Annotated in this window: 47 protein-coding genes, 1 pseudogene and 1 riboswitch (1 of these 49 running past the window's edge); of the genes and pseudogenes, 23 read left to right on the plus strand and 25 right to left on the minus strand. The window is 63.3% G+C overall.

The annotated features are described in order from the left end of the window. A pseudogene (locus HK107_RS16035) lies at positions 1-127 on the minus strand (3-deoxy-8-phosphooctulonate synthase); the annotation flags it as partial. Positions 128-226: 99 nt separating this feature from the next. Between HK107_RS16035 and HK107_RS00010 the strand changes: the two are divergent. Together HK107_RS00010 and HK107_RS00015 are read left to right on the plus strand one after the other, a co-directional pair. Next, a complete protein-coding gene (locus HK107_RS00010; RefSeq protein WP_173195547.1) occupies positions 227-1,204 on the plus strand; it encodes a KpsF/GutQ family sugar-phosphate isomerase in 978 nt (325 codons plus the stop codon). Positions 1,205-1,219: 15 nt separating this feature from the next. Next, the gene (locus HK107_RS00015; RefSeq protein WP_173195549.1) at positions 1,220-2,206 is read left to right on the plus strand and encodes a glycosyltransferase family 2 protein; all 987 of its coding nucleotides are present in this window, start codon (positions 1,220-1,222) and stop codon (positions 2,204-2,206) included. Here the strand turns inward: HK107_RS00015 and HK107_RS00020 are convergent. Next, on the minus strand, positions 2,132-3,292 hold the full coding sequence (locus tag HK107_RS00020) for a helix-turn-helix domain-containing protein (RefSeq protein WP_173195551.1): 1,161 nt from the start codon (positions 3,290-3,292) through the stop codon (positions 2,132-2,134). The two genes, HK107_RS00015 and HK107_RS00020, sit on opposite strands and share 75 nt — an antisense overlap. A gap of 397 nt (positions 3,293-3,689) precedes the next feature. Here HK107_RS00020 and HK107_RS00025 point away from each other — a divergent pair, with 397 nt between their 5' ends. Together HK107_RS00025 and HK107_RS00030 are read left to right on the plus strand one after the other, a co-directional pair. After that, on the plus strand, positions 3,690-4,865 hold the full coding sequence (locus HK107_RS00025) for an AAA family ATPase (RefSeq protein WP_173195554.1): 1,176 nt from the start codon (positions 3,690-3,692) through the stop codon (positions 4,863-4,865). Between the two features lie 137 nt (positions 4,866-5,002). Continuing rightward, positions 5,003-6,019 (plus strand): ParB/RepB/Spo0J family partition protein, encoded by a 1,017-nt coding sequence (locus HK107_RS00030; protein ID WP_173195556.1) that lies wholly within the window; start codon positions 5,003-5,005, stop codon positions 6,017-6,019. A gap of 196 nt (positions 6,020-6,215) precedes the next feature. Here HK107_RS00030 and HK107_RS00035 read toward each other — a convergent pair whose 3' ends face one another. The 4 genes from HK107_RS00035 to HK107_RS00050 all read right to left on the minus strand — a co-directional run bounded on the left by HK107_RS00035 (position 6,216) and on the right by HK107_RS00050 (position 8,305). After that, on the minus strand, positions 6,216-6,647 hold the full coding sequence (locus tag HK107_RS00035) for a GFA family protein (protein ID WP_173195558.1): 432 nt from the start codon (positions 6,645-6,647) through the stop codon (positions 6,216-6,218). Continuing rightward, complete coding sequence (locus tag HK107_RS00040; RefSeq protein ID WP_173195560.1) at positions 6,640-7,050, minus strand: energy transducer TonB; 411 nt, start codon at positions 7,048-7,050, stop codon at positions 6,640-6,642. The genes HK107_RS00035 and HK107_RS00040 overlap by 8 nt, the downstream gene beginning before the upstream one ends. A 3-nt stretch (positions 7,051-7,053) precedes the next feature. After that, positions 7,054-7,548: a hypothetical protein gene (locus HK107_RS00045; RefSeq protein ID WP_173195562.1), complete on the minus strand. Its 495-nt coding sequence runs from the start codon at positions 7,546-7,548 to the stop codon at positions 7,054-7,056. 169 nt (positions 7,549-7,717) lie between these two features. After that, positions 7,718-8,305, minus strand: a complete 588-nt coding sequence (locus tag HK107_RS00050) for an energy transducer TonB (protein ID WP_173195564.1) — start codon at positions 8,303-8,305, stop codon at positions 7,718-7,720. 362 nt (positions 8,306-8,667) lie between these two features. On the opposite strand from HK107_RS00050, the gene HK107_RS00055 reads away from it, so the two are divergent. The 5 genes from HK107_RS00055 (at position 8,668) to HK107_RS00075 (ending at position 14,105) form a co-directional block, all read left to right on the plus strand. Further along, positions 8,668-10,152 (plus strand): DUF1353 domain-containing protein, encoded by a 1,485-nt coding sequence (locus tag HK107_RS00055; RefSeq protein ID WP_173195566.1) that lies wholly within the window; start codon positions 8,668-8,670, stop codon positions 10,150-10,152. 54 nt (positions 10,153-10,206) lie between these two features. Next, positions 10,207-11,370, plus strand: coding sequence for a trans-sulfuration enzyme family protein (locus tag HK107_RS00060; protein ID WP_173195568.1), 1,164 nt, complete (start codon positions 10,207-10,209; stop codon positions 11,368-11,370). A 260-nt stretch (positions 11,371-11,630) separates the two neighbouring features. Further along, on the plus strand, positions 11,631-12,653 hold the full coding sequence (gene ilvC / locus HK107_RS00065; protein WP_173195570.1) for a ketol-acid reductoisomerase: 1,023 nt from the start codon (positions 11,631-11,633) through the stop codon (positions 12,651-12,653). 3 nt (positions 12,654-12,656) lie between these two features. Beyond that, entirely contained in the window at positions 12,657-12,809 is a 153-nt protein-coding gene (locus HK107_RS00070; RefSeq protein WP_173195572.1) for a hypothetical protein, read from the plus strand. Positions 12,810-12,908: 99 nt separating this feature from the next. After that, positions 12,909-14,105 (plus strand): amino acid aminotransferase, encoded by a 1,197-nt coding sequence (locus HK107_RS00075; RefSeq protein ID WP_173195574.1) that lies wholly within the window; start codon positions 12,909-12,911, stop codon positions 14,103-14,105. On the opposite strand, the gene HK107_RS00080 is transcribed toward HK107_RS00075, so the two are convergent. The 5 genes from HK107_RS00080 to HK107_RS00100 all read right to left on the minus strand — a co-directional run bounded on the left by HK107_RS00080 (position 14,089) and on the right by HK107_RS00100 (position 23,895). After that, on the minus strand, positions 14,089-15,282 hold the full coding sequence (locus HK107_RS00080; RefSeq protein ID WP_332871444.1) for an anhydro-N-acetylmuramic acid kinase: 1,194 nt from the start codon (positions 15,280-15,282) through the stop codon (positions 14,089-14,091). The two genes, HK107_RS00075 and HK107_RS00080, sit on opposite strands and share 17 nt — an antisense overlap. Then, a complete protein-coding gene (gene nagZ / locus HK107_RS00085) occupies positions 15,279-16,307 on the minus strand; it encodes a beta-N-acetylhexosaminidase (protein ID WP_173195579.1) in 1,029 nt (342 codons plus the stop codon). Before nagZ ends, HK107_RS00080 begins: the two co-directional genes overlap by 4 nt. A gap of 84 nt (positions 16,308-16,391) precedes the next feature. Further along, positions 16,392-17,555 carry an N-acetylglucosamine-6-phosphate deacetylase gene (gene nagA, locus HK107_RS00090; protein ID WP_173195581.1) on the minus strand — a complete coding sequence of 388 codons (1,164 nt, stop codon included), beginning with the start codon at positions 17,553-17,555 and terminating at the stop codon, positions 16,392-16,394. Further along, positions 17,552-20,026, minus strand: a complete 2,475-nt coding sequence (locus tag HK107_RS00095) for an ATP-binding protein (protein WP_173195583.1) — start codon at positions 20,024-20,026, stop codon at positions 17,552-17,554. Before HK107_RS00095 ends, nagA begins: the two co-directional genes overlap by 4 nt. Before the next feature lie 209 nt (positions 20,027-20,235). Further along, positions 20,236-23,895 carry a S8 family peptidase gene (locus tag HK107_RS00100; RefSeq protein WP_173195585.1) on the minus strand — a complete coding sequence of 1,220 codons (3,660 nt, stop codon included), beginning with the start codon at positions 23,893-23,895 and terminating at the stop codon, positions 20,236-20,238. Between the two features lie 365 nt (positions 23,896-24,260). Here HK107_RS00100 and panD point away from each other — a divergent pair, with 365 nt between their 5' ends. Continuing rightward, positions 24,261-24,623: an aspartate 1-decarboxylase gene (gene panD / locus HK107_RS00105; protein ID WP_173195587.1), complete on the plus strand. Its 363-nt coding sequence runs from the start codon at positions 24,261-24,263 to the stop codon at positions 24,621-24,623. Positions 24,624-24,627: 4 nt separating this feature from the next. Here panD and HK107_RS00110 read toward each other — a convergent pair whose 3' ends face one another. After that, entirely contained in the window at positions 24,628-25,416 is a 789-nt protein-coding gene (locus HK107_RS00110; RefSeq protein WP_173195589.1) for a CPBP family intramembrane glutamic endopeptidase, read from the minus strand. 173 nt (positions 25,417-25,589) lie between these two features. Here HK107_RS00110 and HK107_RS00115 point away from each other — a divergent pair, with 173 nt between their 5' ends. Then, positions 25,590-25,769 carry a hypothetical protein gene (locus tag HK107_RS00115; protein ID WP_173195591.1) on the plus strand — a complete coding sequence of 60 codons (180 nt, stop codon included), beginning with the start codon at positions 25,590-25,592 and terminating at the stop codon, positions 25,767-25,769. Positions 25,770-25,772: 3 nt separating this feature from the next. On the opposite strand, the gene HK107_RS00120 is transcribed toward HK107_RS00115, so the two are convergent. Continuing rightward, on the minus strand, positions 25,773-27,080 hold the full coding sequence (locus tag HK107_RS00120) for a DEAD/DEAH box helicase (RefSeq protein WP_173195593.1): 1,308 nt from the start codon (positions 27,078-27,080) through the stop codon (positions 25,773-25,775). A gap of 354 nt (positions 27,081-27,434) precedes the next feature. Here HK107_RS00120 and HK107_RS00125 point away from each other — a divergent pair, with 354 nt between their 5' ends. The 3 genes from HK107_RS00125 (at position 27,435) to HK107_RS00135 (ending at position 32,852) form a co-directional block, all read left to right on the plus strand. Beyond that, positions 27,435-29,657, plus strand: a complete 2,223-nt coding sequence (locus HK107_RS00125; protein ID WP_173195595.1) for a S9 family peptidase — start codon at positions 27,435-27,437, stop codon at positions 29,655-29,657. A 149-nt stretch (positions 29,658-29,806) separates the two neighbouring features. Then, a complete protein-coding gene (locus tag HK107_RS00130; RefSeq protein ID WP_173195597.1) occupies positions 29,807-32,365 on the plus strand; it encodes a M1 family metallopeptidase in 2,559 nt (852 codons plus the stop codon). Next, complete coding sequence (locus tag HK107_RS00135; protein WP_173195599.1) at positions 32,346-32,852, plus strand: hypothetical protein; 507 nt, start codon at positions 32,346-32,348, stop codon at positions 32,850-32,852. The genes HK107_RS00130 and HK107_RS00135 overlap by 20 nt, the downstream gene beginning before the upstream one ends. Before the next feature lie 3 nt (positions 32,853-32,855). On the opposite strand, the gene HK107_RS00140 is transcribed toward HK107_RS00135, so the two are convergent. The 4 genes from HK107_RS00140 to HK107_RS00155 all read right to left on the minus strand — a co-directional run bounded on the left by HK107_RS00140 (position 32,856) and on the right by HK107_RS00155 (position 38,895). Then, a complete protein-coding gene (locus HK107_RS00140) occupies positions 32,856-33,353 on the minus strand; it encodes a hypothetical protein (RefSeq protein ID WP_173195602.1) in 498 nt (165 codons plus the stop codon). Between the two features lie 78 nt (positions 33,354-33,431). Continuing rightward, positions 33,432-34,763: an efflux transporter outer membrane subunit gene (locus HK107_RS00145; protein WP_173195604.1), complete on the minus strand. Its 1,332-nt coding sequence runs from the start codon at positions 34,761-34,763 to the stop codon at positions 33,432-33,434. Next, the gene (locus tag HK107_RS00150) at positions 34,760-37,840 is read right to left on the minus strand and encodes an efflux RND transporter permease subunit (RefSeq protein ID WP_173195606.1); all 3,081 of its coding nucleotides are present in this window, start codon (positions 37,838-37,840) and stop codon (positions 34,760-34,762) included. Before HK107_RS00150 ends, HK107_RS00145 begins: the two co-directional genes overlap by 4 nt. After that, complete coding sequence (locus tag HK107_RS00155; protein WP_173195608.1) at positions 37,837-38,895, minus strand: efflux RND transporter periplasmic adaptor subunit; 1,059 nt, start codon at positions 38,893-38,895, stop codon at positions 37,837-37,839. The genes HK107_RS00150 and HK107_RS00155 overlap by 4 nt, the downstream gene beginning before the upstream one ends. Before the next feature lie 241 nt (positions 38,896-39,136). On the opposite strand from HK107_RS00155, the gene HK107_RS00160 reads away from it, so the two are divergent. After that, positions 39,137-39,919 (plus strand): hypothetical protein, encoded by a 783-nt coding sequence (locus HK107_RS00160; protein WP_173195610.1) that lies wholly within the window; start codon positions 39,137-39,139, stop codon positions 39,917-39,919. Continuing rightward, positions 39,916-41,931 (plus strand): Hsp70 family protein, encoded by a 2,016-nt coding sequence (locus HK107_RS00165; protein ID WP_173195612.1) that lies wholly within the window; start codon positions 39,916-39,918, stop codon positions 41,929-41,931. The genes HK107_RS00160 and HK107_RS00165 overlap by 4 nt, the downstream gene beginning before the upstream one ends. On the opposite strand, the gene HK107_RS00170 is transcribed toward HK107_RS00165, so the two are convergent. Genes HK107_RS00170 through HK107_RS00185 form a run of 4 tightly spaced genes read right to left on the minus strand, consistent with a single transcriptional unit; the run spans position 41,900 to position 46,243 of the window. Continuing rightward, the gene (locus tag HK107_RS00170) at positions 41,900-42,670 is read right to left on the minus strand and encodes an ABC transporter ATP-binding protein (protein WP_173195614.1); all 771 of its coding nucleotides are present in this window, start codon (positions 42,668-42,670) and stop codon (positions 41,900-41,902) included. The two genes, HK107_RS00165 and HK107_RS00170, sit on opposite strands and share 32 nt — an antisense overlap. Further along, positions 42,667-43,650, minus strand: a complete 984-nt coding sequence (locus HK107_RS00175) for a FecCD family ABC transporter permease (RefSeq protein WP_173195616.1) — start codon at positions 43,648-43,650, stop codon at positions 42,667-42,669. Before HK107_RS00175 ends, HK107_RS00170 begins: the two co-directional genes overlap by 4 nt. Then, a complete protein-coding gene (locus HK107_RS00180; RefSeq protein ID WP_173195618.1) occupies positions 43,647-44,441 on the minus strand; it encodes an ABC transporter substrate-binding protein in 795 nt (264 codons plus the stop codon). Before HK107_RS00180 ends, HK107_RS00175 begins: the two co-directional genes overlap by 4 nt. After that, positions 44,441-46,243 (minus strand): TonB-dependent receptor plug domain-containing protein, encoded by a 1,803-nt coding sequence (locus HK107_RS00185; protein WP_173195619.1) that lies wholly within the window; start codon positions 46,241-46,243, stop codon positions 44,441-44,443. The genes HK107_RS00180 and HK107_RS00185 overlap by 1 nt, the downstream gene beginning before the upstream one ends. Before the next feature lie 126 nt (positions 46,244-46,369). After that, positions 46,370-46,557, minus strand: a riboswitch (cobalamin riboswitch). Positions 46,558-46,607: 50 nt separating this feature from the next. Between HK107_RS00185 and HK107_RS00190 the strand changes: the two genes are divergently transcribed. Both HK107_RS00190 and HK107_RS00195 read left to right on the plus strand, forming a co-directional pair. Further along, positions 46,608-47,522: an aldose epimerase family protein gene (locus tag HK107_RS00190; protein WP_173195620.1), complete on the plus strand. Its 915-nt coding sequence runs from the start codon at positions 46,608-46,610 to the stop codon at positions 47,520-47,522. A gap of 64 nt (positions 47,523-47,586) precedes the next feature. Further along, on the plus strand, positions 47,587-49,209 hold the full coding sequence (locus tag HK107_RS00195; protein ID WP_173195621.1) for an FAD-dependent oxidoreductase: 1,623 nt from the start codon (positions 47,587-47,589) through the stop codon (positions 49,207-49,209). 50 nt (positions 49,210-49,259) lie between these two features. Here the strand turns inward: HK107_RS00195 and HK107_RS00200 are convergent, their stop codons facing one another. Both HK107_RS00200 and HK107_RS00205 read right to left on the minus strand, forming a co-directional pair. After that, positions 49,260-49,748: a hypothetical protein gene (locus HK107_RS00200; protein ID WP_173195622.1), complete on the minus strand. Its 489-nt coding sequence runs from the start codon at positions 49,746-49,748 to the stop codon at positions 49,260-49,262. Positions 49,749-49,808: 60 nt separating this feature from the next. Next, entirely contained in the window at positions 49,809-50,312 is a 504-nt protein-coding gene (locus HK107_RS00205; RefSeq protein WP_173195623.1) for a YybH family protein, read from the minus strand. A 150-nt stretch (positions 50,313-50,462) separates the two neighbouring features. Between HK107_RS00205 and HK107_RS00210 the strand changes: the two genes are divergently transcribed. The 3 genes from HK107_RS00210 (at position 50,463) to egtB (ending at position 52,942) form a co-directional block, all read left to right on the plus strand. After that, on the plus strand, positions 50,463-50,807 hold the full coding sequence (locus HK107_RS00210) for a DUF3088 family protein (protein ID WP_173195624.1): 345 nt from the start codon (positions 50,463-50,465) through the stop codon (positions 50,805-50,807). 45 nt (positions 50,808-50,852) lie between these two features. Then, entirely contained in the window at positions 50,853-51,545 is a 693-nt protein-coding gene (locus tag HK107_RS00215; RefSeq protein WP_173195625.1) for a hypothetical protein, read from the plus strand. Positions 51,546-51,628: 83 nt separating this feature from the next. Beyond that, positions 51,629-52,942, plus strand: coding sequence for an ergothioneine biosynthesis protein EgtB (gene egtB, locus HK107_RS00220; protein WP_173195627.1), 1,314 nt, complete (start codon positions 51,629-51,631; stop codon positions 52,940-52,942). On the opposite strand, the gene mmsB is transcribed toward egtB, so the two are convergent. Next, positions 52,939-53,838, minus strand: coding sequence for a 3-hydroxyisobutyrate dehydrogenase (gene mmsB / locus HK107_RS00225; protein ID WP_173195629.1), 900 nt, complete (start codon positions 53,836-53,838; stop codon positions 52,939-52,941). The two genes, egtB and mmsB, sit on opposite strands and share 4 nt — an antisense overlap. 5 nt (positions 53,839-53,843) lie before the next feature. After that, positions 53,844-54,989: an acyl-CoA dehydrogenase family protein gene (locus HK107_RS00230; RefSeq protein WP_173195631.1), complete on the minus strand. Its 1,146-nt coding sequence runs from the start codon at positions 54,987-54,989 to the stop codon at positions 53,844-53,846. 161 nt (positions 54,990-55,150) lie between these two features. On the opposite strand from HK107_RS00230, the gene HK107_RS00235 reads away from it, so the two are divergent. Further along, on the plus strand, positions 55,151-55,522 hold the full coding sequence (locus HK107_RS00235; RefSeq protein WP_173195633.1) for a thiol-disulfide oxidoreductase DCC family protein: 372 nt from the start codon (positions 55,151-55,153) through the stop codon (positions 55,520-55,522). A 57-nt stretch (positions 55,523-55,579) separates the two neighbouring features. Further along, a protein-coding gene (gene glpK / locus HK107_RS00240; protein WP_173195635.1) for a glycerol kinase GlpK crosses the window boundary here: on the plus strand, positions 55,580-57,014 show its 5' portion. 59 nt of this gene lie beyond the right edge of the window; only the first 1,435 of its 1,494 coding nucleotides appear in the window; the start codon lies at positions 55,580-55,582; its stop codon lies beyond the right edge, outside the window.

Below are 57,014 nucleotides of genomic sequence, written 5' to 3' on the forward strand. Positions count from 1 at the left end.
CTTCCAAGGCATGGTCGCGGCTCTCCATCTGGCAGGGGCCTGCGAACAGCATGAAAGGCTTGTCGTTGCCGATCGTTACATCGCCTGCGGGAGCGGAGATGGTGACGGTGCTGTTGATCTGGTTCATAAGCTTGGGTTCTCGTGACGTCTTAACGCTGGGGCGCGCTTGCCAAGCGCCTAGCTCGACGGTTTTCGCGCCAAGATCAAGGACACGCAAAATTCTGCCATGACCACTGACATTCTCTCCATCGCCTCGGAAGTCCTCACCATCGAGGAAAAGGGCCTCGCCACCTTACGCGAGGGTATCAATGAGCCTACAAGTCAGCTCTCCCAAGCATTTCGCCGGACCCTGAGCCTCATCGAGCAGGTGAAGGGCCGGGTCATCGTCTCAGGCATGGGCAAATCGGGCCATATCGGCCGCAAGATCGCAGCGACCTTCGCCAGCACCGGCCAGCCCGCGAGCTTCGTTCACCCCGGCGAAGCCTCCCACGGCGACCTTGGCATGATCTCCGAGCATGATTTGGTGATCGCGATTTCGAACTCCGGCGAGACGTCGGAGCTGTCGGACCTGCTTCTTTACTGCCAGCGCTTCGACATCCCGCTCGTGGCTATCACCGGCGGGGCGGACAGTGCCCTTGCAAAAGCTGCTGACGAGGTCCTTTTGCTTCCGAAAGCAAAGGAAGCCTGCGTTGAGACCAACGCGCCGACGACCTCCACCACCATGACCCTGGCCCTAGGCGATGTCCTAGCGGTGGCGATGCTCAGGAGCCGCGGTTTCGGGCGTGACGACTTCAAGATCTTCCACCCCGGCGGCAAGCTCGGCGCGGCCCTCAAGAAGGTCGAGGACATGGTCACCGACCATCGCCGGCTTCCTATCGTGAGCTCCGGCGTTCCGGTGTCAGACGCTCTTGAGGTGCTGACCGACGCAGGCTTCGGCACCGTGGGCGTGGTCGATGCCGAGGGGCATCTCTGTGGGATCATCACCGATGGTGACCTTCGCCGTCACATGGGCATCGACCCGGAGAAGGCGCCGGTCGATGACATCATGACCCGCCAGCCCAAGGTGGTGACGCGGAAGACCCTCGCGGCCGAGGCCCTCAACATCATGACGGCTGGCAAGATCACCAGCCTCTTCATGGTCGAGGACGACAAGCCCGTGGGTCTCCTCCACATCCATGACTGCCTGAGCCTCGGCGTCATCTAAGGGAGCCGCCTTTTCGTGGCCTCCGTCTCGGTCATCATCGTCAACTACAATGCGGGGGACAGGCTCCTCCGCTGCCTCGCGGCGGTCATGGCCCAGACGGCCCCGCCGCTTGAAGTCCTGCTCGTGGATAATGGCTCGGAGGACGGCTCATTCGAGAAGGCGCTCGAGGCTTTCCCGACAGTGCGGGGCCTGCCGATGGGGAAGAACTTAGGCTTTGCTGCGGCGAACAATCGCGCTTCCGAGGAAGCGAAAGGCGACTGGCTCGCCCTTCTCAACCCCGACGCCTACCCCGAGCCAAGTTGGCTGGAGGAGCTCCTTTCGGCAACGGAACGATGGTCTGAAGCGCAGGCTTTCGGATCGCTCCAACTCAACTCGGAAGATCTGAGCATCATCGACGGCGCTGGTGACAATCTCCATGCACTTGGCGTCCCCTATCGAGGCCACCTCGATTGGCCCGCTTCGAAGGCTCCAGCAGAGGGCGAAGTCTTCGCGCCCTGCGCTGCTGCGGCTTTGTACGCGAAGGCGGAGTTTCTGCAGCTTGGCGGATTTGACGAGCGTTTCTTTTGCTACTGCGAGGATGTCGATCTCGGCGCGCGTCTTCGCCATCGCGACGGGCTTTCGGTTCAGGTCCCTACAGCCGTCGTCCGCCATGAAGGCTCTGCGATCACCGGGCGGCAATCGGCATTCACGGTCTTCCACGGCCATCGCAACAGGATATGGCTGACCGCCAAGTCGCTTCCGCCGCTTCTGTTTTGGGGTCTCCTGCCAGCGCAGCTTCTCGTCCACCTCCTCTTCATCTGTAAGTTCGCGCCGACTCCCATTGGGCGGGATTATCGGCGCGCCATCGCCGCTGGTCTCAAAGAAATCCCGCGACTGAGACGCGAACGAAGGGGACGCCCCAGCCTTTCGAGCGCAGCATTCGCAAAACTACTCGTCTGGTCGCCCATCGCCCTTATGCAAAGGAAAGCCAAGATTGTCGGGGGTCCTGACAATCGCCGCTGAGTATCCCAGCTGCCTAGAGGCCCGCTGAAGAGCATCGTGATGCAAGGTCTGAAGCCGGTTCGCTGCTAATCGTCCCGTCGGTCTTACCTCAAGGCGGTCGTCGACTTCGATGATCTCGGCGCGGGAGAGGTAGGAGAGGGCTGCCCCCTCCCCTGCGCTCTCCGCAAAAGCTGTTTGAAGACGCGCGACCAGTGGATCTGATGATTGCATAATGGGCACTGGCGCTGACGCAATCTCCGCCGCCAGACCTTCGAGGTCGACGTCCTGCGCGCTGGTGGCGAACCAGGCGAACCAGGCGGCTGGGTCTCTGACCCTTTTGCTTTTGCCGGCGATCGCGAGGGCCAGGAGCGAGGAACTGCCGTGGCGTCTTTCGGCCCAGTCCCAGAGACGCCGTGCTTTCTTCTCTCCGAGGATGGATGCTGCGGCTTTCAGTGGGTCTTGCGTGATTCCTGGGAGGATGCGTTCGGCGGCCTCTTCTTCCGGTGAGGGTGAGGTGGATTTCCCTGTTGCCGAAGGCTCTGGCGTGCGTTCGGAGATTTGAGTTGGAAGGTTTCCTATGGGGCGCTCAGCTGTGGGCGCCTTGGTGCTCTTGTTTGAGCGGTGGTCATACCGCTCGGAATGCAGGTCATCCCGGCGGGAGCGCTCGTCGTTTTCGGTATGGCCAATCCCAGCGAGGAGTTTGTCGACCCGCAGGAGAAAGGGCTTGAGGTCAAGCGCGCCGCCTTTGAGCGGCCTGTTCATTCGGTCATACTTTCTGAGTATGAAGCCCTTCTCCTCGAGCGAGCCCTTGAGGCGGCGGAGGGTGCTCTCCCCCATCCCGAGAAGGCCGCAGAGGCGGGCTGAACCCGGCCAGACGGAAGTTTCGCCATAAGCTGTCGCTTGGACGTCGAGGTGGGCGAGGAGCGCCATCATCAGGCAGCGCTCCTGGGGTGTGAGCTCCTCGGCCGTGCCCAAGGCGAGAGCCTTGTCGATCTTGAGGCGGTTGAGGTCGGGCGCGGGGTTAGCGTTTTCGCAAGCCCTCGCGGTTTCCTCATAGCCTTCGGCCCTCAGCGCCAATCCTGGCTTGGGGCACAATGCTGCTGTCATCGCGCGTACCTTCTGCCGCGCGGCAGGCAAAGAAATAGCGTGGCGCGAATCGCGCTTTTGGCTTGCTCATGTTGGCGGAGAGGGTTACGCAAGAGGTGTTCAAGCTTATGCGTGGAGCCTCGGCTTCCGCTTCGAAGAGCCCGGCCTCTGGCCGGGTTTTTCTTTGTCTTCCGCTCAGTCCTTTCGTGTTGGTCCCCTGCCCTACCCAGACGGGAGGAGGCGGGGATAAGTTTGTGGCGGCGATTCTGGCGGGGAGTCGATGACCGGTTCCGCCAGAGGCCAATGTTGCACATTTGAGGCTGTGCTGCCGGAAAGTGCGACTTTCGCGGTAAACGGAAGGTTAACCCCTACTCGCGGAGACCGAGTCTCGTTATCACGCGATAAGCAAGGAGGCTCCATGGCGGATTTCAGCGCGGCGACCCAGCGGATTGCTCGGCTTCAGGAGAGGTCCGTGGGCCTCCTCGATGCCATGCGGGCCCAGCTCCTGGATGCTTCCGAAGAGAAGGTCCTGCCGCTCAGGTTCAGTATACGCCAGGCGGCCAAGATGGTGGGTAAGTCGGATATGACCATCCGCCGGGCCGAGCAGGACGGCACCCTCCCCTCCCCTGAAAAACGAGAGAGCGGTCACCGGGTTGGCTTCAGCCTGTCGGACATCAACCGGATGCGCGATGTCTTCGGGACGCGGCCCGGCCGGGCGGAGAGTGATCCGCCGCTGATCCTCGGCGTCCAGAACTTCAAGGGCGGTGTCGGCAAGTCGACCATTGCCACCCATACGGCCCAGTATTTCGCGCTCCAGGGCTATCGGGTTCTGCTGGTGGATGCTGACCCTCAGGCGAGCTCGACGGGGCTCTTTGGCTACAATCCTGAGACCGACATCGCCGAGGAGGACACGCTTCTGAGCTTCCTTGAGCCGGGCGGGCGCGAGGATCTCCACTACGCGGTGCGCAAGACCTATTGGTCGGGGCTCGACCTGATCCCTGCGTGCCTTGGGCTCTATAATGCGGAGTATCACCTGGCGTCGACGGGGGCTGGCGCTGACCGGTTTGAGCGACTGCGCACGGGGCTCAGGGAGCTATCCGAGGGCTATGACATTGTCGTTCTCGACCCGCCCCCTGCCCTTGGGATGATTTCTCTTAACGCGCTGAGGGCCGCAAATGCGCTCCTGATCCCGACGCCGCCAAGCTCCATCGACTATGCGTCGACCGTGAGTTTCCTGCGGATGCTGTCGTCTGTTCTTGAGACGATGGAGAGCCACGGGGCGCAGATGGACTACCGTTTCGTGCAGCTGCTGGCGACGAAGGTGGACGAGAACAAGTCCGCGCATCAGGAGATGCGGGATGCCATGCGGGAGATCTTCGCAGGCGATATCCTGACAACCGCGCTGCTTGATAGCTCTGAGTTCGACAATGCGTCGATCGAGATGCGCACGGTTTATGAGTATGACGGGCCTTCGAACAGGACCTACCGGCGGTGCCGGGCGAACCTTGATCGGGTGATGAGTGATCTTGAGCTCGCGGTTCGTGCCACTTGGCCCAGTCATGCGAAGCAGCTTAGGGGGGAGGGCGTCGCGTGATGTTCAACGCGTTGAACGCTCCCTTCTCAGACAGCTCCCTTTGGAACCGCTACGCCTGTGAACGGTTCCTGCGCGCACACTTTCACCCTATGCTTGGCGTGTTCAACGCGTTGAACAACACCCCTGGAGGCCGCTGAATGGCTCGAAAACGCATCCTTGCTGACGCTGTCAGCGCAGCCCAGCAGAAGTCCGAAGCCAAGGACGTTTCAGCGTCGAAAGCTGCGCCTCAGATCAATCCCTTCGCCCAGAGGGAGGGCGCGCTCAGCGATATCGCCCAGGGACGCGTCAGGGATGTGCGCCTCCGCATGGTGGATCCCAAGGCCTGCAGGATGTGGGAGAAGCATAACCGCATCTACGACCTCCTGAACTCCGAGAACTGCGCGGACCTGATCGCGTCGATCAGGGCGCAAGGGAAGCAGGAGATCCCGGCTGTCGTCAGGCGCCTGAAGGACGACCCGGAGGGCTTCGAATATGAGGTCATCTCCGGCGCGCGGCGGCATTTTGCTGTCAGCCATCTGCGAGAGGAAGAAAACCGGCGGGAGATCTTCTACCTCATCGAGATCAAAGACCTCGAGGACGAGGAGGCCTTCCGCTTTGCCGACCTCGAGAACCGGGGCCGGCAGGACATCTCCGACTATGAGCGGGGGCGTGAGTACATGAAGGCGTTGGCCGACTATTATGAGGGCAACATGACCCGCATGGCCCAGCGGATGGAGGTCTCGAAGAGCCTCCTGTCGAGCTATATCTCCATCGCCAAGCTGCCGCGGGAGGTGCTCGACGCCTATGGTGACCCGCGGGAGATTGCCGTGCGTCATGGCCAGCAGCTCTCGCCGCTGCTCAAGGGCGAAAGCCGAGAGCGGGTGCTGGAACGGGCGAAGGAGATCGCCAAGGCTCAGGACAAGGCGCGGGACATTGGCGGCACGCTACTGATGGGCGGGGCGGAAGTTTTCAAGCTGCTCAAGACCACAGGCAAGCCTCCGGCAGCGAAGAAGCCGAAGGAAGTGTCCGAGGGGGCAGGGGGACTGCCCTTCCTGACGGCGCGGATTGAGCAGGACAGCCTGAAGCTCGATATCGACCTGGCCGCCAAGCCGAAGCCTGAAGAGCTCGCCTCCGCGGTGGTGCGGGCCTACGAGAAGCTGACATCGCGCAGGTAATCACAGCTCCTTGACTAGGAATGCTTCGCGACTCGTGGAACGAAAAGGATGGGTGGCCCGTCTGTTCTCGCGAGAGGTTCGAGATGAAAAAGCCCGTGAGTTTCCTAGTCGCCATTCTGCTCGTTGTTGCCGGAGGCGTTGCCATCGCCGGTGACGCCATTGCGGCTGACCGCAAGGCACCGGTTGCAGCGACTGACTAGGCGTCTTCCGCCTTCATTTGCTCCATGAAAAGCGCGATGACCTCTTCGCCGGTGAGGCGGGGGGCGTCGCCTTTGAAATCGTAATAGCCCGGCTTCTGGTCGATGAAGATGTGGGACTTGATGCCATTCATCGCCTCAGGGGCATCAAGGCTGCCGGCGGTGACTGTGGGGTGAGAGCCGTCGATCATCTTCCAGAAGAGGGCTGTGCCGCATTTGCTGCAGGAGCCGCGCTCGGCGTGATCGGAGCTGCGGTACCAGAGGACTGGGCCGTCTGTTTTCAGGGTCTTGCAGTCGACGCCGTGGAAGGGGCCTCCCATCCAGCGCAAACAGTCCGTACAATGACAAATTCCGATGGCGTCATGCTCGCTCGTCGCCTCGTAGGTGACGGCGCCGCAGAGGCAGCGGCCAGTAACGTGGTGGTCACTCATCAGCGGCGGGTTCTTCTGCCGGGCGCGCAGGGGTCTCTGGCACGTCGTCATCTGAAAGCTCGAAGGCGAGGATCGTCCGGATGCCGCGGCGGGCGGCGAGCTGGCCGTCGACCATCTTGGCTGGATAGCGCCACTGCCTGACCGCTGCGAGAACGTAAGGGGCCAGACATGGGTCGGTGGTCCGGACGATGAAGGCATTGGTCACGAAGCCGTCGGGCGAGGTCTTCATCTCTGCCTCCACGAGCGCCTCGTAGGGCAGCTCCACATCTTGGAAGCAGACTTCGAAGCCTTGGGGTGAGACCCTGACGAAGGGCTCTGCCGAGCGGTCGACGATGATGGGCGGCTCAGGCGGCGTGGTCGCGCAGGCGGCGAGGATGAAGGCGGCAGCAATGGCAAGGCGCATGGATCAGTCCGTTCGGACAAAGGTGAGGATAGTTCCCTCGTCGTAGCGCCATTGAGGCTCGCCGCGCACCTTTTTCGGGCAGTAGCGCCATGCCCGGACGGTTTCTTCGATCACGGGCGCGAAGCAGGCAGGGGTGCCTGGTGCCAGCTGGATGTTGGCGGCGATGCCGTGGGGCTCGACGTCATAGGTCACTGGGATCGAGATGCGGTTCGGCGGATTGGGGATCCGGCAGACTGCGGCGCGGCGCACGGGCTCTGTCGATGCGGGGCCTTCCTGGCTGGCGCCGGGGCCATCGCAGGGGAGGCGGTGTCCTGCCTCGACACCGACTGAGCGGTAGGTGGCAACGGTGAGCTGGGCCTGCCTCTCAGGCAGCGGTGCTGCTGATGCCTGACCGATGGGGGAGGGCGGTTGGCTGACCGAGCGGAGAAGCATGATGACGACCACCCCGGCGAGGATCACCAGGGCAAAGCCGAAAACGGGAACGTCATCGCGAAACATGCCCGGGAGTATAGCACTCGGGGCCGAGGCGGGGAAATCACGGGGTGCAGAGGAGAGGGCGTTCGGCTGCTCCTGCCCTCACCCGAAGCCTTGCCAAGGCAAGCCTCACCTCTCCCGGAGGGAGAGGTGAGGCTTGTTCGTTTCGATTGCGAGAGGAGGCTTTGGCCGCCTACTCCTCGAGCTGGAAGACGAGGGTGTAGCGCATGCCATATTGCCAGACGGGTTCGCCCTGATCGAGCTTGGCCTGGAAGCGCCAGCGCTGGATGGCTCTTTTGGCCGGACGCTCGAAGCAGCTGTCGGTGGAGGAGATGACCTCGATGTTGGCTGGCTCACCCTGGGGTGAGATGTCGAAGCCGACGACGACGCGGTGCTCGGTGTCGCCGCGGTCGAAGCAGTTTTCGAAGCCCTGCGGGTTAGTGGTGACGATGGGGATCGCCTCGCGGTTCACCGGGAGGCCGGTGGGGTCGAGGGTGCTGTCGACCTCGGTGTCGACGGTGATGGTTTCGTCCGTCGTGGTGACGGGGTCAACGCGGCGGTCGTCAGTGACCGGCGGTGGGGGAGGGGTGATGTTGTCTGGCTTCACCGGCTTCGTCCGGTCGATCTCGGTGTCAGGCTGCACCTCCGGCATGTTGATTGGTGGAAGCTTATCGAGGGGAGGGGGAAGTTCCTCCACCTTGATGAGGTCGGCCATGAAGAGAAAGATTGCCATGACCACCGCCCCTGCGAGGGGTAGTCCGAGAAGTGCCCGCCAGCCCATGATTGAGCTCCCAATGATTACAAGAGGGAACGCTCAGGTCTGAAGGCGGGATTGTCAATCTTGCGGTGCGGTTGGGGTGGAAAGAAGCGGGCCACTACCGTGGCCTTCTTCGCCTTCAAAACCTCCCCCGGAGGTTTTGATCTGCCTGCGGCAGACCGGCTCCGAAGCCCTCTCCCCTGGGGAGAGGGAGGCGCAAGCTTCGCCGCTGTTCCTTCATCCCAAGGGTACCGCTCGAAGGCGCCCGACTGGGCGTCCGGGCCGGTCAGGCCCGCCCCGCCGGAGGGCCTTCGGCCCGTGATGCAGATGGACTCTCTCTCCCTCCCAGTCCAAGCTTTCTTCAGGGCTAGGGCAGGGAGGCCGTCATGCGGCTACTCAAGATACCGTCACTTCTGGGGCTGATCATCCTGATCATCGCGGGCGCAGCCGGAGGATTTCTCTGGTGGTTCGGCGGGCGGGACCTGCCCGAAGGGATCGACCGCTGGATCGTCGATGATGACGGCCGGAAGACGAGCTTTGCCGGGCGCTATGAGGGGTTCACCTCAGACACGCTGGCGACGGGGATTATCTCGGGCTCACGCAAGCTGCAGGAGGGGAGACGGGTCGCCGTTCTCGCCAAGGACCTCGGCTATATCTCCTATGAGTTTGAGAACAATGTGCCGAGCAAGGCGACGATCTATGTCGTGCCGCGCTACTACATCACCGACTTTGCCTCGATCCCGTGGCCTGCGTCCTACCTTATTTCTCCGTTCGGGGATCATGCCGAGGCAGCCGTGATCCATGACTGGCTCTATGCTGTGGGCTCGGGGGTCGATCCTTCGGACTCTGACTATAAGGGCAAGGTGCGAAGGGCGCGGCTCGATGCGGACCTCACATTCTACCGCGCAATGCGGGAGTCGGGTGTGCCGTTATGGCGTAGGCGGATCATGTTCGGGGCTGTGCGCCTTGGCGGCGGGGCTTCCTTTGGCGCTGACCAGGAATGGTATGGCGCGGATTGCGACATGGTCGACGACAAGGGTGCGTGCCTGCCTTCGCGTTTTTACGAGCCGTTCATCGGCGTTGCGTTCCCGGATGGATGTCTTCTCGAGCGGGATCCGAAGCTGTTCCGGCCCGCGGGCAGGGTTTCGAAGCGTGGTGTGCGGATCAATGTCGAGGATGAGGCGGCTGGTGTCTTCGCGGCGATGGATATCCTCGACTACGTCGACTACCTCTGGAGAAAGCCCCTGTCAGAAGACAAGTGCTTCGCGTTCTTCTCCAAGGAGATGAACACCGACCGCGATTTCGTGGCCGTGAAGGACCCGAAGATCGTGATCATTGATGGCCCCGAAGAGGTCGTCCTTGCGCAGAAGGTTCTCAGCAATATCGTCCCGCCGGTTCGCGAGGTGATCGAGCTTCCTGATGAGCTGCGCCGGAAGATCGAGCCTCTCATGCAGCGGCGCCTCGGGTACACGGAGATTCTGACCGAGCCGGAGCCCAACGATCTTGCGCGGCGTCTTGAAGAGAAGAGCCAGCTTGCCAGCACGATGTACTCGACGGAAACGGCGAAGCTGAACGGTGTCTACCGGGTCTATGACGGCCTTGAGCGCCGGGCCGAAGAAATCCTCCGTCTTGTGCCCGGAACGGGGCTGACCCCGGGGAACCTGACGGCCAAGGGCCGGGACGAGCTCTTCATGGCGACGAGCATCTACGCCGATCAGGCCTACCGTACAAAGACGAACATCGCCGAAGTCGATGACAGGTACTTCGACGATCCCGTCACCCTGCGCCTCTATCGCGACACGCTGAACGGCGAAGACGAGGAGCTTTTCGGGCGGATCGAAGCCATCCTGCCGCCGCGCCGGTGGGAGTAGGCCGGAGCGCTCGCCCCGTGACATCGGGGGGCAGGGGGCCTAGGCCCCTTGCCCATGACTGACAGACGCAAGCCCGCGACGATCCTCGGCACAAGGAGCGTTGCCGAAGACAAGGCCCACGGCATGGTCGCCCCGGCGATCGGCCTCTCGACGACGTTCAAGTGGGACGACCACCGCGGCAAGCCGCCCTATGACTATGCCCGGCGCGCAACGCCCAACCGCGACCAGCTAACGGGCGCGCTGGCTGAGCTCGAAGGCGCTGCAGGCGGTGCCGTGACGGCGAGCGGCATGGCGGCGATCGACGTCTGCCTGAATTTCGTGAGCCCGGGCGATATCGTCGTCGCGCCCCACGACTGTTATGGCGGGACGCACCGGCTCCTGACCCATAAAGCGCGGCGGGGCCTCTTCGAGGTGCATTTCTGTGACCTGACGAACCCGGAGGAGGCCGAGGCGGCCTTCGCGCGGAAGCCGAAGCTTGCCTATCTCGAGACGCCGTCGAACCCTCTCATGCGGATCACCGACCTTGCCCGCTGCGCCGAGCTGGCGAAGGCGCCAGGGTGCCTGACGGTGGCGGACAACACGTTCCTTTCGCCGCTTCTTCAGAACCCGCTGGACCTTGGCTGTGACATGGTCGTCCACTCGACGACCAAGTTCCTGTCGGGCCACAGCGATGTCGTCGGCGGGGCCGTTTTGGCTGCGAAACAGGAGTTGGCCGAGGAGCTGGCCTGGTGGGCGAATGCCACGGGCGTGACCGGGCCGGCGTTCGACAGCTGGCTGACCCTGCGCGGGATGCGGAGCCTCGAAGTGCGCCAGCTGCGGCAGCAGGAAACGGCCGGGCGGCTTGCCGAGCGGCTGTCGGGCGATCCGCGGGTGGCGCGGGTCTTCTATCCGGGGCTGAAAAGTCATGCGGGCCATGACCTCGCCATGCGCCAGCAGAAGGGGCCAGGGTCGATGCTGTCCTTTGAGCTGGCGTCGGGTGTGTCGCTCGAGCGGTTCCTGGGGTCGCTGGAGATCGCGGTGCTGGCCGAGAGCCTCGGCGGGTTCGAGACGCTGCTCTGCGTGCCTGACACCATGACCCATGCGGGGATGGAGGAGGCGGCGCGGCGCGAGGCGGGAATCTCCGAGGGGCTTGTCAGGGTTTCGGTGGGCCTCGAAGCCGCTGAAGACCTCGAGCAAGACTTCCTCGCGGCCCTCGAGGCGGGGAACTGTGCCGATTAAGCAACATGGGCCGTCACAAAGTCGCGCAAACGGCGCAACAAACGGCAGAATATTGCTTAAACCCCTTGCCCGATAGCAATCCTCGCTTCATCTCTTTCGTGCATATGCGAAGAGATGGTGTGGATCGTGGCAAAAGCAGTGCGACTGGCGAAGAAGGGGTGGGCCCACGGGCGCACTGGCTTCGCAGCACGTGCGCGTGCCCCGTTCCTCAGCGCCCATTCGCGGTCTAAGGCGGCGCCCTTCGGAAGGAAGGTGAAGCCATGACCGACAAGCTGCGCGTATTCACGAAAGACGACGTCGACCCGGCGGCCCTGAAGGGCAAGACGGTCGCGATTATCGGCTACGGCGCGCAAGGCCGCGCCCAGGGGCTGAACCTCAAGGATAGCGGAATCGAGCTGATCATCGGCGCACGCAGCGGGGGAGGCAGCGAACAGCGCGCCCTCGAAGACGGCCAGCTGGTGATGCCTGTCGAAGAGGCCGCGCGCGAGGCCGACCTCATCGCGATGCTGGCGCCGGACATGGTGCATGGTGAGATTTACGAAGGTCAGCTCAAGGAGCATATGCTCCCGGGCCAGACGCTTCTGTTCGGGCACGGATTTTCTGTTCTTTATGGCCGGGTGAAGCCTGCCGCCGACCTCGATGTCGTCATGGTGGCGCCCAAGGGCATCGGCCAGCTTGTGCGCCGTGAGTTCGAGAAGGGCAGGGGCGTTCCCGGCCTCTTCGCGATCCATCAGGATGCTTCTGGCGATGCGGCGAAGAAGGCGCTGGCCTATGCTGACGGTATCGGCTGCACGGCGTCGGCGATCTTTGAATCGACCTTCAAGGCCGAAGCTGAAACGGACATGTTCGGTGAGCAGGCGGTGCTCTGCGGCGGCGTGACGGCCCTGTTCCTCAGGGCTTACGAGACGCTGGTCGAGGCAGGCTATCCGCGCGAGCTGGCGTATACGGAATGCTTCCATGAACTGAAGCTGGTCGTCGACATCCTGCACGAGGGCGGCCTCGACAAGATGTATGGCTCGATCAGCGAGACGGCGGCCTTTGGCGACCTCGTCAATGGCGAGCGGATCATCGGCCCGGAAGTCAAAGAGCGGATGAAAGACGTCCTCGCTGACATCCAGTCCGGGCAGTTCGCCCACGAATGGATCCTCGAGAACCAGGCCGGCAAGGCTCGCTTCGAGGCCATGAAGCAGAAACGACGCGACCACGATATCGAAGAGATCGGCAGCCATCTGAGGAGCTACATGCCGTGGCTCGAGGGTGGCGGGAACAATTCAGGAGACTGACCAATGATGCGCACCGAGACGAGCCATTCGAAAAGCAGGACCGCACCCCGTCTGACGGGAATGCCGACAGCCACCCGTCCGGTCGCAAAACCCAAGCCCCCTGTTCGCAAGATCAAGGGCCAGGAGTTTGGCAGCTTCCTCGGCGCATGCCCGTAAGCTGATCCCATTGCAGTGAGTGCGAGGCCGGGGGCTGGACCTTGGCGCGTGTCCGGGCGAAAGGGCCCTCTTTGACACGCCTGCCGAAAGGAGCCGCCAATGGCCTCGTTCATGGACAGCCTCGAAGCCGCGCCGCCAGATCCGCTCCTGGGTCTGATGCTGGCCGCGCGGGAGGACCAGCGCCCGGATAAAGTCGACCTCGGCGTCGGCATCTACAAAAATGACGCAGGCGCGACGCCCGTGCTCGCTTCGGTCAAGGAGGCGGAGCGCCGCCTGATCGAGACCGAGGGTTCGAAGGCCTATGAGGGGCCGCAGGGCAATGCAGCCTACGGCCAGCTGATCGGCGAGATGATCGTCGGTGAGCTGACGGATCGCCACGCGATGTTCGCAACGCCGGGTGGTTGCGGAGCGCTGTTCATCGGTTTCCAGCTTGCCAAGATGATGTCGCCGGGTGCGCGGATGTTCCTGTCCGATCCTAGCTGGCCCAACCATAATGGCGTGGCCGCTGCGCTCGATATCCCGACGGTCTCGTTCCCCTATCGCGCAACGACGGACGGCTCCCCTGATTTCGGCGCAATGGTTGGCGGACTTGATGGCGCGAAGGCCGGGGACATTCTTCTGCTGCAGGGCTATTGCCACAACCCGACGGGCACGGACCTTTCGCCTGCGCAATGGGAGGAGCTGTCGCGGATCATTCTTGAGAAGGGCCTGATCCCGTTCATCGACGTTGCTTATCAGGGTTTCGCCGTTGGGCTTGAGGAAGATATTCTTCCCATACGGAAGTTTCTTGCCGCCGTGCCAGAAGCGATCCTCTCTTACTCCTGTTCGAAGAACTTCGGCCTTTACCGTGAGCGGACGGGTGCGCTTCTCATCCAGGCGCCAAGTGCGGGTGCGCTGGATAGTGCGCGGTCGCGAACGGCTGCTGCGGTCAGGGCGTCCTACTCCATGCCGCCGTCCCACGGCCCGGCGATCGTTGCGACGATACTCGCTGACGATGGCCTACGCAGTCAGTGGACGGAGGAGCTTGGCGAGATGCGCCAGCGGCTCGGTGACCTCCGCCGCGGCTTTGCCTCTGAGCTTGTGCGCGCCACGAACAATGGCGGACTCGAGGTGATCGAACGCCAGAACGGTATGTTCTCGATCCTACCGCTGACGGCTGATCGCGCTGTGGACCTTCGCAAGGAGCAGGGGATCTACCTGCCAGGCAGTGGGCGGATCAACGTCGCTGGGCTTCCAAGCGACAGGCTGCCGGAGATCGCCCAGAAGATTGCGCCCTACCTCAATCAGGCAGGCTGATCTTCCCCATCGTCACAGGCGGCGCACCTTTGATCCGCCCCCTGATGGTATCAGCATCGCCGGCGATCAGCTCGTTGGCGAGGACGGCGAATAGGATGGCCTCCTTGGCATCGGGATCGATGCCGAGGTCACCGGTGCTGCCGATCTTGCGCCCTGGCAGCAGCTCGCCAAGGTTTCGGCGGAGCTCAGGATTTCTTGCGCCGCCGCCACTGAGATAGACTTTCGTACGCTCAGGCAGTTTCCCAATGGCATCGGCGATGCCGCGTGCCGACAGGCGGTTGAGGGTCGCCATCTGGTCAGCGAGGGACAGCTTTGTGCCGTTTGCCTTGGCGATGTTATCGAACCAGTCAGGCGAGAAAAGCTCCGGACCCGTTGTTTTCGGCAGGGGCACTCTGAAGAACGGTTCTTCGAGGAGGGCGTCGAGCAAGTCGGTAGAGATCTCTCCCGACTTGGCGATCGCCGCGTCCCGATCATACTGAAGCGAGGGGTCGGAGCGCCTCGCGAGGGCATCCATGATCGTGTTGCCTGGGCCGACATCGGAGCTCATGGCCTCGCCGTTTCCATCCGAAGGCGGAAGATAGGTTATGTTGGCGATGCCGCCTATGTTGACGAGCGCCCGACCCTGATCGGGCGATGACAGCAGGAGGAGATCGCCGTAAGCTGCGAGTGGCGCGCCTTCTCCGCCTGCGGCGACGTGCTTCTGGCGAAAATCCGAGACAGTGGTAATCCCTGTACGGATGGCTAGGTGATCGCCTTCGCCTAGCTGGAGCGTGGCGTTCGGCCAGTCCTCGCGACCGTGAAGCGAGCGGGGTGCGTGGTAGACGGTCTGGCCGTGGCTGGCGATCAAGTCGACTGATTGGGGAGAGATGCGATGCTTCTCTAGGAATGCGTTGATGAGCCACGCATGCTCATCGGCGATCACGGCGTGGAGGATTGTGAGTGTACTGAGCGAGACTTCTTCTTTGGCGAACACCTCGCGGATGTCCTGAAGAAAAGCGCTTCGGAACGGGAGGGTTTCAAAAGCCTCGAGCGTCAGGTCGGTGGAGTAGCCTGATCCCGTGATCTTGCAGAGCGCGAGGTCGAGGCCGTCGAGCGAGGTGCCGCTCATCAAGCCGAGGATTCGTCGCTCAGAAGCTTGCGATAGGGTGGCTAGCCTCTCGACTGCGGCCTTGCTCACTTTTGAGCCTCGTAGAGGCCAAGCTCCCTGAGGCGGCCCTCCGCCGACGGACGATCAAACGGCTTCGGCGTTTTGTTGGCTGCGTTGCGTGCTCTGAGTGCCCGTTCGAGGGTGTCGCCTCGGAGTTCGATCGCTGCAGCGGCAACCTCATCCATGTCCGCCTGTTCGCCATTGCAATGGCAGATGATCTCGCACCCTGCATCAAGAGCACGCCTGCTTCGCTCTTCGATGGAGCCGTCGAGGGCGTTCATGTTGATGTCGTCGGTGAGGATAAGGCCGTTGTAGCCCCACTCTTCACGGATCAGCCCACGGATGATTCTGCTCGATTGTGTCGCTGGAGCCTTGGGGTCGAGGTTGTCGTAGATGACGTGGGCGGTCATTAGCATCGGCTCTTTGAGAAGGGCGCGAAACGGCGCGAAGTCCTCTTGCTCAAGATCGGTCTGCGCAGCATCAACTGTGGGCAGGTTGTGGTGGCTGTCCGCCATCGCCCGGCCGTGACCCGGCGCGTGCTTGATGCAGGGCGCGACACCTCCGTCGCGGAAGGCTACGGATATGGCGCGGCCAAGGGTTGCGACAGTTTCTGGGTCCGAACCTAAGGCACGCTCGCGCAGGAACTCATGCGCCGTAGGCTGAACAACGTCGAGCATCGGTGCGCAATTGGCATTGACGCCGAGCTCCTTCAGCTCCTCAGCCATGAGGCGGGCGTTGAGCCAGCTGGCCTCGGCGGCGAGCTCAAGGCTCGTATCCGCCAGTTCCATGAAGCGCCGGGGAGCGGGGGGGTGGCGGAAATGCGGGCCCTTGAACCTTGCGACTGAGCCGCCCTCCTGATCGACGAACACGGGCGCATCGGGATCGCCGCTTGCCTCGCGGAGCGCAGCCGTTAGTTCTTTCACCTGAGCAGGTGTCTCGATATTCCGCCCAAAGACGATATAGCCGAATGGGCGCTGCTCCTTGAAGAAGGAAGCCTCCCAGTCCGTCAGCTCAAGGCCCGAACAACCATAGATTGCTGACGTAAGTCGCTGCATGCTATACTTTCTTTTTGTGCTGAGGAGAGCATCAACTCTTCAACAGAACCTTCCGCAATCCGCCCTCTTTTGAAACCAATTGAGTTAACGGACAACCAATCGAATTTTATCCATCTCTTCCGCCAGCAGGACGGAAACGATCGAAAGGTCGTGGTCAAGGAGGACCAGATCGGCCCGCCGCCCGGGAGCAAGCAGGCCCCGCTGGTGGTCGATGCCCAGAAGGCGGGCAGGCTCGGTACTGGCCATGCGCACGGCATCGTGAAGGGAAAGGCCGAGGCGTTGGCAGCCATGCCGTACCGCGTCGATCATGGTCAGCGCGGAGCCAGCGAGGGTCCCTGCATCGTCTGTCAGCTTTCCGGCATCCTCGCGGATGGTCTTCTCGCCCAAGGAGAAGCTCTTGCTGTCCGAGCCCACGGTGGACATCGCGTCGGTCACGAAATAGCAGCAGCCATCGCTCTTTGCACGGATGGCCAAGCGAAGCATCGCATCGCTCACATGATGGCCGTCGGCGATCAGCCCGCACCAGGCACCGCTTTCGAGCGCCGCTGCGATGGGTCCAGGTTGGCGAGACACCATCTGGGGCATGGCGTTGAAGAGGTGGGTGAAGCTCGTCACGCCAGAAGAAATTGCGGCACGGGTGGTCTCGTAGTCGGCCACCGTGTGGCCCGCAGAGACAATGGCGCCGTTTCGGGTCAGGGCAGCGATGGCCCCAGGCGTCGTGCATTCAGGGGCCAGAGTAACCATCAGCGACCCTCCCTTGGGAGCGGTGAGGCCTGACGCAAAATCCTCTGTTAGCGGAAGGAAATGACGGTCGTCATGGATCCCGCGCTTCTCCGGCGCAAGGAACGGACCTTCTAGGTGCAGGCCGATGATGCCGGGCATCCCTTCTCCGAGCGCCTCGTCGATAGCGCCACGTGCCGCCTCGATCTTTGCCGTGGTGTCGGAGATCAGCGTGGGGAGGAGCGATGTGGTTCCATAGGGGCGATGCGCCTCGGCGATGGCGACAGCACTGTCCTTGGTCGGAGCATCATTGAAGAGAACGCCGCCTCCGCCATTCACCTGTAGGTCGATAAAACCGGGGGCAATCGTCAGCCCCCCAAGGTCGACAGTCTCGATGTCGCTGGGGACATCGCGTAACTCCGCAATCGCATCAATCACACCTCCCGAGAGGATGAGAGCGTGATCCTTGAGGCTCCCGTCGCGAAGGAGAATGTCTGCACCGATCAGGGCGAGGCGGGATTGGGTCATGCCCCGCTTTTAGCGCGTCCTGCGGCATCTGTCTTCCGCTCGCGGATGTCGAGGTTGGAGACGATCGATTCCTTGAGGTCGTCAGGCTTGATCGGCTTGGACAGGTAATCATCCGCACCCGCCTCATAGAGCTCCTCGCGAGCTTCGGCAAAAGCGTCCGCGGTGACGGCGATGATCGGTATGCGAGCGGGCGCGCCTTCGATGGCCCTGATCCGCTTGATGGCTTCCACCCCGTCCATGACCGGCATCTGCTTGTCCATCAGCACGACGTCGAAGCCGCCATCCATGACCGCGTTCACGGCCTCCAGGCCATTCTCTACGATCGTCAGCCCACCAACCTTACCCTTGAGGATAGCCTGGATGACCATGGCGTTGACCGCGTTGTCCTCTGCCGCGAGGACGCGGATACCCTTGAGGCTTTCGTCGATGTCGCTGCGGATCGTGCGCGCGGGTTCTGCTGCGGGTTTGTTCGGTTTCGAGGCGGTCAGGACAGGAAGCGTGACGGTGAAGGTCGAGCCTTTGCCGATTTCGCTTTGAAGCTGGATGGTGCCGCCGAGGAGTTCGACAATCTGTCTACAGATGGCAAGGCCTAGGCCTGTTCCTGCGAAGCTCCGCGTACCACCGGAATCAACCTGCCTGAAGCTGTCGAAGATAACCTTGCGGTTCTCCTCCGCAATGCCGATGCCGCTGTCGTGGACCGAGATGCGGAGAGGCGTGTTGAGGCCGCCCGTGGCGCGCAGTTCGATCGAACCTGACTGGGTGAACTTGATCGCGTTGGAGACGAGGTTCGAAAGCACCTGACGCAGTAGCTTGTCGTCGGTACGGAAGTCCTTGGTGTTGACGTCAATGTCGACGTCGAAGTCGAGATCCTTCTCTTCTGCCTTCGGCTTCCAGAGGTTGATAACATCCGTAAGCGTTGTTTCGATCTTGACGTTGCTGAGATGCGCGCGAACCCGCTTGCCCTCGAAGCGGGCCACGTCGAGAACGTCGCTGACGATCTCATGGAGGTGCTCTGCAGATTTGAGCGCCGTGGCGAGCTTGTCTTCGGCTTCGTCTGGCAGGGAAGTCGTGTCGAGCACCGAGGCCGTGAGGTTGATGACCGCATTGAGAGGTGTACGGACTTCGTGGCTGGTCGTGGCGAGGAATTCCGTCTTCGCGGAGTTCGCTTTTTCGAGCTCGACGTTGGAGATGCGGAGCTTCTGGTTGACGTTCTCGAGCTCCTTGTTGAGGCGCTCGGTGATCCGGCGGACGCGCCCTGACTGGAGGGTGTTCCAGACGAGGAAGCAGCTGAAGCCGAGAGCGAGGAGGATGATTGCCCCGGTAATCAGTTGTTCCTGGCGGCGGCGGGCCTTGATGAGGGCAACATCGGCCTCGAGCGTTTCGCTCCGTAGGCGTTCGATCTCGAGTTCCTTGTTCGAGAGCTCAAACTCTGCGTTGAGAATGGCGAGGTTGGCGGAAGCGGCGATGTTGCGCTGGATCGCTTCGAGGCGTTGGAAGACTTCGAGGTGTGCAAGAGCGGACTCTGCACGACCCGCTCGTCTGTAGACCTCGTAAGCGAGTTCATGAGCTTCCCGCGCGTCTTCGGGGGAGGAGGCAAAGTCCATTCCTTCGAACGCTTCGTCGAGGACCTTCGTTGCTGCTTGCGGTCGACCGGATGAAAGAAGCAGCTTGGCGCGCACCGCTGATGCGATCAGGGGGAGAGAGGTGACGACGCCATCCGCCTGCAGACGTTCCATATTGTTGACGGCGTTCGCGGCCCCGTCTTCGTTTCCTGCATGAAGCTCGAAGGCCGCAATGCTTCCGTACAGCCGGAGCTCTAGCGCTGGAACGGCCTGAATGACATCCGTATTGAGAGCTTCTGTATAAAGACGGCGGGCGTCTTCCCACCGTTCCAGAAAGCGGTAGGCATTGGCACGGTTGTTGAGGCCAGCGACCCGCAGCATGGGGTCATCGGGGTAGATGGCAGCGCTTCGCTCGATGTACTCGATGGCACGGTCATATTGGTGGGCGTTCGTATAGAGGGTGCCGAGTGCCTGGAGGGCGATCGCCATGTAGCGGCGATTGTCTGTCGTCGAGAAGGTGTTGAAGGCTTCCTGAAAGTGCTTGAGCGCGAGGCCATCTTCACCGCGGGCGCGAGCGACCCGTCCGCTGGAAATCAGGATCTTGCCGAAGATGTCGGTGGGCTCGCTTGGCGCAGTGTCCAGCGTTCTTTCGATATGAGCGGCAGCCTCGTCCAGCCTGCCCAGCCGGAACAGGGCTTCGGCTTCGAGCCAGGCCGCGCGGAGGAGGAGGTCGGCGCTTGGCTGCGGGCCGCGGTTTTCGGCAGCGACGGCACGGCGAACGAGGGTGAGGCCGCTCTCCGTGTCGGAGACGAGGATGGATTGGGCCTGGTCGAGGAGGGCTTCGGGGCCAGTGCCTGCCTGGTTCGCGGATGCGGTTAAGGGGGCGCAGAGGCTGACGATCGTCAGCAAAAGACACAGCAAGATGTGCCTAGGACCTCGCATCCGGTTCCTCCACGTGCGCGTCGGGTTTGAACGCATCGTGGTTAAGAATGTCTTCGGGTCTGCCGGAAATTCCGAGAGAGTCGCTCTTCAACCCGTGAGTCTTCGCGAGCCTGACTGTCAGCTGAGTCTAAGCCTCACCTCTGGGCAGCCAGATGGCTGCTCAGAGGAGGGAGAGATCAGAAACCGATCGTGAAGCGAAGGCCGGTCGAAACGGCGCTTTCTTCAGGTGTCAGGAGAGGTTGGCTATCCCACTGGCTGAACACCGAGAGGCTGGCGCGGTCGCTAAGAACCGGGCGGCCGTAAAGGACTTCCGCTACGTAGCGGCGTTCCGCATTCCCAAGGCCAATGACGCTCGGCAGGAAGCCAAGCTCGCCGGTGGCGCGATCCACAACACCGTAGGAGCGCGTTTCGAGGGCGCCTGATTCGATGTTCAGGGGCTGTGCGAAGGAGAAGCGGATGTGGTCCGTCTTGCCGAGGAAACCGCTCTTGGTCAGCGCTGCTTGGTAGGCTGTTGTCGTGACGCCGTCCTGTCCGATGGCGAGGATGCCGTCATCGTTGGCGGAGCCTGTGGTCCGGCCAGCCGTCGCGCTGAGCGCGAGGGTGAGGCCGCGGCCGAGGGCGCTTTCCATGCTGACGGTCATTGAGCGGCTTTCGGCGGTTTCGCCGAAGCTCAGCGCACCAACCGATTGGCCGCCGAGGAAGCCTTCTTCCTCATTGAGGGCGGTCAGGCCGAAGGAGAGGCTGGTGCCTTCCATGAGCTGGTAAGCGACCGCGGCGTTGGCGGCCGTTGCGCGGTAGCCTTCTGTGCCGGCGATGCGCTCATCGAGGACGCCTGAGAAGGGGTTCACCACGAGGTCGGCATCGTCCCGGGCGCTGATGCCGCCGGAGAGGGTGAAGCGCTCGGACAGCTCAAACGCCGCGCGGACGTAGCCGCCGCCGGAGGCGAGGCCGAGCATCGGGTTCACGCCGCCGGTGAGGACGTCGTGGTCCGACGTCATGGCGAAGCTGGAGCCGGAGAAGGCGAGAGCGCCGTCGCCGTGGCCGAAGGCGAGGGTCATGCCTGCGCGGTCGGCGGTGAGCTTGCCGTGGGTTTCAAAGGCGACGCCGCCTTCGGGGACGATCAGGCCGTGGGCCGGTTCGCGGGCCTCGAGCGTGAGGCTCCAGCCGAAATCTTCGCCGCCCATGACGAGGCTGTCCTTGGGCGAGGCGTCGGTGAAGTGACCGGTGCCGGAGAAGCTGAGGCCAGCGACGGACTGGGTCTGGCCGGTGGTGGCGCCGACGCGGTTGCCGAAGTACTGCTCGACAGCGGTCTCGCGGGTGACGGCTGGGTCGAAGGCTTCGGCTTCGAGGACACCCACCGGGATTTCGAAGTCGCGGAAGGTGGAGCCGATCGATTCAAACGCAGTGACCGTCGCACGGCGGTTCACGCGGGCCATCAGTTCAGGCGAGAGGCCTGCGTCGAGGATGGAGACCTCGCCGCCACGGGTGCGGAAGGTGAGCGCGTTGACGTCAATAGGCCGTTGCGATGCCGAAACGTTGAGGCGGCCCCAGCCGTATACTGCGTCGACACCCGGATCGCCGAGGTCGTCGGCAGTGCGGAAGAGGATCTCAGCGGTCTCTTCTGGGTTGTCGGAGAGCCATTCCCAGCGGCTTTGCAGGAGGGCCGCGGCGCCGGAAACGAGGGGGGCTGCAAAGCTGGTGCCCGAAGCGCGGCTGACGCCGTCTTCGGTGGCGACGAGGATCTGCTGGCCCGGAGCGACGAGGAAGCGCTCCATCATCGGGGTGCAGGTGCCGCGGCTGATGAAGCATGCATCGCCCGGGGTGTTGGAGAAGTTGGCGATCTCGCCCGAAGGGTCGAGGGCGCCGACGAGGATCAGGCGATCGACTGCACCGCGGGTCCCGCCCATGCGGACATCGTCGCTCTGGACGAGGCCGTCATTGCCGGCGGCCATGACGAAGAGCGCGTCCTTGGTGGAGCGCTTGACCTGGCCGTCGCGGAAGACGTCTTTCCAACCGTCAGCGAAAACAGCGCCGCTTTCGCCGAGGGAGAGGTTGATGATGCTCGCGCCGGAGCGGCCGAGGGCGGAAATCGCGTCCATGACGGCGAACTCGTCAGCGGCGCCAGCCGCGTCGAATGGGTTGGCGACGAGGACGGAGGCCTCGGGCGCGACGCCCATGACGCCGTCGCCATCGAGGGCACCAGCGGCAGCGCCGGTGACGGCGAGACCGTGGGCCTGGTCGTCGAAGACCTGTCCGTGGATCAGCTCAGCGCTGGAAACCGCGCCGTTGCCTGCGAAGGCCTGGTCGACGAAGCCGATGGTGACGCCTTCGCCATAGCCAGCGATCTCGGAGAGGCGCGGCGACCAGTTCACGGCGCTCATCCAATAGTCGGGATGGTCGACACCGAGGAAGGTGTAGAGCTGGTCGTTGAGGTCGATGAGGAAGGCTGTACGTTCCGCCTCGTTCATGGCGAGGAAGCCAGAGAAGCCGTCGCCGGAGAGGCCGTGCTTCTCAAGGAAGCCCGCAAGGAAACCGTCCGTGAAGCCAGCGCCCGTTTCGGCTTCGATAAGAGCGCCGTAGCGGTCTTCAGCCGCGGCGTAGAGGCTCGAATATTCGGTGTACGCACCGTTGAGGGCGGTAGCGGTCTCACCGATGGAGCGCAGCTGGGCCGAGAGGCCCTCAATGCCGCCGAGGGAGCCGACGAGGGCTTCGATTTCGGCGAACTTCAGCGGGTCGATGTGCAGCGACAACTCCGCAAGATCCATGTCGCCAAGCTGGGCGGCCAGAGCGTCGAGCTCATCGGCGAGGCCAACAAGGCTCATCAGCGGGTCGATGTGCAGCGACAGGCGCTCGAACGACATCGACTCGGTCAGGCCAAGCTCGACCAACGCCGAGAGGACCAGCGGATCGATGTGCAGGCTGAGGGGATCGATGTGGAGCGACAGCGGGTCGATGTGGAGAGAGAGCGCGTCGATGTGCAGGCTGAGCGCCTGAAGCTGCACGGCGAGGGGGTCGATGTGCAGGGACAGGGGATCAATGTGCAGGCTGAGCGGGTCGATATGGAGGCTCAGCGGATCGATATGCAGCGACAACGGGTCGATATGCAGGCTGAGGGGATCAATGTGCAGCGACAGAGGGTCGATGTGCAGGCTCAACGGATCAATGTGGAGCGAGAGCGGATCGATATGGAGGCTCAACGGATCGATGTGCAGAGACAGCGGATCGATATGAAGGCTGAGCGGATCAATGTGCAGCGAGAGTGGGTCGATGTGCAGGCTGAGCGGGTCGATGTGGAGGCTCAGAGGGTCGATGTGAAGCGACAGGGGATCGAACGTGCCCCAGAAGAAATCGGCCTGACCGGTCAGCATCTCTTCGCTGCCTGACAGGGAATCCCACTGCATCGCCATGAAGCCCAGCGCCAGCGGGTCGATGTGCAGGCTGAGCGGATCAATATGCAGGGACAGCGGATCGATGTGCAGGCTCAACGGATCGATGTGGAGCGACAGCGGATCAATATGGAGGCTGAGGGGATCGATGTGCAGTGAGAGCGGGTCGATGTGGAGGCTCAGCGGATCGATATGCAGGCTGTTGGCGTCGAAGAAGCTCGTGCCAAGCGCGCGCTGTAGCGGGTCGATGTGCAAGCTCAACGGATCGATATGAAGCGAGAGCGGATCAATGTGCAGGCTGAGCGGATCGATATGAAGGCTCAGCGGGTCAATGTGGAGGCTCAGAGGATCGATGTGGAGCGAGCGTGTCGACATCGACATGGTGCTCGCAGAAGCAACTGAACCGGCCGCAAGGGCAGCAATACCTGCCGTCAAAAATAGCTTTTTCATTACACGTCTCCACGCACGTGCACCCGAATATGGGCACACCTATCCCGTGCGTTAGCGATTAGTTAGGACACATTATCAACTTTTCCGCAACCATAACGTACAGTTACAGGACGGAAACGTGATCGATCGCGAGCGATTTGGTGACTTGGTAACGCTCGGAAAACACTGAATTTCGGGTGGAGTCGTCTCAAATTTTAGACAAAGGTTTAGGGATCACCCTGTGTAACAGTTCCTATAAGGGTTACCACCTGTGGCTGTGGTTCCTCAGGGTGGGTTCACGGGGCCTACCAGATCGTGCATAGGGCGGCCCTTGAAGATTGCTGCGGCGCGGCGAAATGAGCCACGCCGACGAAGGAGAAGACGTGATGCGTCTGTCGATGCTCAAGGCGAAGCTGCACCAGGCGACGCTGACCATGACCGACCTGCACTATGAGGGCTCGATCGCCATCGACGAGGACCTGCTGGAGGCTTCGGGCATCCTGGCGAACGAGAAAGTCGATGTCTGGAACATCACCAATGGCGCGCGTCTGACGACCTATGCGCTGCCTGCCGAGCGCGGCAGCCGGGAGATCATGCTGAACGGCGCGGCGGCCCGCCATGCCCACCAGGGCGACCGGGTGATCATCACGGCGTTCTGCGAGGTCGAGGCTGACGAGGCGAAGACCCACAAGCCGACCGTGGTCCTGATGAACGAGGACAATTCGATCAAGAAAGTCTTCGAGGGCTGACGCCTCAGGCGGCGGCGAGCCGCTGTCTTGCCCTGACGGCTGCGACGGTCACGCCCAAGGCATAGATGTCGTAGACGGTGTGGGCGGTGATCGGGACCAGGAGGTTGCCGGTCCACACCATGAGCCCCGCAAAATAGACCCCCATGACCCCTGTGATCAGGATGTAGATCCCGTTCGCGCCATGCACGATGCCGAACAGGATCGAGGGCAGGACGAGCCCCGCGAGAAGGCCCAGATGCTCGGTGGCGAGGGACTGGAGCGCACCCCTGAAGAGGATCTCCTCGCTGATCCCGGCGCCAAGGCTGATCAGGGCCACCGAGACCCAGCCGACATCGAATCCGCGCTCTGTGAAGAGGGTAACCTGCCTGTCGCGGAAGGCGCGGACACGCTCGGCCCGGGACGTCATGATGAAATGCAGGAAGGCGATGAGCGGCAGGGCAGCTGCGACGCCCATGACCGGGGCGAGGGGGTCAAAGCGCAGGAGCTCGGGGATCGGCACGGCGATCTCGTGCGCGGCCAGCCAGCCGATCGTGCCCATGGCGACGAAGCCGACCATGGAGCCGAGGACGATCGAGACAGGCGAGGGCTTCCCGGCCTCTTCCTCATCCTTCTTCACGAAGGAGAGGTAGGCGAGGCTGACGAGGAACGCGCCCAGCGCGATTACCCCTGCGGTGGTGAGCATGGGCCGGAGGAGGTCCGTGCTGACCTCACCCTTGGCGAGGAGGAAGCCGATGGCGCCTGCGAGGCCGACGAAGATGCCGAGGGCGAGACTTTGGACGAGGCGCTGGAACATGGGTCGCGGGCTTTGGAATGCGGCTGATTTGAACAGGGTCACACGGACCGAAGCTCAAGATCAAGGCGAGGTTCCGGGCGCAGGCCCTTAGCCCCGAACCGCCTTGGCATCATTGCTCCGACGCAACATGATTGCTCTTTCGCCGCACCCCTCTCGCGCCCTAGAATAGGGGCGTGACAGACAGTGACGAAGCCATTGCGCGCAACCATGCGCAGCGCCTGCGGGACCTCGCAGGAGAGCTTCGCGATTCAGGCGCGGCCTTCTCACAAGAGACCCTGCAGCAGGCATCGGAAACGGCCGCGAAGGCCCTCGAAAGCCTCGCTGAAGCCTTCGAGGAAGCGGCTGGCGAGTAGGCTCTAGGCTTTCGCCGTTGCCTTTTTGCGCGGCCTGCGACCGCGACCGCCGCGTGCGGGTTTCTGGCCCTGTTTCTGAGCCTGTCCCTGAGGCTTGCCGCGTCCGCCCTGACGGCGCGGGTTCTGGCGTTGGCCGCCACCGCCCTGTTTGGGGGGAGGCAGGTCCTCGAGGTCGTCCTCGTAGCCTTCGCCGACGGGCAGGACGGGGATATCCTGCCGGATCAGCTTCTCGATGCCGCGCAGGTAGCTCTTCTCATCGCCGGAGACGAGGCTGATGGCGTTGCCGTCGCGGTCGGCCCGGCCGGTGCGGCCGATCCTGTGGACATACTGCTCAGGCACGTTGGGCAGCTCGAAATTGATGACATGGCCGAGGCCCGAGATGTCGATGCCGCGGGCTGCGATATCCGTCGCCACGAGGACGTTGAGCTTCTTCTCCCGGAAAGCACCGAGGGCGCGCTGGCGCTGGCCCTGGGTCTTGTTGCCGTGGAGGGCAGCGGCGTCGATGTCTTCCTTGGCGAGGTGGCGGACGAGCTTGTCGGCGCCGTGCTTGGTCCTCGTGAAGACGATGACCTGGCCGACTTCCTTGCGGCGCAGGATATCAGCCACGAAACGGGGCTTGTCGCCGCGCTTCACGAAATAGGCCGACTGCTCGACCTTTTCTGCGGTGGAGGACTGGGGCGCGACGGAGACTTCCTTGGGATCGGTGAGGAAGCCGCCGGCCAGGTCGCGGATAGTCTTGGGCATGGTGGCCGAGAAGAGCATCGTCTGGCGCTGGGGCGGGACGAGCTTGGCGATCCGGCGCAACGAATGGATGAAGCCGAGGTCGAGCATCTGGTCCGCCTCGTCGAGGACGAGGTGACTCACATGGTCGAGGGTCAGGAACTTCTGGGCGATCAGGTCTTCGAGGCGGCCCGGCGTGGCGACGAGGATGTCGACGCCTCTTGCGAGCGCGGTCCGCTGCGGATTGATCTTCACGCCGCCAAAGGCGACCACGACCGACAGGCTGGACTTGCCTGCGTAGGTCTTGAAGCTGTCGGCAATCTGGGCCGCGAGCTCACGCGTCGGCGCGAGGACGAGGGCCCGGCAGGACCGTTTCTCTGGCCGAACGTTCTCCTTCAGGAGCTTGGTGATGATCGGCGCAGCAAACCCAAGCGTCTTGCCGGTGCCCGTCTGGGCGATGCCGAGAATGTCGTGGCCTTCAAGCGAGAGCGGGAAGGTCTGTTCCTGAATGGGGGTGGGCTTGGAATAGCCCTCGGCCTTCAGCACCTCGACGATCGAGGGTGCGAGACCGAAACTGTCAAAAGAATTCATGCAAACTTTCGTGGCGCCCCGCGTCCGGCGAAGCGCTTGTCCGAGATGGCCGCGTGATGGGCCGCAATCGGGTGTTTTTTTGGGGAGGGACCGGCAAGGGCCGGGTTCACGCGCCTCCGCCGCGATGGCTCATGGGCCACGCGATCCTGTGTGCGGTGCACCTAAAAAGGGGCGGGGTCAAGGCGAGAGTTGGAAGGGGCGCTGTGCCCCCTCAGTCAGCTTTGCTGACAGCTCCCCCACGGGGGAGCGGGGCGCCGCACTTCCCCCGCGGGGGAGGTGCCCGGAGGGCGGAGGGGGCTCGCCTGCCATCTCCTGCCTTGGCGAGCGTGGTTAATTCAGGCAGGAACCCGCGCCATGACGAAGACGAACCTGCGAGGCTTGCTCCTCGCCGCCTCCGCCCTTCTCGTTCCCGCTGCGGCCCATGCGCAGACGGAGCTTCCGCTTTCCCGCCTTTTCGAGAGCCCTGGCCTGTCGGGGACCAGCCCGCGGTCGGTGAGCTATTCGCCTGACGGCTCGATGCTGACCTTCCTCAAGGCTCGGGAGGATGACCAGTCGCGGCTCGACCTCTGGGCCTATGACGTGGAGAGCGGCGAAGCGGCGATGCTCGTCGATTCAAAGACGCTGGAGCCCGACGATTTCGAGCTGTCCGAAGAGGAGAAGGCGCTTCGTGAGAGAAAGCGCATCGCAAGCTCCAAAGGTATTGTTCAGTACCAGTGGGATTCCAAGGGCGAGCAGATCCTCGTGCCCCTTGCCGGTGATCTCTTCCTCGTGTCGGTCGCGGACAAGGATGTCCGTCAGCTGACGGATACCGAAGGGTTTGAATATGACGCGAAGGTTTCGCCCGATGGAGGGTTCGTGTCCTTCCTGCGCGACGGTTCGCTCTATTCGATCGACCTCGAGAACGGCCGTGAGCGGAGGATTTCGCCTGAGGGCAAGGATGCTGTCTCTTACGGCACGGCGGAGTTTGTCGCCCAGGAAGAGATGAGCCGCTACACCGGCAACTGGTGGAGCCCTGACGACCAGCGTATCGTCTATACGCGTACGGACGAAACGGGTGTCGATATCATCCCGCGGTTCGACATCGCGGCGAACGACGTCACGGTGATCGAGCAGCGTTATCCGCGTGCAGGCCGTCCGAATGCGGTCGTCGATCTCTACGTCAAGGATATGGACCGTCGCCGTCCGGTGAAGGTGGAGTGGGGCGCTTCGCCTGACACCTACCTTGCTCGGGTCAACTGGGCCGATGCAGATACGCTCTTCATACAGACGGTGAACCGCGACCAGACCGAGCTGACGCTTTCGCAGGTCGACCTCAAGTCGGGCGCGGTGGAAGAAGTCTATACGGAGGAACAGCCTGCGTGGATCAACCTTTCCTATGACTTCCGCGCGCTGGAGGATGGCTTCCTCTGGACCACCGAGGAGACGGGCTTCCGGCACATCTATCACTGGGACGGCGAGGGCAAGAAGACCCAAGTGACCCTTGGCGACTGGCAGGTGATCGGGATCGAGGCTGTCGATAAGGAGGCCGGGGAAGTATACTTCACCGCGCATCTCGACACGCCGCTGGAGCGCCACCTTTACAAGGTGAGCTATACCGATCCCGGCGAGCCCCAGCGCCTGACCCAGCTTGGCCGCAGCTGGCGCATCTCGATGGCGCCCGATGCGAAGAGCTTCGTGGGCACCTCGTCAAACCCCAACACGCCGCCCCAGACCGGGCTTTACGAGGCTGGCGGTGAGCTGATCACCTGGGTCGAGGAGAACGCCCTCAACCGGATGCATCCCTACTACCCTTATCTCGGGGCACACTCGGCGCCGGAGTTCGGTACGCTGACGGCCGAGGACGGGCAGGTGATGCACTATAAGGTCATCAAGCCCCATGATTTCGATCCGAACAAAACGTACCCGGCGATCCTCTCCGTCTACGGAGGGCCGGGTGTCCAGCGGGTGACCAACAGCTGGGGCCGCACCTCGGAACAGTACCTGCAGCAGCAGGGCTATGTCGTCTTCCAGATGGACAACCGCGGCTCCGATGGCCGGGGCAAGAAATTCGAGGACGTCCTTCACCGCGACATGGCGACGGCCGAGACCACAGACCAGCTGCAGGCTGCGAAGTGGCTGGCGAGCCAGGACTTTGTCGATGCGGACCGCATCGGGGTCATGGGGTGGAGCTATGGCGGTTACATGACCCTTCACCTCGCGCTGCGTGCGCCTGAAGGGACGTTTGCCGCGGCCGTTTCAGGAGCGCCTGTGACCGACTGGTCGCTCTATGATACGTTCTACACGGAGCGTTATATGGATACCCCGCAGGGCAATGAGGCGGGCTATGAGAGCTCTTCGGTGTTCCCGTATCTTTCGGATTTCGAGACGCCGCTGATGATCATTCACGGCATGGCGGACGATAACGTCACCTTCGACAACTCGACCCGCGTCTTCGCCGAGCTGCAGGCGATGGGTAAGCATTTCGAGATGATGACCTATCCCGGCCAGCGCCACGGCATCGGTGCGGGCAAGGTCGGCGAGCACCGGTGGATCACGACGCTCAACTTCTTCGAGCGCCACCTGAAACCGGGTGAGTAAGAGAAACTGATGCCGCAGGGTCAAACTGCGGCACATTCTCTCATCTCTGTGATCGTGAATGAGAACTTTCTGCGGTCACGCTTACGGGTTCACTGGACTCAAACGTCCTAGTGGTTAGTGTCCGCGCAAACAAAACGGGGGTCGCTCACGTGCGCCTTGCATCACTTCTTTCTCTTCTCCTTCTGATTGTTCCGGGCGCGTATGCCCAGAAAAACGGGCCGACCTTCACCGGCACGGGCTCGGGCGCGAGGGCTTTCCAGCAGCTCGATGACCAACTGCCGACGCCGAACGTCTATCGCGCGGCTACCGGTGAGCCTGGCCCTGCCTACTGGCAGCAGAAGGTCGATTACGACATCGAGGTGGAGCTGATCGAAGCGGACCGCCGCATCGAAGCCTCCGAAGATATTACCTACACGAACAATTCACCCCATGAGCTGCGCTACCTCTGGGTGTCGCTGGACCAGAACAGGTTTGCCGATGGCTCGCTGGCGAGGACGTCCGAGCGGCTTGCAGATGCTGGCCGCCGTCCGGGGTCGAACACCGCGCCGCAGCTCTCCTTCGGCGCGCTCGCGCGGATTGAAGGGTTCGAGCAAGACGATTACGGCTTCAAGATCGAGGGGGTCACAGCCTCGAACGGCAACGAGCTGCGCCACACCATCGTCGACACGATGATGCGCGTCGATCTTGCCCGCCCCCTGCGCCCAGGTGGCCGGGTCGAGTTCACGATCGACTGGTCCTTCACCATCATCAATGAGAGCGTCATTGGCGGTCGCGCAGGCTGGGAAGCGTTCCCGGTCGATGCCGAAGAGCCGACCAACGACGCCATCTTCTCCCTCGCCCAGTGGTTCCCGCGCCTTGCGGCGTTCACGGACTATGAGGGCTGGCACAACAAGGCCTTCCTCGGCCGTGGCGAGTTCACGCTCGAGTTTGGTGACTATGAGGTCGCGATTACGGTGCCTGCTGACCATATCGTCAGCTCCACCGGCGTCCTCCAGAACCCGAACCAAGTCCTGACCGCTGAGCAGCGCAGCCGTCTCGAAGAGGCCCGCGACGCAGACAAGCCGGTCTTCATCGTCACCCCTGAAGAGGCGATGGAGAACGAAAAGGAAGGCACGGACCGCATGAAGACCTGGCGGTTCAAGGCGGACAATGTCCGTGACTTCGCCTGGTCCTCCTCGCGCAAGTATATCTGGGACGCGATGGGCTATCGTCAGGATGATGACGATATGCCGTTCGTCATGGCGATGAGCTTCTACCCTAACGAGGCGATGCCGGTCTGGCACCAGTACTCGACTGAAGCCGTGATCCACACGATGGACGTCTACAACAAGTTCTCGTTCAACTATCCGTACCCCACGGCCCAGTCGGTCAACGTCTGGGAACGCGGCGGCATGGAGTATCCGATGATCACCTTCAACGGGTATCGTCCGAACGCGAACGATGCCCCTGACGGAGAGGTCACCTATTCCCGCGGTGTGAAGTACGGCCTGATCGGCGTGATCATCCACGAGATTGGCCACATCTACTTCCCGATGACGGTGAACTCGGACGAGCGTCAGTGGACGTGGATGGACGAGGGCATCAACACCTTCCTCGAATATGTCGCGGAGTATGAGTGGGAGGAGAACTTCCCGATCCTCGGCGGCAAGGTGAACCCGAACGACGCGATCACCCGCTACATGACGAGCTCCAACCAGGTGCCGATCATGACCCAGTCGGACTCGATCGTGCAATTTGGCCCCAATGCCTACTCGAAGCCCGCTTCGGCGCTGATGATCCTTAGGGAGACGGTGCTCGGGCGTGAGCTCTTTGACGAGGCGTTCCGTGAGTATTCGCGCCGCTGGAAGTTCAAGCGTCCTCAGCCTGCGGACTTCTTCCGCACGATGGAGGAAGTGTCGGGCAAGGACCTCGACTGGTTCTGGCGCGGCTGGTGGTACACGACCGATCACGTCGACATCGCCGTGACGGGTCTTCAGACCATGAAGATCTCCTCGCAGGACCCCGATGCCGAAGTGGACTTCAAGCGTGACGCCCAGGAAGAGGCCGAGCCGGAGCCGCTGGTCCAGCGCCGCAACCGCGCAGAGGGCCTGACGACGCGTCTCCAACGCCGTGAAGACGAGCTGACGGACTTCTACAACGAAAACGACAGCTTCGAGGTCAACAACAAGCAGCGCAACGCGTTCCAGTCGTTCCTCAAGGGCCTCAATCCGCAGGAGCGTGCGCTCTACGACCGGATGATGGAGCGCGATCCCTTCATCCATGTCATCGACTTCGAAAATGTCGGCGGCCTCGTCATGCCGATTCCGCTGGTCCTGACCTATGCGGACGGTTCGACGGAAGAGATGCAGCTCCCGGCGGAAGTCTGGCGCTATGATGCGGAGCGTTTCTCGAAGCTCATGGTAACCGATAAGGAAATCGTCAGCGTCCAGATCGATCCCTATAATGAGATCGCCGATGCCGATGGCAGCAACAACGACTTCCCGTCCAAGGTTCAGAAGAGCCGCTTCGAGCTTTACAAGTCGAACCGCTCACGGACGAACCAGATGGCCGACAGCCTCGTGAAGCTGAAGTCTGACGAGGAAGAAGACCTCGAGCCGACCGAGCTTGACGGCGACGCCAAGGGCGAGACGGCGGAGGACGAAGGTCCTTCCGTGCCGCTCGAGCCGGCTGGCGGCGAAGCCTCCGAAGGTGACGATGACGGGCGCTAAGCCCTTCATCGCAGCGGCCCTGTCCCTTGCGCTTGCCTGCGCGGGGACGGCGGCGGCGCATAGGACCCCTGACGCCTACATCACCGCTGAGCGGGTCGAGATTGGCGGCGAGGCCGTCACTGCTCTGACGATCAGGCTTGATGCGGAGGATGCGCTCAGGATCGCGTCAGGTTCGGAAGCTCTTGATGCTGATCTTTCGAAGGACGAGGTGAAGGCGCGGCTTGCGACCCACCTTGGCCTACGGCTCGATATCGGCGAGGCGGAGCTTTCCTATTTCGGCGGAGAGGTCGAGGGCGATGCGGTCTTTGTCTACCTGACGGGACCGGCTGCGCTCGAGATCAGGGGCGCCCGGGTCCTTTCATCCGTCTACCGCGAATGGACCAATGTCGTGGAAGACAAGCGCTCCGACGGCCCGACGCGCATGTTCACTCAGAACGGCGAGCTGGCCCCCGGTGAACAGCTGATCCACCAACGGCACAAGCATTAGCGTCTAGAGGCGCTTCTCCTCGATCCAGGCATCGACGAGAGCGCTGTAGGTCTCCTCGGCGTCGAAGGATTGCCTGAGGCCGACATCTTCTTCTGGCAGCATACGGACGATGTAGCGGGCGCTGGTGATCCGGCCCATCGCCTCGGTGTCGCGCTCGCGCTCCATCAGCAGGGCTTCGTAGGTACCGATCCAGGTCCGGCCGAGGGGCGCATAATCCGGGCTCGGCAGGGACAGGCGCTGGCCATAATCGACTTTCACGATGGCGAAGGCCTCACCGCCCCGGCGCAGGGTTTCGCCTGCGGCGCGCGCGAGCATGGCCCGCTCCATGTCCTTCGTGCCCATGGCGAGGGGCTTCTGGGAGCTGATCTCCAGCCGGTTGTTGCCGAGATAGGTGACCTCGGTCACCCGGTCGATCTGGGACCAGGCCCGGTCGTCGGACGAAACCGCGGTGGCACAGGCGGCGAGAAGCGCCAGGATGATGAAGCCGAGATGCAAGCGCATGGCTGTCTCCCAAAAAGAAATACAACCCGGAGATGCAAGGAAGATGCCGGGCTGCGCCTTTGAGGAGAAACCTAGTGCTCAGGCGCTGTCGAGCGAGGCCCCGAGCGCTGCGTGAAGGTTCACATGAGCTTGCGCGAGCGCCGCTTCGCTGTCGGTGAAGCGCTCGCGGCCCGCGATCAGCTGGCGCTGGGCGTCGAGGACATCGATCAGAGTGGCGAGACCTTCTTTGTAGAGGGCCTGGAGCTGGTCGAAGGCCCGGGTCGAGGCGGTGACGGCTTCGGCGAGGTCAGCGCGGCGGGCTTCGGCAGCTTCGATGCCTGCGAGGGCGTTCTCGACATCGGCGAGGGCGGAGAGGAGGGCGAGGCGGTAGTTTGCCAGCGCTTCGTCACGGGCAGCGCGCGCGGCGCGGACTTCGGCCTGGCGGCGGCCGAAATCGAGGAGCGGTACGTCGAGAACCGCGGTGGCGCGGCTGACGGCCTGTCCTGCGAAGTCTGACCCGTCGATCTGGGTGGAGAGGGTTCCTGTGAGCCGCAACTGGGGAAGGAGGTCGGCGATTTCTGCACCGATCAAGGCTGTCGCCTGGGCGAGGTCGGCTTCCGCCGCGGCCACGTCTGGCCGGGCGCGGAGGAGGTCGGCGGGGAGGCCGGCGCCAACCTCGCTTTGGAAGCTCGGGACCGCGGCGTCTTCGAACGCGGGAATGCTGTTTGTGCCCGGTGCTTCTGCGAGGAGAAGGCTGATCCGGTAGTCAGCTTGCTGACGGGATGCGTTGAGCGGCCCCTGCTGGGCGCGGGTCTGGGCGAGGTCCGAGGCGGCGCGCTGGACGTCGAGGTCGGCGGCGAGGCCTGCTTCAGCGCGGAGGCGGACAATGCGCAGGGTCTGCTGCTGGAGGTCGAGGCTTTCCGCGAGGAGCGCGAGGCGGGCGTCTGTGCGTCGGAGCTCGACATAAGAAGAGGCGAGGCTGGCCGCGGTGATCCGGCGAGTGTCGTCGAGGAGGAGGCGTGAGGCGAGGGTGCTCGCGCGCGCCGCCTCCAACTCACGGCGGCGGCCACCGAGGATGTCCGGGACGAACACGCCGGAGAGGCCTGCAGAGCTTTGCGGCAATTGTCCGTCTGCGGTGGAGCCATCAACGAAGCCGTCAACGATGGGGAGGAGGTCCGAGCGCTCTGCTGTGACGAAGGCGCCAGCGCGGCGGAGGCGGGCCTCGGCGGCTGCGACGGACAAGTTTTCGGACAGCGCGCGACCTGCGAGATCGTTGAGGACGGGGTCTTCAAAGCCTTCCCACCAAGGGCCAGCTTTCACGGGCTCGGCCTCGCCGGTTGTGAAGGAGGCGGGGAGATCAAGATCCGGACGCTGATAATCAGGCCCTACGGCGCAGGCGCCGAGGAGGAAGACAAAGGCGAGAGCTCTCACAGGGCGCCTGCCTCCTGGAGTTCGCGCTCCAGTGCATCCTCATCGGCCGAGCGCGAGGCACCGAACCTCGCGATACCGAGATAGATCACCGGGGTGAGGAAGAGGGTGAAGATGCCCGCGATGCCGAGGCCACCGAAGACGACCCAGCCGATCGACTGGCGCGCTTCGGCCCCTGCGCCCGAGGAAAGGATGAGGGGGAGGGCGCCGAGCACCGTGGAGATCAGTGTCATGACGATCGGACGGAGGCGGGTGGATGCAGCCTCTGCCGTTGCTTCCCGTACGGAGCGCCCTGCGGAGCGAAGCTGGTCTGCAAACTCCACCATCAGGATGCCGTTCTTGGCCATCAGCCCTATCAGCATGACGAGGCCGATCTGGCTGTAGAGGTTGAGGGACGTGCCGGTCAGCGACAGCGAGAGGATGGCCGCCGCCAAGGCGAAGGGTACGGAGAGAATGACCACCACGGCGGAGGTCAGGCTTTCGAACTGAGCGACCAGCACGAGGAAGACGATCACGAAGGCGAAGGCATAGGTGAGGAGGATGTCGCGCGAGCTTTCATCGAGGCTCGCGGCCTCGCCCTGGAGGAGGATATCGATATCGTCCGTGATCGTGCTTTCTGCGAGGCGGCCGAGCTCGGCAATGGCTTCATCGATCGTGTAGCCCTCTGCGATGTCGGCTTCGAACTCGATGGCCCGGCGCTGCTCCGTGCGATCAAGCTCCGCCGCGACGCCTTCCTCGACGATCTGGGTGAGGGAAGAGAGGGGGACGAGGCTGCCGCCTTCCGTCCTTATGAAGAGGTTCTGGAGGTCCGAAGGGTCAGCGACGCTTCCGACCTGGGCGCGGAGGACGATCGGGATCGCCTGGTCATTGACATTGAGGTCGATGATCTCTTCGCCGCCGACCATGGTGCGTAAGGTGACGGACAGCTCGTCGAGGCTGACCTGGAGGTCTGCCGCACGCTGACGGTCGACCTTGACGGCGACCTGCGGCTGGGTCGGCTGGTAGCTGATCTCGGGGTTGAGGAGAATCTGGCTGTCGGCCTCCACGGCGTCCGAAAGGGCGCGTGCCGAGAGGAAGATGCGCTGGTAGTCGCCGCCCGTGAGCGCGACTTGAAGGCCCTGACGGGAGCCGCCCCAGCCGACCTGCAGGCTGCCCCTGCCAAAAGGAGAGGCCCTGACGCCGGGGATCTGGCTGAGTTCGGGGCGGACGGCATTGATGACGTCCTGCTGGGAAAGCTCGCGCTCGGACCAGTCGGCCATGGGGATCGTCAGATAGCTGATGTTCGGATCGTAGCGGCCAACGATGGTGTAGAGTCCCTTGAGGGTGCCGTCGTCGATATAGGGCTGGAAGGCCTCCTCGATCTGGTCGGTCTGGCGGTCCATGTAGTCGAGGCCGACGCCGTCGGGGCCACGGGCGAAGACGAACATCTGGCTGCGGTCTTCAGGGGGCGTCAGCTCGCTTGGCAGGACGGTGTAGACGAAGGCTGCGCCTGCCGCTGCTGCAAGGCTGAGGCCCACGGGGACTATGGGTCTGTCGAGGCAGAACTTGAGCGCGCGGTCATAACCTCCTTGGACGGAGGAGCCGAACTTCGCGACGGAAGGCCAGAGGCTGTCGCGGCCCGTGCCCATGCGCGAGGCGAGGGCCGGGACGAGGGTGAGAGCGACGAAGCTCGAGATGATGACGGCGAGGGCGAGGGTGAAGCCGAACTCACGGAAGAGGCGGCCTGACTCCGACGGCAGAAAACTGATCGGCACAAAGACGGAGACGAGGACGGCTGTCGTGGCGACAACGGCAAAGAAGACCTGGCCCGTGCCAAGGACGGCTGCGGCGCGGCGCTCTGCCCCTTCGGAGCGGCGGCGCTGGATGTTTTCGAGGACCACGATGGCGTCATCGACGATGAGGCCCGTGGCGAGGACCAGCGCTAGGAGGGTGATGATGTTGACCGAAAAGCCGAGGAGATAGATCCCTGCCAGCGTGCCCACCAGCGCCACCGGGATGGCGAGGGAGGGGATGAGCGTCGCGCGGCCTGAGCCGAAGAAGGCAAAGATCGTCGCCATGACGACGCCGATGGTGATGAGAAGCGAAGTGATCACTTCGCGGACGGACGCCCTAATGAAGACAGCATCATCCGTGTTCACCACGATCTCGACATTGTCGAAGCGGCGGTTGAGGCGCTCGACCACACGGCCCACAGCGTCGGAGATGTCGATGGTGTTCGACTGGGCCTGCCTGACAACGGAAAGGCCGATCACCCGCTGGCCATTGAGGCGCACGAAGGCGGTGGCATCGGCTGGCGAGAAGAAGGCCTCGGCGACATCGCCCACGGTGACCTGATCGCGCAGGACGATGGCCTTGATCCGCTCCGGCGTCGCGGCGGTGGCTTCTGCACGGACGAGGAAGGCCTGGTCTTCGGAGAGGAAGCTGCCGACCGGCACGTCGAAGGGCGCGGACTGAAGCGCGTTCGCGACATCGCCCACGGTCAGGCCGTAGCGGCTGAGGCGCAGGGGATCGATCACCACACGGAGCTGTTTCTCCCGAGCGCCGAACTGGCCGACAGACGCAACGCCATCGATGGCGAGGAACTCAGGCACGATGTCATTGTCGATGATCCGCGTCAGTTCCTCTTCGTTGAGGGTGGGCGCGAGGACAGCCATCTGGACGATGGGGTCGGCGTCGTCGTCGGCCTTGGTAACGCCGAGCTCCTCCACACGGGCGGGGAGCTGGCGCTGGACCTGGGCCACGGCCTCCCGGATGTCGTTGGCGGCAACGTCGAGGTTGGTGCCCGGACGGAACTCCACCCGGATGCGGGCATTGTTTTCCTCCGAGGACGAACGGATGGTCTTGACGCCCTGCACCCTTGCTGCGGCACCTTCGAGGATCGAGGTGACCTCGGCGTCCATCGTTTCTGGCGCGGCACCGGGGAGCACGGCCCGGACGGTGACGATGGGGCGGTCGACGTCGGGAAGCTCGCGGACCTCGACACCGAAGACAGCCGCGAGGCCTGCGATCACGATCAGCAGGTTGAGGACGGAGGCGAGGAGCGGCCGCTTGACAGCGAGGGAAGGAAGGCCGCCCATCATTCGTTGAGGGTCCCTGCGCCGCCGCCCGACGTGCTCGAAGGCCGGGGCCTGCGCTGGCCTTCATAGGTAACGATTGTCCCCGGGCGGACTTTCTGGACGCCTTCGGCGACGATGATAGAGCCTTCGCGCAGGGGCGCTTCGATCAGCACACGCCCCTCTTCGCGGGAGACGATCCTGACCGGCGTGCGTTCAGCTTTGCCATCACGGACGGCCCAGAGATAGGCACCGTCGGAGCCCCAGACGATGGCGGCTTCGGGGACGAGCGGATAGGTTCTTCCGGGAACGGAGAAGCGGACTTCAAAACTCATCCCCGGGCGCAGCGTGTCCTCGCGATTGTCGAGCTCGGCGCGCGCGCGGAAGGCGCGGCTGTCCGGGTTCACCCGGCTATCGAGGGAGACGACGCGCGCATCCCTTGGGGTGTCCCCTTCGGAAAAGGCCGTGGCCTCGACGATGTCGCCGATCGAGAGCTGACCGAAAACGTCCTCGGGCACGGTGAAGTCGATGAAGAGCGAGCGTCGGTCATCGAGGGCCGCCACGACGGTATCCTGCCCCACGCGGCTGCCTGGGTCGACGTCGGAGAGGCCCACATAGCCGGCGAAGGGCGCGGTGACGGTGCGCTCAGCAAGGCGCAGGCGGGCCTGCTCCCGGTTGATCTTGGCCGCTTCGAGCTGGGTCCGCGCCTCATCGATGGCGCTGTCCGAGACGGCGCCGGTGTTCTCGATCCGCCGGTAACGGGCGAGGAGCTGCTCAGCCTCCCGCACCGCAACGTCGGCGAGGCGGAGGGCAAGGCGTTCGTCATCGGCCTCCAGACGGATCAGCGGTGCGCCAGCTTCGACGAAGTCTCCAGGCTGGAAGACCACTTCGTCGACAATGCCCGCCGTCTCAGGGGTTACGGCAGCGGCGGTCTTGGCGCGTGCGGTGCCCACCGCCTGAACATCGCGGGCATCCATGGCCATTTCGACTTCGAAAGGAACAATCGGCGTCGGCGCTTCACTGAAGCCGCCGCGCGACTCCTCAGCCTCGCCGCAAGCAGCGATCAAGAAGAGGAGGGCCATCGTCAAAAGTCTAGGCAAGTCGGTTTCCAGTCAGGTGAGGCGGGAACTGTCACTAAGAGAAGGTTTGGCCGCGGCGCTAGGTTCGCCTGTGAAAAGCAGTCTTGCCGGGGCCAAGTTCACATTCTCGTGGGCGTGAAGCTACTCTTGCCCGAGCAAAGAATTAGCTCGATTGCGCGGAAAAACTGGCGCGGCGCGGTGTCGCGCATCATATGGAGTGCCTGCAACCAGTGTTCCCTTGCGTATGAAACGACCCTTGGAAGATGCGCTGCTCGACGCGCCCGGGCTCTCCAATATCGAGACGCGGCAGGATGCCGAGGAGCGGCTCGAGACCTTGTTCCTGAACGCGCAGGGGCAATCCAACGCCTACGCTGCCGAGCGCATGCAGGAGGTCTATGAAGTCGTCGAGCGCGCCGTGGCGCTGGGCTCGGCCTTCCCAGTGACCGAACCTGAAGAGCATCAGTCGGCCGCCGGATGGTTTATGCAGCTGCCTTCGCTCTTCGCCCGGTACGGGTCGGGGCTTCTCCTTGCGGGGGCCGCTCCGCTGGTCGCTGACGACAGCATGATCCTCGCTGTGGTGTGCGGCGTCGGGGCGGCGGTGACGTTGATCTCCCGGCACCGGCAGGACAGGCCGAAGCGGCCCCTCCTTCCGGCCAAGGCGGCTGGGGCGAAGTTCGAGAGCCTCGTCTCGGCAGCGGACCGGACCTTGAGCTCCATGACGGCGCCAAGGGCGCTGCCTCCCGCCGAAGCGCCGAGCACGCAGATGGCCGAGGATGAGATGCTCGGTTTCCTGCAGGATGCGGTGATGGCTTCGGGCTCTGAAGAGGCCGACGAGCTCGCAGCCAATGCGCGACGCCTGATCGAGAGGGCTGGCTATCGCGTGGTGCGCGAGGGCGGCGAGGAGCTGTTCGAGATCATGGTGGACCCGGAGCTTTCAGGGTCGATGATCCTCAAGCCTGCTCTCGTCCACAAGAAAGACAGTACAAAAATTATCTACGGCGTACGCGTTCGGGGACAGGCCGCATGAGTAACCACTTTCTAGGCTTCGACCTCGGCCATGCCGATACCGCCATCGCGCTCGTCAGCGGTGAGACCCGTGAGCGCTTTGCTGCGCCTGCCAACCTTGAGATCCAGGGTCAGAGCATTCAGCCCACAGCGCTGATCCGTGTGTCCCGCGATGGCAAGGAAGAGCTGGTCATTGGTGGCCGCGCCATTCGCGAGGCCTCGAAAGCGGAAAACGGTCAGAAGGCTGAGCTTCGGGCCGCTTTCAAGTCGCGGCCGAAATATCTTGGCGAGGCGTCGCGGGACATCAGCGATTTCTTTCGCGTGGCGCTCGAAGAGACGCGCTTCTCGCCGATCCCGCCTGAGGGTTGGGCCGGGACAGCGATTGCCGTTGGTTGCCCCTCCAGCTGGTCAGCGGAAGAAGACGTCAAGCAGTACCAGGAGCTTCTCCGCGAGGGCCTTGCCGGAACGGAGATCGAGGGCGCCGAGGTATCGGTGGTGCCCGAAAGCCGGGCGGCGCTCCTGCAAGCCATCGACAACCCCAACTCTCCGCTCACGGTCGAAGCGCGGAGCGAGAATATCCTGGTGATCGACATCGGCTCCTCGACCCTCGATTTCTCGTTGATTGCGCCAGAGCGGAAGGCTTCTCCGCTTTTGGATGCTGGCCTTGATCTGGGTGCGTCGTTCTTTGAGCGGCGCATTCTCGAAGCTAACCTCGAACGCGAACCCAAGGCGCAGCGGTTCCTTGAGCACAACCCTCACTACCGTGACCTCTGGCTCTTCTATGCGCGTCGGACCAAGGAAGAGTACTTCGTTGCTGCGCCTACGGATGATCGTGAGGACGTGTCGGGCGCGCCGCTTCAGGCCTATTTCACGGGCGGCAAGCGGCGGAGCCTTGAGATCTTGACCAGCGGCGAGGGCCTGAAGGAGGCGCGGGGTGCGCCCTATGACCGGGAGCTTCATCCTTCGAAGGAGCTGGCGCTCGATCCGCTGATGCTCAAGGGCAAGAGCTGGGAGGAGGTTTATGAAATCTCCCTCCGTGCCCTGAAGGATGCGATTGAGCGGCGGGGTACGGGCTATGGCCGCGTCCTTCTTGCCGGTGGCGCTTCAAGGATGCCGTTCACGACGACGATCGCGGAAGAGGTCTTTGGCCGCGACGGGCGGGTGCTTCAGGACCCAGAACCTTCCCACATGGTGAGCCGTGGCCTTGCGCGCTGGGGGCGTAAGCGCGAGAATGTTGAGCGCTTTGCCGTTGAGGCGCGGAGGCTACTGAAGGAAAAGCTTCCTGCACTGATCGACCAGGAGTTTGCGAGCCTCAAGGCGGCGATGGCGCGCGGTCTTGCCGATGTGATCTTCGACGAGTTCGTCGTTCCCGTCCTCGACAAGTGGAAAGCTGGCGGTTTTCGCACGGGCCATGATGTCCGGCGGGAGATCGAGCAGCAATATGATGCGTGGCTGAGGTCGGGCGAGGGCTCAGCCTTCTTTGTTCGGACGATCAACATGTGGTGGCGGGACGAGGTCAAGCATGAGCTCGACCGCGAGCTTGACCGTCTGCATGCGGCCTATGATATTTCGCAAGACATCCAGCTGCATTTCGACCGTGCCATCGAGCCTGAGATCTTCGAGTTCTCGGCGCGCGAGATCGAACTGCCGTTCGAGACCGTGATCCAGGCGACGATCATCACTCTTGCCTATGTCGTGACCCTGTCCGTCGATATGGCGATGGGCGGTATCCCGTTCTTCACCGGCGGGCTCACGGCCGCGGTGGCGCTTGGCGGACGGTTCACCCGGAACTGGATCTCGGGCCTCGATGTCCCTGCGTTCGCGCGGAAGCTGCCTGACAGGCTGCCCGGCAAGGACAAGCTCTTCAGTGGCCAGATTAAGTCACGCGTCGAGAAACAGCTGCAGGGCTCCTTCGACAAGGCTCGCGCCAGCATCCTGCGCCAGGTTGAGGCTGCGGTGTCGGCTTCCATCGAGCGTCAGACGAAGCGCGCGCGAACGCTGCTCATGGGTTCGGAGGATGAGCAGGGCCGGTGACCTGCAATCCTTTGGGCGTGATCTCAGCCGCGACGCCGTAGGTCTCAGCGATGGCGGACGGGGTCAGCACGTCCGCTGTTGCGCCGTGTGCGGTAAGTGATCCTTGGTTCAAGAGAACGACATCATCGGCATACCGATGAGCGAGCGCGAGATCATGGAGAACAGTGACCACTGTCTTTCCCTGCGCTGCCTGAGCGCGGAGCAGCGCCATGAGGGCATGCTGGTGGCGGGGATCGAGGGAGGCCGCTGGCTCATCGGCGATGAGGATCGGAGCCTCGGTGGCGAGGAGCCGGGCGATGTGAAGCCGCGCCAGCTCGCCGCCTGAGAGCGTATCGGTGCGGCGCTGGGAGAACTCCTCTAGTTCTGTGTCCTTGAGCGCCTGTTCGACGGCCCTTTGGTCGGCTGTTCGCAGCTGGCCTGGGCCTGCACCGTAGGCGAACCGGCCTAGAGCCACGGCGTCGATGACGGTGAGGGGCCAGGCCATGCTTGGCTTCTGGGGGAGGTAGGCAACCCTCCGTGCCCGTTCGACCTGGGAGAGGTTCTGCAGTTCCTCCCCGTGGACGAGCGTCGCGCAGGCCTCGCCGTCCTGCCCTAGCGCGTGCTGGAGAAGGCTCGACTTGCCAGCGCCGTTGGGGCCGAGGATTGCTGTGAGCTTTCCCTCTTTAAAGGATATCGTCGGTGTGGAGAGGATTGTTCTCCCCTCTCGTGCCGCAGTGATGGGAGGGATGACGAAACTCACGAGATCCCCCGTCTCTGGAGCGCGATGAGGATGAAAACGGGCGCGCCTATGAGCGCCGCGACCACGCCCAGCCTCAGTTCCGCGCCGAAGGGGAGGATCCGGAGGAGAAGGTCCGCGCCGATGATCAGGATGCCACCTGTCATCGCCGCCGGGAGGAGGCTCGCGCCTGGTCTATGGCCCGTCAGGGGGCGGATGATGTGAGGTGCGACGATGCCGATGAAACCGATGCCGCCTGCGACGGAGACGGCTGCGCCGGTGAGGAGACCTGCGCCGATGACCGTGACCGCCTGCTGGCTTTTGAGGTCGAGGCCTGCGCCAGCTGCCAGTTCCTCACCAAAGGTCAGGAGGTCGAACCCGCGCCGCGCGGAGAGGAGGATGGATGCGCCAGCGGCCATCATTGGCCCGGCGATCCAGAGGTCCTGCCAGCTCCGGTTGGCGACGGTGCCGAAGCTCCAATTTATGATCTCTGCAAGGGTGAAGGGCGTCGGCGCGAGGGACAGGATCAGGCTCATCAGGGCACCGATGATCGATGAAAGACCGATGCCGAAAAGGATCAGAGTACTGACCGAGCGGACGCGGATTGCAACAGCCGCGACGAGGGCTGTGGTCCCGAGGGCGCCCGCGATGGCGGCAACGGGGACTGAGAAGATTGGAACGGCTGCTCCGAATGCCAGGGTGAGCGTCGCGCCGAGGATGGCGCCCGACGTGATTCCGAGGACGCCGGGCTCCGCCAAGGGGTTGCGCAGGAGGCCCTGAAGCGCTGCGCCCGCCATGGCGAGGCTGCCGCCGACGAGGAACGCCGCGATGGTGCGGGGTAGGCGGATGGCCTGAATAACGAGCTGGTCCGCCTCGCTGCCGCTGCCGAAAAGAGCCGCTACGGCTCTCAGTGGGCTGATCGGTGTGGGTCCTAGAAAGAGGCTCAAGAGGAGGAGCGCGACCGACGCGGCCGTTAAAGAGAAGAGCAGTCGCCGTTCCGTCATGGTGCTGCTCTCAGCTGTTTGGCGGCTTCTGCGAGAGGCCATGCGCCGCAGGAAAGGAGGGCGCCGGAAAGGTCTGTGCGCGGCGTGTCTTCGAGGAGGCCGGCTGCGAGGGTGTGGCGCATGGGTCCCCACCATCCGGCAAAGTCGGCTTCACTGTCGAAGAAGCCGGTCACGATATGATCCGGGGTCTGATAGGCGAGGTTCTCAAGCGGGAGGGTCCGCCAGCCGGGCCGCTGCTCAAAATTCTCGAAGCCGCCGCGCGAGAGGAGCTCATCCATCAGCGTCCCGGGACCTGACGTGGCGCCGGAGGGGGTGAGGTAGAGGGCTTTTCCCTTCCGCGGAGCGGGAGGCGTCTGAAGTGCTGAAGCCAGCTGCTCCGCTCGGGGTTCGGCGTTCAGTTCACTCCCTACACGGAGGACCGTATCTGCGATGGCGTCGAAACTGCCAGCATAGCCGATGTTGACGACTGGGATTCCTGCGCGCTCGAGGAAGCCCAAAAGCTGAGTATCGCCGCCATAGCTGCGGATGACGAGGTCTGGTCGTGCGAGGAGGATTTCTTCTGCCTCTGCCCTGATCGTCCTTATACCGCGTGCCTCCTCCTGGAGGTACTGGAAGTCACCCTCGGCATCAGGCGAAAGCGCGAGGATTCGCTCTTTGGGTAGGAGGCCGAGGGCGTAGAGGTCTGCGCAATAGTCGAGGCTGATGACGCGCGAGGCATCGCCTTCCTGGCTCGTGGACGGAGCGCCTGGGCTGCAAGCTGCAACGAGGAAGAGGGCGAGGAGGAAGCGCATCAGTAGCGGACCCTGATCCCGGCTGTGCCAGACCGTCCGGGGGTGCCGTAGCCGAAGACCTCCTGGTAGTCCGTGTCCGTCAGGTTCTCGCCTCGTGCATAGAGCTCCACGACATCCGACAGCTCGTAGCGGAGGGAGATGTCAAGGCGCGTCCATGCGTCCACGGTGCCGAAATTGTCCGTCTCCTCACCATTGTAGCGCGCCGACACGGTGCCGGAGAAGGGTCCCTTTGGATCAGCGATAAGCAGAAAGGTGCCCGTATGTTCAGGCACCCGGGCGAGGCGGTTGCCGTCGCCGTCCTCGGCCTGAAGGTAGGTGTAGGACGCCTCGGAGCGAAGCCAGGGCAGGATGTCGACGCCCGCATGGACTTCGGCGCCCTCGCTCGTCGCCTCCGCCACATTGATGTAGGCGCCACCGGCGAAGGAGAAATCGATGAGGTCATCGGTATCAAGACGGAAGAGTGCGAGATCGATGTCGAACGGCCCTCTCACAAAACGTCCGCCCACTTCGTAGCCTTGGGAGCGTTCGGGTTCGAGGCTGGCATTGGGTCCGGCGGCGCCGCAGCAGAAGAAGGTCTGCTGGAAGAGGCTCGGCGCCCTGAAGCCCTGACCCCAGTTGGCGCGCAAGGTGAGCCCGGGGGCGGCCTCGTAGGCGAGAGCGACGCGGCCCGTGGTCTCGCCGCCGAACTCCTCATGCTCGTCGCGGCGAAGGCCAGCGGTGAAGGTCAATGCATCCGATACGGAGTATTCTGCCAAGGAGAAAAGGCTGAGGATGGCGGTGTCGTCTCCGCCCGCTTCCCGGAGGTCGGCTTCTGCGCCGCCTGCGAGGCGGAGGCGTTTGGAGGGGGCGCCCGTGGCCTGATAGCGGAGGCTGGTGCGCTGGCCTTCGGCTCCGAAGGCTGGGTTTCCGCCTGCAAAGCTGTCCCGGTCGATGGTGCTGTGCCCTGCAAGGAGGGTTTGGGTGACGCCTCGGACCTCGGGGAAGGCGAGGGAGAGGCTGGTGGTCAACTCCTCCGTAAGGGTCTCTTCATCGCCGTCCGCCACGCCGCCGGGTGCTGAGAAGCTGAAGCTGTCCGTATCGGTTTCGGCTTCCTGATAGAAGACGGAGAGCGCTGCCGTCACGCCGAGGACTTTGGTGTCCCCGGAGAGCCCAATGGTGGAGGAGCGAAAGCCATCGTCCTCCGTGTTGCCTGCATCTTCGTCCGCTTTGGAAATGCCATCCGAGGTCACGCCGGTGATGGCGAGCCGGACGCCGCCTTTGTCGCTCCGGGCAGAGCCGCTAATCCCGCCGCGCACGGTCTCGAAGGAGCCTGCTTCGGCAAAGCCCGTAAGCGATGTGCCTTCGGGTTTGCGGGTGGTGATGGAGACGATGCCGCCGATGGCCTCTGAACCCCAGAGGACGGAGCCGGGTCCGCGAATGATCTCTATACGTTCGATCGCTGATGCATCGACCCGTGAGAAGTCGAAGCCTCCTCCGGGTGCGGAAGTATCCCCCACAGGGATGCCGTCGATCAGGACGAGGGTCTGGTCTGACCCTGCGCCCCTGACCCTGACGGTCGCAGCACCGCCGAGGGCGCCGGAGCGGTTGACGGTGACGCCGGGGGTCTGGGCGATGGCATCGAGCGCGAAGGGGTAACCTTGGCGGGCCAGATCCTCGGCAGTGAGAATCGTCACCGACGTGCCGGAGGAGGCGACGGTCTGGCCAAGGCGTGAGCCGTAGACGACGATCTCGTCAGGCTCTTCAGCGAGCGCGGGGTTGGTGAGCGTGGCCGCCACGAAGAGGGCGGCATGAAGACTTCGCATGACTTCTCCTTCACCCGGACAGGAGCCGGGCGCGGTAATGACGTGTCCGGACCATCCAGACACTGAGCACATTGCCGCTACAAAGGAGAAAGCTCTCCCGCTCCCCAAGGCCTCTTCCCGGACCCAGAAGCGAACGACGCGATGGCAGGTCTCCTGGCTCTCCGGTCTCAGCGTCTGGCCGCCTTCCCGGGATTGCTCCCAGTGGCATCGTGACCATCCGCTCGCGGATGACAGTTGCGGGTACAGCGCCGGATTTGAACCGGCTTCCCTCTTCGCCGGCCGTTAGGGCCGGAACCATCTGCGGGGTGTTTTTCCTGCAGTGCGGCATCCTGTCAATTGGGCAGAGCCGCGCTATGTCCCCTCGATGCCAACGCTCAAGAATGACCAGCTCTCCGTAACGATCCTGCCCTACGGGGCGCGTATCCAGTCGATCAGGCTGGCTGGCGGATGGGAGGCGGTGCTGGGCCTTGAGGACGAGGCGGCCTACCATGACGAGCCGATGTTCCACGGCGCTGCGCTCGGGCGCTATGCGAACCGGATCAGGGGCGGATTCACCCTCGACGGCGAGCGGTTCGAGCTTCCCCAGAACAATGGCCCGAACTGTCTCCACGGCGGGCCGGGTGGCTTTCACGCTCAGGAATGGGCCGTTGAGGACCACAGCGACGAATGCGCCATCCTCTCCCTCTCGAGCCCAGACGGTGATCAGGGCTTCCCCGGCCAACTCGACGTCAGGCTTGAAGCGCGGATCGACGGCGCGCGCCTGCGCCTGGGGTTCGAGGCAACGACCGACCGGCCGACGCCCGTCAATCTCAGCTACCATCCCTACTTCCGCCTCGGTGGTGACACCATCCGGGACCATGTCCTGAAGGTCGAGGCGATGGGCGTCCTCCACGTCGATGAAGACCTCGTGCCGACGGGCGAGATCATGCCCCTCGTCGGCGGTGCTCTCGACCTGCGTGAGGGCGGCGAGCTTGGCCGGCACATTGATGCGCTGAACGGGAGCGGCGGGTTCGACCATTGCTTCACCTGGGCCGAGGGGGTGACGGCGGAGTTGAGCCACCCCGGCAGCGGGCGGCGGATGAAGGTCACTTCGAACGCGCCCATGATGCAGGTCTATACCGGGCAGGGGCTTGCCGAGCCCCACCAGCCCTATGCCGGCGTTGCGCTGGAGCCGCAGAGCGCGCCCGATGCGCCGAACCGACCCCGGCTCGGCAACACGATCCTGAGACCCGGCGAGACCTATCGCCGGTGGATCGCCTATGAGTTCCTCCAAGACTGACGGCTGGCATTGCGCGGCGAGCGGCGCGGCTTAGGTTCCTTCTGACGCCGAAGAGAGCCCGACCATGGAAAGCCTCGCCCAGGACCTCCGCGAGATGCAGCGCACGCCGCTGGCCGACGACCATGTCGCCCTTCTGAGAGAGCTCGGCGAAGAGCGGACCTATCCTGCGGGCGCGTCCGTCGTCGAGGTTGGCGAGCGGATGGATGAGTTCATTTACTGTGAGGACGGACGGATCGAGCTGGTCGATCCCCGCACAGGCGAGCGCGCCGTTGAGGCGACGATAGGGCCGACGCAGTATCTGGGCGAGATTTCCTTCCTCAACGGCGGTGTCTGGCACATGCCGATGCGGGCCGTGGAAGATACGCGGTGTACGGTTGTTAAGCGAGATGCCATGCTCGACCTGATGGCCCGCGTGCCGGAGATGAGCGACATCATTGTCAATGTGTTCGCTGCCCGGCGCAGGCGCACCTTCGAAGAGCAGAACTCTGCCATCACGATCATCGGGTCGGAGCAGGATGGCGCGCTGCGCAGGATCGAGAGCTTTGCTTCGCGCAACAAGATTCCGATCAAGCGCTGCACTCTTGGTACGGAGGAAGCGGATACGGCACTGGAACGTGCCGGCCTGCCGAAAGACAGGCCTGCCGTGATCCTTGGTCGCGATAAGGTCATCGAGAACCCTTCGCCGCAAGGGCTGGCGCGGTTCGTCGGCCTCGACCTGCCGCTTGCTGGCGAGGATGATTTCGACGTGGTGATCGTTGGTGGCGGGCCTTCGGGGATTGCTGCGGCCGTTTATGCGGGTGCGGAGGGTCTTTCTGCCCTCCTGATCGAGGACCAGGTGATCGGCGGGCAGGCAGGGACGTCGAGCCGGATCGAGAACTATATGGGCTTCCCGACCGGTATCTCCGGCGCTGACCTCTGCTTCCGTGGAGAGATGCAGGCCATGCGTCTTGGGACGAGGTTCGTCATGCCGCGCCGGGTCGCGCGGCTTTCTCCGCTTACGGATGGCCGCAAGGGTTTCTGCATTGGCCTTGAAGATGGCGAAGAGGTGAAGGCGAAGGCTGTCATTATCGCGACCGGGGTCCAGTACCGCCGCCTGCCGCTCGAAGGGCTCGAGGACCTTGAAGGCGAAGGGGTCTATTACGCTGCCACCGACATGGAGGCGCGCTACTGCCACGGCTCCGAGGCGGTGATCATCGGCGGCGGCAACTCCGCAGGACAGGCGGCCATGTACCTATCGCGCTCGGCGAGCCATGTCCATGTGCTAGTCCGCGGCAAAGAACTCGCTTCATCCATGTCGGCATACCTCTCCAGCAGGCTGGAGCAGGACCCCAAGATCACTGTTCATTTCCAGACAGAGTGTACGGACCTTCACGGTACGGACAAGCTGGAGGCTGTGACGATCCACAAGAAAGACAAGGGCGAGGATGTCAGGATCGAAACACCTGCGCTCTTCGTCATGGTGGGCGCTGCGCCCAAGGTCGACTGGCTCGGCGCCTGCGTAGAGCTCGACGACAAGGGCTTCGTCGTGACCGGCAAGTTCGAGCATTGCCCGAGCTTCTACGCCACCTCCGCCCCCGGAGTGTACGCCGTGGGCGACGTCCGGTCAGGCTCGGTGAAAAGGGTCGCCTCGGCGGTGGGCGAAGGCTCGGTGGTGATTAGCCATGTCTGGAACCATGTGAATGGCTAGATGAAGGTAATCGCGAAGTCTTCTTTATGCAGAGTAATAACTGAACGACTTCATCGGACTTTCGCTAGCCGGTCCCATAGATCAGTTGTTCCGGAGTCCGCTGTCATAGCTTCCACCATCTCAACGAACTCGGGATTGAAGTAGGCCGCACAAATCTCCCACAAGTCTCTGGCCCGCTCGGTGCCGAGTACGAAGTAGATCACGTCCCGATATGTCTCCCAAGAGCCCTGGTCCATGGCTCCGCTCTTATACTGCAACCACTCATACTCCCTCGCTCGCATCTGACCGATCATCCAAAAAAAGAGCTGCGTTTTCTCGGAGAAGGTCGGCGTTTCCTCTTGCGAGAAAATTCGACCGAGTTCGGGGTACTCGACAAACTTGTAGACACCAGTTTGGTCATTCTCCAACTGCGTTTGACGAGTGTCAGACCGGAGTTGAGCCGTACCCTGCTTAATTTGAATGGTTAGGTAGATCAGGGTAACAGCAACGATCGCTACACCGATTATCTGCGCAACCTGAGCTATTTGATCGAGCGTCACTCTAATATCCCCCTAACTCCGCAATATGGGACGGGTTTTTCGGCAGGCTTGCTAACTTGCTTACGGTAGATCCGCAAACGGACATTCGGACGCAAGCGCTGTGCCGGGAGCTGCATCGGAATTGAAGGCGTCGGCCGTCATCAGCCATCGTCCATCGGGCTGGCGTCGGCGCGTCTCGAGGAACTTGCCGACGTCGACGCCCCATCCGCCTTCGCCATCGGGGATGAAGACGCAGGACCTGCCGCGGAGGTAGGCGAGATCGCCGCTGACGGCGACGTCCTGAACGTCAAAGGCGATGCGGAAGCCCGTCTCGTTCTCGCGCTCCCATTCCGCAATGGCGGCAGCGCCGACAACTGCCGAACCATTCGGAGGCATCATCACCGCGTCATCTGTGAAGTGTCCTCCGAGTTTGTCCCAGTCATTGGCGTTGTAGTCAGCGACCCATGCCGACGATGCTTCGCGGAGTGCCGCGATGTCTTCACCTGCAGACGGAGCACTGTCCCCACATGCGCTGACGAAGAGTGTTGCGACCGCTAGGGTCGGGAGCCTTCTTAGGGATGTCATGGCGTCCAAACCTGCGCCGCTGTCTCTTAAGCGATAGGCCTGAACGATGCTCACGACAAACCTGCAGCGCAGCAGTTTGCGACAATACATATTGGGCGCTTAAGTGCCGGCGGGATTGCGGGGGCCTGAGCCTGCGCCTATCGATGCCCCATGAGAGACCAGCTCTTCCTCCTGCCCGCAGGGTTCTTTGACAATGGCCGCCGCGAGTTCTGCCCGGAATGCGCCGAGGTCTACGGCCTGCTCGCGCTGTTCCCGACGATCAGGGACAGCGTGGAGATCGTGCTTCAGCCGGTGGAGCACCCTCGACCCGGACTGACGGCGCTCCTCGGCGATGGCCAGTGGAATTGCCCGACGCTGGTGCTGCAGGGCGATGCGCCGGTGTTCGAGGGCGCGCCCTTCGAGACGAGCAACGGCCACCGCTATCTTGGCAGCGCCACGGCGATCGCCCGCTACTACGCCGAGCGGTACGGCACCCCCTATCCGCGCGGTTCCTGAGCAGACGGGCTTGTTTTGCGGGCCTCTGCCCATACTTCAAAGCCCGTGAGCGCAGCCGACCAGACCATAGACGCCATCGCAAAGGCCGATGACCCGGACCGGGCCGCATCTCTCCTGCGCGCAGAGCCCGAGGCGCTTCCTGCCCTCCAAAAAGCGGCACGCGCGGCGGGAGCCGTGAAGGTGCTCCATGAGCTCTCCGTGCTTGAAGCCGCCAAGGCCACGGGCACGACGGACACGCCGAAGATCGAGATCCGCCTGCAGGGGCACTCGGTGCTGGCGGGGCGGGACCATGCCTATCTGATGATCATCGTCGACGATCACCCTGCCTTCGCCGAGGACCAGCGGTTCCAGAGCGTCCTTGAGGATGGCCGCCGCTATGCCACGATCGGCGCCGGGCCGCGCAACATGATGCCGTTCTTCTCGGACCTCGTTTCAGGAGTGAACCGCAAGGCGGACCTCAGCGATCTTCTCACCGATACGTTCGATGTCGACGTGCAGCATCCTGAGGTCAACGCAGGGCGCGTGACGGAGCGGGCCATTGTCGATGCGCTGTTCGAAGCGGACGCGCGGTACAGCGACGGTCTGGCCTACGACATCCTGCCCTTCAACTGGTCCGACGGGTACAATTCGAACTCCTACGTCGCCGGGCTCCTCCAGGCGACCGGATGGGAGGTCGACAGGCCCGGCAGGGTTCCTGGCTGGCATAAGCCGGTGCCCAAGGAGAAGTTCGGGAAGTAATTGGCGGCTTGCGCATCGCTGCGGGTGGTGCGACGTTCGCGCAAGACATCCTTCGGCCCGAGCCGAGGAGAGAGGGAGCGGCCATGCAGCATGGCCAGGTCAAACCGGCCCCTGAGACCGCCCGTGACCCGCGGGCCCATCTGCTCGCGCGATACAGGACTGTCAGGGAGCGGACAGAAGCGCTCGCGAAACACCTGACGCCGGAAGACATGCTCCTGCAGGCGATGCCCGATGCCAGTCCTACGCGGTGGCACCTTGCGCATACGAGTTGGTTCTTCGAGGAATTCGTGCTGCAGCGGTTCGAGGGCAGCTTCGCGCCCTATGATCCGCACTATGCCTATCTCTTTAACAGCTACTATAATTCCGTGGGCGAACAGTGGCCTCGGGATAGGCGCGGCCTCCTCTCCCGGCCTTCGGCAGCGGATGTCTTCGCGTACCGTGCTGCTATTGATGAGCGTGTTGAAGGGCTGCTTTCGGACCTGTCAGAGGGTGGCTTTGCCGAGGCAGCAGAGATCATCACGCTAGGCCTCCATCATGAAGAGCAGCATCAGGAACTTCTTTGTACGGATATCAAGGCGGCCTTTGCCCTGAACCCCCTTGCCCCGGCAGCCTTTGCGATGCCCGAGGCGCTCGAGGAGGAGCCCGAAGACCAGGGGCCTGCTGCCAACGACCGCTGGGTCTCGTTCGAAGGCGGCATCCACGCGATCGGCCACGAGGGCGAGGACTTTGCCTTCGACAATGAAACCAAGCGCCACAAGGTCTATCTGGACGATTTCTCCCTGCACGGAACGCCTGTCACCAACGGTCAGTTCCTCGCCTTCATCGAAGATGGCGGCTACCGGGCTGCAAGTCTCTGGCTTGCAGAAGGTTGGGACTGGCGCGCGCGGGAGGCGGTTGTGCACCCGGTCTACTGGCGGAAGGTGGACGGTGCGTGGTTCGAGTTCACGCTCCACGGCCTGATCCCGCTAAGGCCCGACCGCATCCTCTCTCATGTCTCCGCCTACGAAGCATTTGCCTTCGCCGAATGGGCGGGCGCGCGCCTGCCCCGTGAGGCGGAGGTCGAGGTCGCGCTATCGAAGTCAGACCCGGCGGCTGGACAGTTCCTCGACCCTGCCGGATTTGTCCATCCGCATCTCGTAGGCCGCGACAATGGCCTAGGCTCAGCCTTCGGTACGGTCTGGGACTGGACGCAAAGCGCTTACTCCGCCTACCCCGGTTTCCGGCCTGCAGCAGGAGCCATCGGCGAGTATAATGGCAAGTTCATGTCCTCGCAGCTCGTCCTGAAGGGCGGAAGCTGCGCAACCCCGCCCGGCCATATCCGGGCGACCTACAGGAACTTCTTCCCGCCTGACGCCAGGTGGCAGTTCACCGGCATCAGGCTGGCAAGAGACGTCTAGTCGGCTTTCAGAAGCCCTTCATTCAGCATGGGGAGGATAACGGAGAAGTCCTTGTCCCCGTGCGCCTTGGCGGCCTCCTCGTAGAGGTGCTTTGCATGCTGACCAAGGGGGACCGTACTGCCTGACGTGCCCGCCGCTTCGATGGCGAGCCCGAGGTCCTTGAGCATCATCGGCACGGCGAAGCCGGGGTTGTAGTCGCGGTTCGACGGCGCTGCCGGAACGGGCCCCGGTGCCGGGCAATAGCTGGTCATCGACCAGGACTGCCCCGAGGCGTTGGACGAGATGTCATAGAAGGTTTGCGCATCAAGACCCAGCTTCTCGGCAAGATGAAACGCCTCGCAGGTGCCGATCATCGAGATAGCGAGCAGCATGTTGTTGGCGATCTTCGCCGCCTGGCCATTGCCATTGCCGCCAGCGTGGAAGACCTTCTTCCCCATCGCCTCGAGATAGGGCTTCGCCATCTCGAAATGCTCAGGTGCTCCGCCGACCATGAACGTCAGTGTACCCGCTTCCGCCGCTGCCGTACCGCCGGACACCGGCGCATCGACGGCCGGGTAGCCGCGCTCCGTCGCCCCCTGCCCCAAGGCGCGCGCCGTCTCTACGTCGATGGTCGAGCAATCGATCATCAGCGTACCCTTGCGCATGGATTGGGGCGAGTCTTCCATATAGACCTGCGCAACGTGCTTGCCGGCGGGCAGCATCGTGACCATCGCGTCGAGCCCTGAACCATCGAAGCTCCTGAGGTCTTCGACGGCGTGGGCACCCTTGGCGACCGCAGCGGCTACCGCGTCCTTGCTCAGGTCGAAGGCGTGGACCTCGAACCCGGCCTTCACGAGGTTCGCGCACATGCCCGAGCCCATGTTGCCGAGGCCGACGAAGAGAACTGTCTGTGCCATGATGATTACCGCCTGTTGTCGCTGAGAAGCTTACGCGAGATGATGACCCGCATCACTTCATTGGTGCCTTCGAGGATCTGGTGAACGCGCAGGTCACGGACGATCCGCTCGACCTCGTACTCTGCGAGATAGCCGTAGCCGCCGTGGATCTGGAGCGCGTCATTGGCCACCTTGGAGCCCATGTCGGTCACGAAGCGCTTGGCCATGGCGCAGGCCGAGCTGGCGCCGGGGTCCCCTGCGTCGAGCTTGCGTGCGGCGGAGTAAAGGAGCTGGCGCGCCGCTTCGATCTCAGTCGCCATGTCCGCGAGTTTGAACTGGGTCGCCTGGAAGTCAGTGATCCGTGCACCGAACTGCTCACGGTCCTGGCCATAGGCAATCGCGCGGTCGGTGGCCTCTTGCGCGCCGCCAAGGCTGGCCGCGGCGATATTCAGCCTGCCGCCGTCGAGACCTTTCATGGCGAAGGTAAAGCCGTCACCCTCCTCGCCCAGACGGTTGGCGACCGGGATACGGCAGTCATCGAACATGACCATCCGCGTCGGCTGGGCTGACCAGCCCATCTTCTTCTCGTTCTTGCCAAAGCTCAGGCCTGGCGTGTCTTTCTCGACGAGGAAGCAGCTGACCCCTTTCGGCCCTACGTCACCCGTCCGTGCCATGACGATATAGACGTCCGAGAAACCTGCGCCCGAGATGAACACCTTGGAGCCGTTGAGGACATATTCGTCCCCGTCTTTCTTTGCGGAAGTCTTGAGGCTCGCGGCATCGGACCCTGACCCGGGCTCGGTCAGGCAATAGCTGCCGATCAGCTCGCAGGAGGTCATCCGCGTGCCGAAGGTCTGGCGCAGATGCTCCGAGCCGAAACTGTCCACCATCCAGGCGCACATATTATGGATCGACAGGAACGTCGCGTGGCTGACGCAGCCCTTCGAGAGCTCCTCGAAAATCAGCACCGCATCGAGGCGCGACAGGGCCGATCCGCCAATGTCCTCGCGCACATAAATGCCGCCGAACCCGAGCTCTCCCAGCTCGCGCAGTACCTCGCGGCTGAGGGACTTCTCCTCCTCCCAGCACGCCGCGTTGGGGCGCAGCCGATCCGCCGTGAAACCTGCCGCCGTTTCGACGATCATCTGCTGTTCGTCGGTGAGCATAACCATTCCGTTCTCTTCGTTTTGCGGCGCGAAAAGCCGCTGTTTTCTGTGGTTTCCCTTAGGCGAAAGGGCCTCTCGGAGCAAAGAGCAGCCTGCCTTCCAGGGGCGCTGAGGAACGCGGGCGCGTGCCGCATGGCGCTCCACAACATAGTGCTTAGATAAAGGTCATGGACAAACTGACGGTCTTCTATGATGGCGCCTGCCCCCTCTGCGTGCGGGAGATCGCGCTTCTTGAGAAGCTCGATAGGCGGGACCGCATTGCGTTCGAAAACGTCGCCGATCCCGATCAGCCGGTGAGCTGCCCGATCAGCCGCGATGCATTGCTCGCGCGGTTCCACGCGAGGTTGCCCAGCGGCGAGGTCGTCGACGGAGCGCGCGCTTTCACAGAAGCCTACGCGCGTGTCCCGGGTCTCGGATTCATGGGCCCCGTTGGCCGCTTCGCACCGAGCCGCGCGGTCCTCAACGTCTTCTACGCCGGCTTCCTCAAGGTCCGGCCGTTCCTCCAGCGCCTCGCCGGAGCCCCTGCCCCCGGGCGGTGACGCAGGCGCCGATCTGTGGAACAAGGCGAGAAAAGCCTTTGCCCACGGAAGGAAGCCATGTCCGACGCCATTCTCGCTATTGATCAGGGTACCACGTCTTCACGCGCCATCGTCTTCTCTCCCAAGGGTGAAATCCTCGCGACCGCGCAGCAGGAATTCGAGCAGCTCTACCCCGGCGAAGGCATGGTCGAGCATGACCCCCAAGCGATTTGGTCAAGCGTGCTGGCGACGGCACAGGCGGCTTATCGCGAGGCGGTGAGCGCCGGGCACAAGATCCTCGGTATAGGGATTACCAATCAGCGCGAGACGATTATCGTCTGGGACCGGAAGACCGGGAAGCCGATCCATAACGCCATCGTCTGGCAGGACCGCAGAACGGCGCAGTTCTGCCGCGCGCTCTCCGAGGCCGGACATGAGGCATTGGTGCAGGACCGGGCGGGTCTGCTCCTGGATCCCTATTTCTCCGCATCGAAACTGAACTGGATCCTCTCCAATGTCGACGGCGCGAGGGCGCGTGCCGAGGCTGGCGAGCTGGCGGCTGGTACGGTGGACAGCTGGCTCCTCTGGAACCTCACGGGCGGCGAGGTGCATGCAACGGACGCGACCAATGCCTGCCGGACGAGCCTCTTCGGTCTCGATGCCCAGGACTGGGATCAGGACCTCCTCAAGCTGTTCGATGTTCCTCGCGGGGTGCTGCCGGACGTCAAGGACAGCGCCGACGATTTTGGCATGACGCAGGCGGAGCATTTCGGTGAGGCGCTGCCTATCCTCTCCGTGGTCGGTGACCAGCAGGGCGCGACGGTGGGCCAGGCCTGCTTCGAACCTGGCGAGATGAAGTCGACCTACGGCACGGGTTGCTTCGTGCTGGTCAATACGGGTGACGAGATCAAGAAGTCCGAGAACAGACTTTTGACGACCGTTGCCTACCGGGTGGGCGGCAAGCCGACCTTCGCCATGGAAGGCTCGATCTTCATCGCTGGCGCTGCCGTCCAGTGGCTGCGGGACGAGATGCGGCTTCTCAAGAACGCTGCGGAGACGGCGGAGCGGGCCGCGAGGGCGCAGGCCGATGCGGACGTGGTCATGGTGCCCGCCTTCGCAGGGATGGGCGCACCGCACTGGTCCCCTGATGCGCGCGCGGCAGTCTTCGGCATGACGAGAGCGACGGGTCCGGACGAAATGGCGCGTGCTGCGCTTGAGGGCGTGGTCTATCAGACGCAGGACCTGATCGAAGCGATGAAGAATGACGGCCTCGACTGTCAGGCGATCAGTGTCGATGGCGGCATGGCGGCGAATGATTGGTTCGCTCAGAGACTTTCTGATATCCTCAGCCTGCCGATTGATAGGCCAAAGGTGCTGGAGACGACGGCCCTTGGCGCGGCCTATCTCGCTTTTCTTCAGGCTGGGGTCTTCAGTTCTCTGAACGATGTGCGCCAGAACGCCGAGCGGGACCGGCGTTTCGAGCCTCAGATGCCACAAGAGGAGCGCGCGCGGC

Origin of the sequence: Parvularcula mediterranea, assembly GCF_013085255.1 — a bacterium.
GTDB lineage: Bacteria > Pseudomonadota > Alphaproteobacteria > Caulobacterales > Parvularculaceae > Parvularcula > Parvularcula mediterranea.

What these genes read in the sequence shown, in the direction of transcription:
- panD (WP_173195587.1), top strand. Translation starts at nt 24,261, where the DNA reads ATGCGTCTGTCGATGCTCAAGGCGAAGCTGCACCAGGCGACGCTGACC.
- HK107_RS00025 (WP_173195554.1), top strand. Translation starts at nt 3,690, where the DNA reads ATGGCGGATTTCAGCGCGGCGACCCAGCGGATTGCTCGGCTTCAGGAG.
- HK107_RS00070 (WP_173195572.1), top strand. Translation starts at nt 12,657, where the DNA reads ATGATGCGCACCGAGACGAGCCATTCGAAAAGCAGGACCGCACCCCGT.
- HK107_RS00150 (WP_173195606.1), bottom strand. Translation starts at nt 37,840, where the DNA reads ATGATGGGCGGCCTTCCTTCCCTCGCTGTCAAGCGGCCGCTCCTCGCC.
- HK107_RS00045 (WP_173195562.1), bottom strand. Translation starts at nt 7,548, where the DNA reads ATGTTTCGCGATGACGTTCCCGTTTTCGGCTTTGCCCTGGTGATCCTC.
- HK107_RS00110 (WP_173195589.1), bottom strand. Translation starts at nt 25,416, where the DNA reads ATGTTCCAGCGCCTCGTCCAAAGTCTCGCCCTCGGCATCTTCGTCGGC.
- HK107_RS00050 (WP_173195564.1), bottom strand. Translation starts at nt 8,305, where the DNA reads ATGGGCTGGCGGGCACTTCTCGGACTACCCCTCGCAGGGGCGGTGGTC.
- HK107_RS00195 (WP_173195621.1), top strand. Translation starts at nt 47,587, where the DNA reads ATGGAAAGCCTCGCCCAGGACCTCCGCGAGATGCAGCGCACGCCGCTG.
- nagA (WP_173195581.1), bottom strand. Translation starts at nt 17,555, where the DNA reads ATGACCCAATCCCGCCTCGCCCTGATCGGTGCAGACATTCTCCTTCGC.
- HK107_RS00185 (WP_173195619.1), bottom strand. Translation starts at nt 46,243, where the DNA reads ATGCGAAGTCTTCATGCCGCCCTCTTCGTGGCGGCCACGCTCACCAAC.
- nagZ (WP_173195579.1), bottom strand. Translation starts at nt 16,307, where the DNA reads ATGCAGCGACTTACGTCAGCAATCTATGGTTGTTCGGGCCTTGAGCTG.
- HK107_RS00035 (WP_173195558.1), bottom strand. Translation starts at nt 6,647, where the DNA reads ATGAGTGACCACCACGTTACTGGCCGCTGCCTCTGCGGCGCCGTCACC.
- mmsB (WP_173195629.1), bottom strand. Translation starts at nt 53,838, where the DNA reads ATGGCACAGACAGTTCTCTTCGTCGGCCTCGGCAACATGGGCTCGGGC.
- HK107_RS00060 (WP_173195568.1), top strand. Translation starts at nt 10,207, where the DNA reads ATGACTGACAGACGCAAGCCCGCGACGATCCTCGGCACAAGGAGCGTT.
- HK107_RS00230 (WP_173195631.1), bottom strand. Translation starts at nt 54,989, where the DNA reads ATGGTTATGCTCACCGACGAACAGCAGATGATCGTCGAAACGGCGGCA.
- HK107_RS00190 (WP_173195620.1), top strand. Translation starts at nt 46,608, where the DNA reads ATGCCAACGCTCAAGAATGACCAGCTCTCCGTAACGATCCTGCCCTAC.
- HK107_RS00120 (WP_173195593.1), bottom strand. Translation starts at nt 27,080, where the DNA reads ATGAATTCTTTTGACAGTTTCGGTCTCGCACCCTCGATCGTCGAGGTG.
- HK107_RS00235 (WP_173195633.1), top strand. Translation starts at nt 55,151, where the DNA reads ATGGACAAACTGACGGTCTTCTATGATGGCGCCTGCCCCCTCTGCGTG.
- HK107_RS00040 (WP_173195560.1), bottom strand. Translation starts at nt 7,050, where the DNA reads ATGCGCCTTGCCATTGCTGCCGCCTTCATCCTCGCCGCCTGCGCGACC.
- HK107_RS00020 (WP_173195551.1), bottom strand. Translation starts at nt 3,292, where the DNA reads ATGACAGCAGCATTGTGCCCCAAGCCAGGATTGGCGCTGAGGGCCGAA.
- HK107_RS00055 (WP_173195566.1), top strand. Translation starts at nt 8,668, where the DNA reads ATGCGGCTACTCAAGATACCGTCACTTCTGGGGCTGATCATCCTGATC.
- HK107_RS00165 (WP_173195612.1), top strand. Translation starts at nt 39,916, where the DNA reads ATGAGTAACCACTTTCTAGGCTTCGACCTCGGCCATGCCGATACCGCC.
- HK107_RS00155 (WP_173195608.1), bottom strand. Translation starts at nt 38,895, where the DNA reads ATGGCCCTCCTCTTCTTGATCGCTGCTTGCGGCGAGGCTGAGGAGTCG.
- HK107_RS00210 (WP_173195624.1), top strand. Translation starts at nt 50,463, where the DNA reads ATGAGAGACCAGCTCTTCCTCCTGCCCGCAGGGTTCTTTGACAATGGC.
- HK107_RS00010 (WP_173195547.1), top strand. Translation starts at nt 227, where the DNA reads ATGACCACTGACATTCTCTCCATCGCCTCGGAAGTCCTCACCATCGAG.
- egtB (WP_173195627.1), top strand. Translation starts at nt 51,629, where the DNA reads ATGCAGCATGGCCAGGTCAAACCGGCCCCTGAGACCGCCCGTGACCCG.
- ilvC (WP_173195570.1), top strand. Translation starts at nt 11,631, where the DNA reads ATGACCGACAAGCTGCGCGTATTCACGAAAGACGACGTCGACCCGGCG.
- HK107_RS00205 (WP_173195623.1), bottom strand. Translation starts at nt 50,312, where the DNA reads ATGACATCCCTAAGAAGGCTCCCGACCCTAGCGGTCGCAACACTCTTC.
- HK107_RS00180 (WP_173195618.1), bottom strand. Translation starts at nt 44,441, where the DNA reads ATGCGCTTCCTCCTCGCCCTCTTCCTCGTTGCAGCTTGCAGCCCAGGC.
- HK107_RS00160 (WP_173195610.1), top strand. Translation starts at nt 39,137, where the DNA reads ATGAAACGACCCTTGGAAGATGCGCTGCTCGACGCGCCCGGGCTCTCC.
- HK107_RS00075 (WP_173195574.1), top strand. Translation starts at nt 12,909, where the DNA reads ATGGCCTCGTTCATGGACAGCCTCGAAGCCGCGCCGCCAGATCCGCTC.
- HK107_RS00125 (WP_173195595.1), top strand. Translation starts at nt 27,435, where the DNA reads ATGACGAAGACGAACCTGCGAGGCTTGCTCCTCGCCGCCTCCGCCCTT.
- HK107_RS00100 (WP_173195585.1), bottom strand. Translation starts at nt 23,895, where the DNA reads ATGAAAAAGCTATTTTTGACGGCAGGTATTGCTGCCCTTGCGGCCGGT.
- HK107_RS00030 (WP_173195556.1), top strand. Translation starts at nt 5,003, where the DNA reads ATGGCTCGAAAACGCATCCTTGCTGACGCTGTCAGCGCAGCCCAGCAG.
- HK107_RS00175 (WP_173195616.1), bottom strand. Translation starts at nt 43,650, where the DNA reads ATGACGGAACGGCGACTGCTCTTCTCTTTAACGGCCGCGTCGGTCGCG.
- HK107_RS00140 (WP_173195602.1), bottom strand. Translation starts at nt 33,353, where the DNA reads ATGCGCTTGCATCTCGGCTTCATCATCCTGGCGCTTCTCGCCGCCTGT.